This window comes from Bacillus sp. ME78, assembly GCF_903970865.1.
GTDB classification, from domain to species: domain Bacteria; phylum Bacillota; class Bacilli; order Bacillales; family Bacillaceae_G; genus Bacillus_A; species Bacillus_A cereus.
Genome location: NZ_CAJCKK010000001.1, coordinates 517,698 through 575,368, shown reverse-complemented (window position 1 = coordinate 575,368; position 57,671 = coordinate 517,698). Strand labels below are relative to the sequence as shown.

Below are 57,671 nucleotides of genomic sequence, written 5' to 3'. Positions count from 1 at the left end.
TACCATTTACAAGAAAAGATCCCGTTCATAAAGACGGTCTATCTTATTCTTTCTCGTTAGCTAACAAAAGCCCCTGCCGTTAAGCAGGGAATATCTGTCTTAGTATTACCAAATTTAAGAAGTAAAACTTGTAACAAAATATGTATATACGACAGAAATGTCTTTACTATCTACATGAATAAAATGTAGATAGTAACACGAAAGAGTGGGTTTCCCCACTCTCTTTTTCACAAAATATACATGACATGGTTATCTCGGTTTATAGTATACCATAGCAAATATTGATTTGCAAAGACTTTTCCTACCTATTAGAACAGTGATAATTGGTTTTGATCCGGCAAATCTCCTAAACAACCTTGGCTATCTAAATACTCAATAATTGTTTTCGAAACCTTACTTCGTTGCTGTAAGTCTTCTTTTGATAAGAAGTCTCCATTTTTGCGCGCTTCCACAATACTTAAGGCTGCGTTCGTACCAAGACCAGGCACTGCATTAAACGGAGGGATTAATGAGTCGCCATCAATAATAAATTCCGTTGCATGCGAACGGTATAAATCAACCTTTTGGAATGAGTATCCACGCTCACACATTTCAAGTGTCATTTCTAGTACCGTTAATAAACTCTTCTCTTTCGGCGCAGCATCGAGTCCCTTTTGAGCAATTTCATCAATTCTTGCACGTATAGATGCTGAACCTTTCGCCATCGCCTCTACATCAAAATCATCTGCACGGACTGTAAAATATGCCGCATAGAATAAAAGTGCAAAATGTACTTTAAAGTATGCGATACGCACAGCCATAAGTACGTAAGCAGCTGCATGGGCTTTAGGGAACATATATTTAATCTTCTTACATGAATCAATATACCAACCTGGTACATTATTACCTTTCATGTCATCTTCCCATTCTTCCGGTACACCTTTACCTTTACGAACCGACTCCATGATTTTGAAGGCTAATGATGGATCTAAACCTTGATAGATTAAATATACCATGATGTCATCACGACAACCGATAACTTCACTCAGCGTACATGTACCGTTATAAATTAACTCATTTGCATTACCCAGCCATACGTCAGTACCATGTGACAGCCCAGAAATTTGGACCAATTCTGAGAATGTCGTTGGTTTTGTCTCTTCTAACATCTGTCTTACGAATTTCGTACCGAATTCTGGGATACCAAGTGTACCTGTTTTACAGTTAATTTGTTCTTCCGTTACCCCTAACGTTTCTGGACCAGAGAAAATTTTCATTACCTCTGGATCATCCGTTGGGATTGTTTTCGGATCAATACCACTTAAATCTTGTAACATACGAATAACGGTCGGATCATCGTGTCCTAGTATATCAAGTTTCAATAAATTATCATGAATCGAGTGGAAGTCAAAATGCGTTGTTCTCCACTCAGCACCAATTGAATCAGCAGGAAACTGTATTGGGGAGAAATCAAAGATATCCATGTAATCTGGCACAACGATAATACCACCTGGATGCTGTCCAGTTGTACGTTTTACCCCTGTACATCCCGCTACTAAGCGGTCAATCTCTGCATTCCGAATTGTTAAATTGTGATCATTTGCATAACCTTTTACATATCCATAAGCTGTTTTTTCCGCAACTGTACCAATCGTTCCAGCACGGTATACATAATCTTCACCGAACAGTACTTTCGTATAGTTATGTGCACGTGGTTGGTATTCCCCGGAGAAGTTCAAATCGATATCAGGTACCTTATCTCCTTTGAATCCAAGGAACGTTTCGAATGGGATATCATGTCCATCTTTTACATATGCCACATTACATGTCGGACAATCTTTATCTGGTAAGTCGAAACCAGAGCCTACCGAACCATCATTAAAGAATTCAGATTGCTTGCATTTTGGACAGACATAGTGTGGTGGTAATGGGTTTACTTCTGTAATTTCCATCATCGTTGCAACGAACGATGAACCTACTGAACCACGCGAACCTACTAGATATCCGTCGACTAACGATTTTTTCACAAGCTTATGTGAGATTAAATAAATAACGGCAAATCCATGTCCAATAATACTTTTCAATTCTTTTTCTAAGCGAGCCTCTACAATTTCTGGTAGTTCTTCACCGTATATACTGCGTGCCATTTTATAACTCATATCACGTGTTTCATCATCGGCACCCTCAATTTTCGGTGTATATAGATCATCTTTTACCGGACGAACATCACCAATTAATGACGCAACTTTTTGTGTATTCGTTACAACAACTTCTTTCGCTTTGTCCTCACCTAAAAATGAAAAACACTCTAGCATTTCATCAGTTGTACGGAAATGTACTGGCGGTAATGAATGTCGATTTAACGGATTTGCCCCGCCCTGTGAACTAACTAAAATTTTACGATACATTGCATCTTCTGGATCTAAGTAATGCACGTTCCCTGTAGCGACAACTGGTTTATCTAACGTCTCACCTAGTTTTACTAAGTTAGAGATAATTGTTTTTAATTGTCCTTCATCTCGAACGAGTTCACGCTCTACTAAATGACGCAACACCTCTGGAGGCATTACTTCAATGTAATCATAGAACTGTGCAATTTCTTCTACCTCTTCAGGAGCTTTTTGCATCATTGCCTCAAATACTTCACCTTTATCACAAGCCGTTCCTACTAAAATTCCTTCACGGTATTTTTTTAATAGTGACCTCGGTACTCGTGGTACACGGTAAAAGTAATTAAGGTGAGAATATGAAACAAGTTTATATAAATTTTTCAACCCAACATCTGATGTGGCAAGTAACGTCATATGACTTGGACGGCCACGCTTATACGCATCCCCTTGTCCCATGCTATCATTTAATTGATCGTGATATTCAAATCCCTTTTCAATTACATCTTTCAACATTTTCACAAGTAAATATCCCGTCGCTTCTGTATCATAAATCGCACGGTGATGTTGCGTTAATTCAATATCAAGTTTTTTACACATCGTATTTAATCGATGATTTTTCATTTCTGGGAATAAGAATCGTGCAAGTTCTAACGTATCAATAACGGGGTTATTCGTTTTTTCTAACCCAGCCTTTTTAAAACCTACGTTAATAAAGCCCATATCAAAGCTTGCATTATGGGCAACAAGTGTATGGTCACCCATCCATTCCTCAAACTTTTTAAACACTTCGTCCACTTCTGGTGCATCAGTTAACATATCATCTGTAATACCTGTTAATTCAATAATCGTCGCTGATAATGGTTGATGTGGATTTGCGAAAGATTCAAAGCGATCAATGATTTCGCCACCCTTTACTTTTACGGCAGCCAACTCAATGACTGTGTCGTATACAGCTGATAAACCTGTCGTCTCAACATCGAAAACAACATACGTTTCCTCCGCAAGTAAACGATGCGCCTCGTTATACGCTATCGGTACACCATCATTAACTAAATTCGCTTCTACACCGTATATAACTTTAACTCCAGCTTTTTTCCCCGCAGAATATGCCTCCGGGAACGACTGAGCCACAGCATGGTCTGTAACCGCAATAGCTTCATGTCCCCATTTACCAGCTTGGGCAACAAGCCTAGAAACAGGAGTAACAGCATCCATTTGGCTCATCGGAGTGTGAAGATGAAGTTCTACACGCTTTTCGCCTTCTGGCGCTTTATCTTTACGAGACGGCCCTGTTATTTCATTAATATCATTTGCAATCATTACTAAATCTCGAACGAATGTATCGTTTTGAACAGAACCACGCGCTTTCACCCACATTCCTTTTTTCAAGGATTGCAGCATTGGAATATCTTCTTTGTCACGCGAGAACATTTTGATCATAATAGAATCCGTATAATCCGTTATTTTTAAAGTTAATAACGTACGCCCACTACGAAGCTCTTTTGTTTCTACATGGAAGACATATCCTTGAACCGTTTTTCTTCTTTCTTCATCTTGAATTTCTCGCATCGGTGTAATCTCTTCATCCGGCTTAATAAGATACCCGAGTGTAATCGGCCCTTCATGCACAACGCTGCTTTCTTCAGCTTGCTTCTTCGCCATTTCTTCCATAGCTTGTATAACACGCTCGCGGTCTTCTTGCTGAGTTTGCTCACGAAACTTTTGCATTTCTTCTGCATTTTGCTGTATATGTGTGTCTAACTGGAAACGCGGGAATCCAAAAGCTTCGTATTGATCCCCCACTGGTTTCGCAACGTTTTTCTTTAAAGCAGTAGACTCCAGCTCATTATTTACATTTATTAACAACTTTACTCCATTCACCTGCGGAAGTTGCTTCTTTAAGTACGCGAACATGGGTGAAAATGTAATTCGTTCCGTACAAAGTGGCCAATACGCCCTTACTTCTTCTTCTGTAAATTGTTTATTCTCTGTTTCTAATGCAAATGTTGTTCTTGCAATATGAGAAAATGATTGCTTAAGCTTTGTTTCTAGCAATTCATATAATTCTGTAGGCAAAATACGTGGCACTTGTAAATCAAAATGCCAACTTTTATTCGCTTTATCAATAACGAGCCTTTCAATACCACCGCCTTGTAAATATTGATTTATAAGGTCGTCTGGTATTTGCAACTGCTGGAGCAAAATTTGAAATCGCTCTTGTTGTTCATTTGTTAAAGACATAAGCACTCTCCTTCCATTTGCTATTATAAATTGAAACGTACTACAAAGAAAGATTTCTTCCTTCTTCTTTTACAAAATACGTTTACAAAGAAAGAGAAGGTACCCCATTACGAGGTACCTCTTCTTATTTTAAAATATTTGCAATATATGTTTGAAGTTCTTCTACTTTTACTTCTTCAGACTCACCTGTAGCACGTACTTTCACTTCTACAATACCTTCGTCTGCTTTTTTACCAACTGTAACGCGAACTGGAAGACCGAATAAATCTGCATCTGCAAACTTAACACCTGCACGTTCTGCACGATCGTCTAATAACACTTCATAGCCTTGTTCTTGTAATGAGTTGTAGATATTTTCACCCATTTCACGTTGTGCATCAGATTTCATATTTACTGGAATTACATGCACATGGAATGGTGCTACAGCTTTTGGCCAAACTAAGCCGTTCTCATCGTTAAACTGCTCTGCAATTGCTGCCACTGTACGAGATACACCGATACCGTAACAACCCATAATAAGTGGTTGTGTTTTTCCGTTTTCATCTAGGAATGTCGCGTTCATTGCTTCACTATAACGAGTTCCTAATTTGAATACATGACCAACTTCAATTCCGCGTGCGAAAAGAATTGTTCCGTTTCCATCTGGAGATTGGTCTCCTTCTTGAATGAAGCGTAAATCTGTATATTGACTTACTTTAAAGTCACGTTCTGGATTTACATTTACATAATGGAATCCTTCTTCGTTCGCTCCTGAACATCCGTTAACAATTGATGCTACAGCGTGATCAGCAATAATTTCAATATCACCTGTTACACCAATCGGCCCTAATGAACCAAGTTCACAATTTAATAATTCTTTTACTTCTTCATGAGAAGCAAGCTCAACAACTGAAGCGCCGTATACATTTTTCACTTTCACATCGTTTACTTCGTGATCACCACGAACAAGTACAACTACTAATTTCTCATCTACTTTAAATACCATAGACTTAATGCACTTGTCAGCTGCAATGTTTAAGAATGCAGATACTTCTCCAATTGCTTTTTGGTCTGGTGTTGCTACTTTTTCAAGAGCTTTTTCTGCTTCGTCACTCTTCGTATACGTATCTACAACAGGAGCCATTTCGATGTTTGCTGCATAATCAGATGTGTCAGAGTATGCAATTGTATCTTCACCAACATCAGATAATACCATAAATTCATGTGTATCTTTTCCGCCCATTGCTCCAGAATCAGCAATAACTGCACGGAAATTCAAGCCACAACGAGCAAAAATGTTAGAGTATGCTTTATATAAGCGATCGTATACTTCATCTAAGCTCTCTTGTGTAGCATGGAAAGAGTATGCATCTTTCATTAGAAACTCTCTTCCACGTAATAAACCGAAACGAGGTCTTTGCTCATCACGGAATTTTGTTTGAATTTGGTATAATGTTAACGGTAATTTTTTATATGATTTCACTTCATCACGCACAAGATCCGTAATTACTTCCTCATGTGTCGCTCCTAATGCGAATTCACGAGCGTTACGATCTTTCATACGCATTAATTCAGATCCGTATGAATACCAACGACCTGATTCTTGCCATAATTCTGCAGCTTGCATAGCTGGCATTAATAATTCTACAGCTCCTGCACGCTCCATTTCTTCTCGAACGATACGTTCTACTTTGTGTAATACTTTTAATCCAAATGGTAGAAAACTATAAATACCAGAAGCATTTTGACGCATAAAACCTGCGCGAAGTAATAATTGATGACTCTTAATTTCAGCATCAGCTGGAACTTCACGTAATGTAGGACTGAATACCATACTTTGTTTCATTTATTTGCACCTCTTCATTTTACTCTTACACGCAGTAAAACCCCTCACCTCGAATTAGGTGAGGGATTTTATTCTACGAGCTCTATTTCATTCTATTTTACAAGAAAAACTTACGAATGTCATTCCATGTTACAACTAACATTAATAACATTAATAATGCAAAACCAATAAAATGAACCATTCCTTCTTTTTGACGGTCAATTGGTTTCCCTCGTAACGCTTCAATTAAGAAGAAGAATAAACGGCCACCATCTAAAGCAGGAACTGGTAATAAATTAAATAAACCAAGATTAATGCTTAGAACTGCCGCTAAACTTAGTACACGCGTAAATCCATAATCTACAACTTGATCTGTTAGATTATAAATTCCTACTGGACCTGACAACTCATTAATAGAAAATTGACCAGTTACTAATTTCACAAGAGATTCAAAAATTAGTTTCGTCCATTGGTACGTTTGTTCAAATCCTGATTTAATAGAACCCATTACTGTTTTCTCTACAGGAGAATAAACACCAATTCTACCAACTTCGTCTTTTCCTTCTTTATCAAGTGTTGGCGTTACTTTCACATTAAACTGTTCATTATCACGCTTTACTTGTAACGTAATTTCTTTATTCGGGTTTTCACGTACAATAGTAACAACATCTTTCCATGTACTTGTGTTTTTCCCATCAATCGCTTGAATTGTATCATTCTCTTTCAGGCCAGCTTGCTGTGCTGCACTATTATCCATCACTTTTCCGACCATTGGTTTGTCAATAGGAACCCCTTGTACAAATCCAAGAATCACAAAAATAACAAATGCTAAAATGAAGTTCATTGCAGGACCCGCAAAGATTGTTAAAGCGCGTTGACCCAATTTTTTAGAGCCAAATTGCCTGTTATATGGAGCAATTTGAATTTCTTCTCCAGCAGTAATGATGCGAGCCTTTTCATTCACTCGGAATGTTTGAAGCTCTTCCTCATACTCTTCATAGCCTGAAATCGTTAGATTATGCTCTAAATCAGCTTGTTCGACTTCAATAACACGAACATTTGGATATTTTTCATATCCATCAAAAACTAATTTCACAGCTTCGTCTTTTTCATTTAGCACAAGGCCAACCTTTTTCCCTGGCTTTAACTCAACTGTGTCTGCATCCTCGCCAGCCATTCTTACATAGCCACCCAGAGGCAGTAATCGAATCGTATACACCGTTTCATTCTTTTCAAATGAGAATATTTTCGGACCAAAACCAATCGCAAACTCGCGGCATAAAATGCCTGCTCTTTTCGCGAAGTATAGATGCCCTAGCTCATGGAAAAATACGAGTGCACCGAAAATTAATATAAAGGCAATCGCTGTATTCAATTCCATAACCACCTTTGCTAAATTTGTTCCATCACAAACCGTCTTGTGGCTGCATCAATTTCCAGAATTTCCTCTAAGCTCGGACGTGCAATGACATTGTGATGGTTCATTGCTTTTTCAATGAGGTCTTCCACTGTTAAGAAACCAATTCTCTTTTGTAAAAAAGCTTCAACAGCTACTTCATTCGCTGCGTTCATTACAGCTGGCATACTTCCACCAGCTTTTCCAGCTTCATACGCAAAACGTAAACAACGGAATCGTTTTTGGTCCATTTTCTCAAAATGCAACGTCCCTATTTCCCATAAGTTTAACTGTTTTGTGTCTGAAAGAGGCAATCTATCAGGATATGTAAGTGCGTATTGAATTGGTACTCGCATATCAGGTGAACCAAGCTGCGCCATTACACTACGATCTTCAAATTCAACCATAGAATGGATAATACTTTCTTTATGTAAAACAACATCGATTTGCTCATAAGGGATACCAAAAAGCCAATGTGCTTCAATTACTTCTAGTCCCTTATTCATCATTGTAGCAGAATCAATTGTAATTTTCGAACCCATTGACCAGTTTGGATGTCGAAGCGCATCTTCTACGGTCACATGATGCAATTCATCTCTCGTTTTATCACGGAAACTTCCACCAGAAGCCGTTATAATAAGACGAGAAATTCTTTTTTCATTTTCACCATTCAAGCATTGAAAAATAGCCGAATGTTCACTATCTACTGGAAGTAACGAAACATTATGTTTTCGCGCTGCTTCCATTACAAGATGTCCTGCAGTTACTAACGTTTCTTTATTTGCAATTCCAATTGTTTTTTTCGCCTCAATCGCACGAAGTGTCGGTAACAACCCTACGCTACCTACAACAGCATTTACTACAATCTCCGCATCTGGATGTAATGCTACTTCTAAAAGTCCTTCACTACCATATACAATTTTTGTATTACCAGAAACAGTTTGTAATTTTAAAACATCTTCCTCTCTTTGCACAGAGACGATTTGCGGAGAAAATTCTTGAATTACCTTTACTGCGTAGTCAATATTCTTCCCTACAGAAAAAGCAACGAGACGGAATTGGTCTGGGTGCGAGCGTAATACATCTAAAGTTTGTGTACCAATCGATCCGCTTGCACCTAATAAACTAATGTTTTTCATGACTCCAACCCCTCGTTCATTTATTAATTGTATTGTAATAAGAAGTAGAGAATTGGTAAAACGAATAACCAACTATCTGTTCGATCTAATATACCACCATGCCCAGGTAAAATTGTACCTGAATCCTTTACGCCATAATGACGTTTAAAAGCAGATTGTACTAAATCACCAATTTGTCCAAAAATAGAAATGATAATTGTCAGCACAATTAAAATTACTACATTCGATTCGACTGGGAAGAACACGTTGTAAACAAGTGCCACAATAATTCCACAAACGATGCCGCCTAATGAACCTTCAATCGTTTTATTTGGACTAATTTCTGGCCACAATTTTCTCTTGCCTAATGCTTTTCCTACGAAATATGCGCCTGAATCAGTAGCCCATATAACAAATAATGCACAAAACACATATTTAATTCCTAATATTCTCGTTTCATTTAAATATAAGAATCCCATTGCCACATATGTCGTTGCCATTAGTAAAAATGAAGCATTATCAAAAGTAAATGTATTCTTAGAAAGGACTGTATATGATAAAAGTAATAAAACAATCACAAATGTGATTTCCAATTTACCTAATCCAATCCATGTAAACAGTTCTGATGCACTACTTGGAATTAAAAGAATCCACAATAATACTGCAGCTAAAACTGTCGGTACTGAAATAAGCGTAAGCTTATTCATACGAATTAATTCATATAAACCTATAGAAGCAAGTGCATACACTAAAACCGTAAAAGGCACGCCACCGTATATTACGATGGGAATGAATAGCGCGGCAGCAACCACTCCAGTAATAATTCTCTGTTTCACTACCAAACCCTCTCTTTCTACACGCCTCCGAATCTGCGCCCTCTATGTTGAAAGTCAGTAATCGCATTTAGCAAATGTTCTTCTTTGAAGTCTGGCCAATACACATCCGTAAACCAAAACTCCGAATATGCAATTTGCCATAACATGAAATTACTAATACGTAGCTCTCCGCTTGTTCGGATTAACAACTCTGGATCGGGTAAAGAACTCGTCATTAAGTAGGAGGAAAGCATTTCTTCACTTACCTCTTCAGAACGAATTTTTCCTTCCTCATTATCTTTCATCATATGTTGCACAGCAGAAACGATTTCATCTCGACTTCCATAGTTTAACGCGAAATTAAGAATTAATCCCGTATTCTCTTTCGTATCTTCCATGGCTTTCTCCATCGCTCTGCGTGTATGCGTAGGAAGACGATCTTTTTGCCCTATTACTCGGACTTGTACGTTTTCTTCAATCAATTCTGGTAAAAATGTACCTAGAAATTCTTCTGGAAGCTTCATTAAATAATCAACTTCCTTTTTCGGTCTTTTCCAGTTCTCAGTTGAAAAAGCATAAAGAGTTAACACTTTCACATTAAGTTTACTTGCAAATTTTGTAATTTTCTTTACAACTTGCATACCTTCATGATGTCCCGCAATACGAGGCATTGCTCTCCTCTTTGCCCATCTTCCATTCCCATCCATAATGATGGCAATATGTTCTGGGATATATCCTTTTTTCACTTCTTCAACGAGATGATCAAACGATGTGTCCTTTTTACCTTTAAAAAAAGGAAAGTTTTTAAACATCATTCATACCCTCCAACAAGCAGACGTATGCCTAAAAGTGTAAAAAGACCCCCTTAAGAAGAGGGTCATATTTGCGAAGTTATCGCTATTACACTTCCATGATTTCTTTTTCTTTGTTTTTTGCGATTTCGTCAACTTTTGCAATATATTTATCTGTTTCTTTTTGGATATCTTCAGTATATCCTCTTAAATCATCTTCTGTAATCTCGCCAGCTTTTTCAAGCTTCTTAAGATCATCATTTCCGTCACGACGTACGTTACGAACAGCTACTTTTGCTTCTTCAGCATATTTTTTCACAACTTTAACAAGATCACGACGACGCTCTTCTGTTAATGCAGGGAATGCAATACGAATTACAGTTCCATCATTAGAAGGGTTTAAGCCTAAATCTGCTTTTAAAATTGCTTTTTCGATATCACCGATAGAAGTTTTATCATAAGGTTGAATTACAAGTAAACGTGCTTCTGGAACTGTAATGTTCGCTAATTGCACAACTGGTGTTGGTGCACCATAGTAATCAACTTGTACCTTATCTAATACAGACGAGCTTGCACGACCAGCGCGAACTGTTGCTAATTCACGAGAATAAGCAGCAACTGCTTTTTCCATTTTTTCATTTGAAGACTTCAATACTTGTTGTCCCATATTTATTTCCCCCTTACAACTGTTCCAATATTTTCGCCTAAAACGGCACGTTTAATATTACCTTTTTCCATAACTGAGAATACAATTAATGGAATATCATTATCCATACATAGAGAAGAAGCTGTAGAATCCATTACACCTAAACCTTCTTTTAATACATCTAAGTAAGTAAGCGTTTCGTATTTCGTAGCTGTTGGGTCAATAGATGGATCTGCGCTATATACGCCATCCACATTATTTTTTGCCATTAAAATAACGTCTGCTTCGATTTCCGCTGCACGTAATGCTGCTGTTGTATCTGTAGAGAAGTATGGATTACCTGTACCTGCTGCAAAGATAACAACACGTTTTTTCTCTAAGTGACGAACTGCTTTACGGCGAATGTAAGGCTCTGCCACTTGACGCATCTCAATTGAAGTTTGTACACGAGTTTGGATTCCAATATTCTCCAAGCTATCTTGAAGAGCTAATGAATTCATAACTGTAGCTAACATGCCCATGTAATCTGCTCCTGCACGATCCATGCCCATTTCACTTCCAATTTTCCCACGCCAAATGTTACCGCCACCAACAACAACAGCAACCTCTACATCAAGTTCTGCAATTTCTTTTACTTGTTCTGCAACTGACTTAATAACAGTTGGATTAATTCCAAATCCTTGCTCTCCAGCTAAAGCTTCTCCACTTAGCTTTAAAACGACACGATTATATTTCGGTTTACTCATAATGAACCTCCAATTGCTTACATCTTTATTTTAAAAAAGGGAACACAATGTGTTCCCTAATCTGTATTAGTTACTACCTTTTACTTGGTTCATTACTTCTTCAGCAAAGTTGTCTTCGCGTTTTTCGATACCTTCACCAACAGCGTAGCGAACGAATCCTTTTAATGTTCCGCCTTTAGACTCAACGAACTGACGAACTTTCATATCAGGGTTTTTAACGAATGCTTGGTCAAGTAAGCAAATCTCTTCGAAGAATTTGCCTAGACGGCCTTCAACCATTTTAGCAACGATTTTTTCAGGCTTGCCTTCGTTTAATGCTTGTTGTGTTAATACTTGACGCTCATGCTCAACTTCTTCAGCTGTTACAGCATCGCGGTCGATGTATTTAGGGTTAACTGCAGCGATGTGCATTGCAACATCTTTAGCAGCAGCTTCATCAGTAGAACCTTCAAGAACTGTTAATACACCAATGCGTCCACCCATGTGTAGATAAGCGCCGAATGCATCTGCATCAGTTTTTGATACGATTTCGAAACGACGAAGTGTAAGTTTTTCACCAATTTTAGCGATTGCTTCGTTGATGTGCTCTTCAACGTTTTTACCGTTTTCCATTGTTTGAGCCATAGCTTCTTCAACGTTAGCTGGTTTGTTAGTTAATAAGTGAGCAGCTAATTCTTTAATTAGTGCTTGGAAACCTTCGTTTTTCGCAACGAAATCAGTTTCAGAGTTTAATTCTAAGATTAAAGCGTCGTTACCGTTTGTTTCGATGAAAGTTAAACCTTCAGCAGCAATGCGGTCTGCTTTTTTAGCAGCTTTCGCAATACCTTTTTCGCGTAAGAAGTCAATTGCCTTCTCCATGTCGCCGTTAGTTTCTGTTAAAGCTTTTTTGCAGTCCATCATACCTGCGCCAGTTTTTTCACGTAATTCTTTTACCATTTGAGCAGTGATTGCCATATTTTTCATCCTCCTAAAATATGTATTTATACCTTTTATAAAGGTGTTTATACCTTAAAAAAGGTGATAAAAGGCCGAACCCCTTATCACCTTTCCAACTTTGTTACGCAGTAACAGTTTCTTCACCTTGTTTTGCTTCAAGGATCGCGTCTGCCATTTTAGATGTAAGAAGTTTTACAGCACGAATTGCATCATCGTTTGCTGGGATAACGTGATCGATTTCGTCTGGATCACAGTTTGTATCAACGATACCGATGATTGGAATGTGTAATTTGCGTGCTTCAGCAACTGCAATACGCTCTTTACGAGGGTCTACTACGAATAATGCACTTGGAAGACCTTTCATATCTTTAATACCGCCTAAGAATTTCTCAAGACGCTCTAACTCTTTTTTAAGTTGAACAACTTCTTTCTTAGGAAGTACTTCGAAAGTACCATCTTCTTGCATTCTTTCGATGTCTTTAAGACGCTTGATACGCTTTTGGATTGTTTGGAAGTTTGTTAAAGTTCCACCTAACCAACGTTGGTTAACGAAGTACATACCAGCACGAGTTGCTTCTTCTTTAATAGCTTCTTGTGCTTGTTTTTTAGTACCTACGAATAAGATGTCTCCACCTTCAGCAGCGATGTCGCGCATCGTTCTGTAAGCTTCCTCAACTTTTTTCACAGTTTTTTGTAAGTCGATGATGTAGATACCGTTACGCTCTGTGAAAATGTAACGCTTCATTTTTGGGTTCCAACGACGAGTTTGATGTCCGAAATGAACACCAGCTTCAAGCAATTGCTTCATAGAAATTACTGACATAATATAGTTCCTCCTAAATGGTTTTTGATATCCTCCGTTTACTTCATCTCTAAGCGAAACTACAAACGTAGCACCAACACTTAAATCAGTAAACGTGTGTACTTTGTACTGACACCACTGCTTACTATATCATACTGAAATATTACAATCAAGTCGAAAATGCGAACAATGTAAAACTTTCTTTGTTCATACTCGAATTCTAGTATTACCAACCTTCATTTCTTTTAAGCAAAAAAGTAAAACACAATTAATAGTTTTCCCAGAAAACACGCTTATGGCACTTTTCACAAGCGCCATCAATCCATTGCACAAAAAAACTCTCCTCGATCGAGGAGAGTTTTTTATAAATTAGTTTGTTTTTAATTTAGCAAGTTCCTGTAGAAACTTGTCGTTTAGCACTTTAATGTATGTTCCTTTCATACCTAAAGAGCGAGACTCAATTACACCAGCACTTTCTAATTTACGTAGTGCATTTACGATTACAGAACGAGTAATTCCTACACGATCAGCAATTTTACTTGCAACAAGTAAACCTTCTGTTCCATTTAATTCTTCGAAGATATGCTCAATTGCTTCTAACTCACTGTAAGATAATGAGCTGATCGCCATTTGAACAACAGCTTTACTACGTGCTTCCTCTTCGATTTCTTCTGCTTTTTCACGTAAGATTTCCATGCCTACAACAGTTGAGCTGTACTCAGCAAGGATTAAATCGTCATCTAAGAACTCTTGACCAAGACGAGCTAATACTAAAGTACCTAGACGCTCACCACCACCAACGATTGGTACGATTGTAGTTAAACCTTGACCAAATAATTCTCTGTTTTCTACCGGGAATGCTGTGTAAGCACTGTTCACATCTAAGTTTGAAGATGTTTCTGTAATGTTGAATAAGCTTTGTGTATATTCTTCTGGGAATTGACGTTCTGCAAGCATTTGCTTCATGCGTTCGTTTTCGATTTGTTGGTGAATTGCATAACCTAGTAATTTACCACGACGACTAACTACGAATACGTTTGCTTCGATTACTTCACACATTGTGTCAGACATTTCTCTAAAGTTTACAGGCTTCCCTGCTGCGCTCTGTAATAACGCATTTAATTTTCTTGTTTTTGCTAATAATTCCATTTCAAAAGTTCCTCCTACATGTTACTCACATATTTTTTCATCACTTGGAAACTAGGGCGAGTCACCTGATGACACTATTACAAAATAAACTGGCTCACATCTTTATTTTTAGCAATTGTTGCTAATTTCTCCTCAACGTATTGAGGGGTTATCGTTATTTTCTCTAACGTAATTTCAGATGCTTCAAACGATAAATCTTCAAGGAGCTTCTCCATAATCGTATGAAGTCTTCTTGCTCCAATATTATCTGTATCCTGATTAACTTGATAAGCAATCTCAGCAATCTTACGAATAGCTTCGTCTGAAAATTCAATTTCTATACCTTCAGTCGCTAATAATGCCATATATTGTTTAATTAACGCATTGTCAGGCTCGATTAATATTTTAACAAAATCGTCTGTCGATAATTTTGTTAATTCTACTCGAATCGGAAATCTCCCTTGCAATTCCGGAATTAAATCCGACGGTTTAGACATATGGAACGCTCCAGCTGCAACGAATAAAATATAATCCGTTTTTACTGATCCGTATTTTGTCGCAACATTCGACCCTTCTACAATTGGCAAAATGTCACGTTGCACACCTTCACGTGATACATCTACGCTATTCGACTGCTTACCAGCAATTTTGTCAATTTCATCGATAAAAATAATCCCGAGCTGTTCAGCACGATAAACAGCCTCTTGTGTAACTTCATCCATATCAATTAAGCGCTGTGCCTCTTCATTTGTCAAGAGTTTTCTTGCTTCTTTTACAGAAAGTTTACGTTTTTTTGTTTTTTTCGGCATAAAACTCCCTAACGCATCTTGGAAATTCATTCCCATTTGCTCCATGCCAGTTCCTTGTAACATATCAAACATTGACGACTGTTGCTCAGTCACTTCAATCGATACAATCTCTTCTTCAAGAAGCCCTGCAGCAAGCTTTCTCTCCACATCTTGACGTTTCTTTTCGATTTCACCATCTTCTTGTGTATCAGACGTTTGACTCGAATTTTGAGCGCCCCCAAAAAGCATCTCTAATGGATTTTTAAATCCAGATTGCTTCTCCGGACTCGGTACTAAAATTTCAACAAGACGTTGATTCGCTTGCTCTTCTGCTTTATCTTGAACTTTCACTACCATTTCTTCTTTTACGATACGAACCGATGTTTCCACAAGGTCACGTACCATCGACTCTACATCTCTACCCACATATCCAACTTCTGTGAATTTTGTAGCCTCAACCTTAATAAAAGGTGCTCCAACGAGTTTCGCCATTCGTCGTGCTACCTCTGTTTTCCCAACACCTGTCGGTCCAATCATCAAAATGTTTTTAGGTGCTATTTCATCACGTAAATTTTCAGCTAATTTACTGCGACGGTATCGATTTCTCAACGCTACAGCAACCGCTTTCTTTGCGTCTTTTTGACCGATGATATATTGATCTAATTTTTCCACAATTTGGCGCGGAGTAAAATGTAAATGCATATAAAATGCCTCCCTTACGATTCTACAATTCTTCAACAATTATGTTGTGATTCGTATAAACACAAATATCACCAGCAATCTCTAAACTCGCTTTCGCAATTTGTTTCGCTGTTAAGTGTTCACTTGCATATTGCTTTAAAGCACGACCTGCAGAAAGCGCATAATTTCCACCAGATCCAATTGCTAAAATACCATCATCCGGTTCAATCACTTCTCCTGTACCTGAAACAAGAAGCATAGTTGTTTTATCCATGACAATGAGCATCGCTTCTAGTTGACGTAACATTTTATCGCCACGCCATTGTTTTGCCATTTCAACAGCAGCACGCTGCAAGTTGCCATTATACTCTTCTAATTTTCCTTCAAACATTTCAAAAAGAGTAAATGCATCAGCAACTGAACCTGCAAAACCAGCTAAAACTTTACCTTGGAAAAGTCTGCGAACTTTACGAGCTGTATGTTTCATTACAACAGCATTTCCCATTGTCACCTGACCATCTCCAGCCATTGCACATTCTCCATTATGATGAACTGCAAATATCGTTGTAGCGTGGAAATTCCCCATAGAAAAAACTCCTTTATTTGTTTTTATAGCTTTTAAAGCAATTTATGCCCGCGGGTGATGCTTCATGTAAACAGAACGCAATCTTTCTTTAGAGACATGCGTATAAATTTGTGTAGTCGACAAATTCTCATGACCTAATAGCTCCTGTACAGTACGTAAATCCGCCCCTTCATCTAACATGTGTGTAGCAAATGTATGCCTTAACATATGGGGACTTATCCGCATTGTCAGTGACGCCTTTTTAATGAGTTCATTTAAAACATAACGTACTCCACGACTTGTTAGCGGTGTACCTTTCGCATTTAAAAATACCATACGAGAGTCTTCGTCAGTCTTATTAACTAACTGTTTTCTCCCATTCTCTATATAAGTAATTAAAGAATCTTGCGCATAGCTTCCGAACGGAATATACCTTTGTTTTTTTCCTTTTCCCATTACTAAAATTGTTCCCACCGCAAAGTCAATATCGGTAAGTTGTAAATTGACACATTCACTCACACGGATTCCAGTCGCATACATCAACTCTAATAAAGCTTGATTCCTTTGACCTAATGGTGTTCCCGTGTCAGAAACTTCAAATAATTCCTCTAACTCTTCAGCATATAAAAACTTTGGGATTGACAATTCTTTTTTGGGGAGTGACGCAAGTGCAAACGGATTATCTTTTCGATAACCTTCACGCATCAAAAAACGATATAAACTTCGTAAGCTTGATACTTTTCTTGCGACAGATTTACGGGCTAACTTTTCATCGTGCAACGTCGTTAAGTACAAACGAACATCCGCGTATGTAACGTCTAAAAAAGAGGATATGCCTTCTCGCTCCATAAATTGCACAAAATGTTCTAAATCATTTTGATAACTTGCAATTGTATATTTTGAATAATTTCTTTCAATTTGTAAATATCCAACGAATAATTGTAACAATTTCTTCACATTCACACAACTCACCTCAATAAAGGCTACTAAATCGTATCACAACTTAGTAGCCTTTGCAAGAAATTTAACTAAATATTTACAAAATTTTGAATTGTTTCTAAAGCGCGTGTTGCGTATGCTTCATTTCGTTCCGCTTTCTTTTTGATCTTTTTCTCTAACGGTGCAAATAGACCGAAGTTCGCATTCATCGGTTGGAAGTTTTTAGCATTCGTTGCCGTAATGTAATTTGCCATGCTACCCATTGCAGTTACTGACGGTAATACAACTGGCTCTTCACCTTGCACAAGACGTGCAGCATTAATTCCCGCTAATAATCCTGATGCTGCTGATTCAACATATCCCTCTACTCCAGTCATTTGACCAGCGAAGAATAAATCATCACGTTGTTTATATTGATATGTTGGACGAAGCAAATTAGGTGAATTAATAAACGTATTACGATGCATTACACCATAACGTACAATCTCTGCATTTTCCAGTCCCGGAATTAACTGTAGCACTTCTTTTTGTGGTCCCCATTTTAAATGCGTTTGGAAACCTACGATATTGTATAAAGTTCCCGCTGCATCATCTTGACGCAACTGAACAACAGCATATGGCGTTTTTCCTGTTTTTGGATCTTCCAATCCAACAGGTTTCATAGGTCCAAATACTAGCGTCTGTCTCCCTCTACTTGCCATAACTTCTACTGGCATACAACCTTCAAAGAAAATTTCTTTTTCAAACTCTTTTAAAGGCACTGTCTCAGCAGCAATTAAAGCCTCATAAAAACGGTCAAACTCTTCTTCTGTCATTGGGCAATTTAAATATGCAGCTTCACCTTTGTCATAACGCGATTTTAAATATACTTTATTCATGTCAATGCTGTCTTTTTCTACGATTGGTGCTGCCGCATCGTAGAAATAGAAATAATCTTCACCTGTTAGTTCTTTTAATTGTGCAGCAAGATCAGGAGATGTAAGTGGACCTGTTGCAATAATTGTTGGTCCTTCTGGAATTTCAGTAAGCTCTTCGTTCACTACAGTTACATTCGGATGGTTTTTTACGTATTCTGTTACTTTAGCTGCGAACTCATGACGGTCTACAGCTAAAGCACCTCCAGCTGGTACAGAGCACTCGTCTGCCGCACGAATAATTACAGAATCCATTAAACGCATTTCCTCTTTAATAACTCCAACTGCATTTGTTAAAGTGTTTGCACGAAGTGAATTACTACATACTAATTCAGCAAATTTATCTGTGTGATGAGCTGGTGTTTGCCTTACCGGCCTCATTTCATATAATCTAACTTGGACACCACGTTTTGCAATTTGGTAAGCTGCTTCACTTCCTGCAAGACCTGCGCCAATGACGTTTACTACTTGTGTTGTCATTTATATCACCTTTCCTTTTCTTCCCGAAAAAAATGTGAGCAGTTACGCTCACATTTGTTGTTCTTCTTCATAATCGCACGAAATACATTGTACTTGCACGCCTTTTTTTAACTTTTTCTCTACAAGCATGCCTTCACACTTCGGACATTTACGACCAATTGGCTTATCCCAAGATACAAAGTCACACTCTGGATACGTACCGCATCCATAGAAAAGACGTTTCTTTTTGTTACTGCGACGCTCAATAATTTGTCCTTCTTCACATTTCGGACAAGTTACACCGATTTCTTTCACAATCGCTTTTGTATTACGACAATCAGGGAAATTCGAACAAGCCATAAACTTCCCGTATTTACCCATTTTAAAGACCATTGGATGTCCGCATAATTCACAGTCTTCCCCAGCTGGCTCATCTTTAATTTCCACTTCACGCATTTCTTTTTCCGCTTTTTCTAAGCGCGGTTCAAATCCTACGTAGAAATCATCAACAATTTTCACCCAATTGGCATTTCCTTCTTCTACTTCATCAAGGCTTTGCTCCATATTGGCAGTAAATTCAATGTTAATAATTTCTGGGAAAAACTCTAAAATAAGTTCAATTACTATTTCACCAAGTTCAGTCGGAACGAAGCGTTTATTATCCAAACCTACATATCCACGTTTTTGAATCGTTTCAAGTGTAGGTACATAAGTCGACGGTCTTCCAATTCCAAGTTCTTCAAGTGTTCTTACTAGACGGGCCTCTGTATAGCGCGGAGGAGGTTGTGTAAAATGTTGCTTCGGTTCTAAATCCTTTGAAAATACAGTTTCCCCTACTTCTAAAGGCGGCAACATCTTATCCTTTTCTTCCGCACCATCATCTTTCGACTCTACATACACTTTCATAAATCCTGGGAACTTTACAACCGATCCACTTGCACGGAACTGAACATTGTTATTAATGAGTCTCGCTGTCACAGTATCCATTATAGCAGACGCCATTTGACTTGCAACAAATCGCTCCCAAATCAATTTATATAATCGAAGTTGATCACGACTTAAGAAACTTTTCAGTTCCTCTGGCTTTCTCATTACCGAAGTAGGACGAATTGCCTCATGTGCATCTTGTGCATTTGACTTTTTCGATTCTTTCTTCTTTTCTGTTCCTATGTATTCCGTACCATACGCTTCAGTGATGTAAGTACGTGCCTCTGTTTGAGCTGTTTCTGAGATACGTGTTGAATCAGTTCTCATATACGTAATAAGACCTACAGTTCCTTGTTTTCCAAGATCTATCCCTTCATACAATTGCTGTGCAAGCATCATCGTTTTCTTTGCTCGCATATTTAACTTACGTGCTGCTTCTTGTTGCAAGGAAGATGTTGTAAACGGTAATGCAGGATTACGTTTTCGCTCTTTGCGCGTTACATTTTCAACTGAAAACGCATTGTCTTTCATCTGTTCAATTATTTCATTCACTTGCGTTTCATTCGTTAATTGAACTTTTTCACCATCTACACCGTAAAAACTTGCTTCAAATGTGTCTTTTCCTTTTACAAATTCTGTTTTAATTGTCCAGAATTCTTCAGGTTCAAAGCTTTGAATTTCCTTTTCACGTTCGATGATTAAACGAACTGCTACAGATTGTACACGCCCTGCACTTAATCCTTTTTTTACTTTCTTCCATAATAAAGGACTAATATTGTAACCAACAAGACGATCAAGTATGCGTCTTGCTTGTTGTGCATCTACTAAATCCATATTAATTGCGCGAGGATGTTTAAATGATTCTTTGATTGCATCTTTCGTAATCTCATTAAACACAACCCGACAATCTGATTCAACGTCCACATTTAACGTATTCGCTAAATGCCAAGCAATCGCTTCCCCTTCGCGGTCTGGATCGGCCGCGAGATAAACTTTCTTTGCTTTTTTCGCCGCTGATTTTAAATCCTTTAAGACGGGACCTTTACCACGAATGGTAATATACTTCGGGGTGAAGTTGTTCTTTACTTCTATCCCCATTTGACTTTTTGGCAAATCGCGAACATGTCCCATAGACGCGACAACTTTGTATTTTTTCCCTAAATATTTCTCAATGGTCTTCGCCTTAGAAGGCGACTCCACGATTACGAGGTAATCTGACATGCTAGTGCCTCCTTAAGAGGTGGATTCAAGTCTTCATTAATCTTATTGATTTCTCTTGTTTTTGTCAATCAAGAATGAATATACCATACAGTGCCAATCTACCATTTGTCAATAATTGTTTAATAAAAATTTAAAAATATAAGGTTAATTTAAAATCTCCTCCAAGATATCTTCTGCATTTCTTACTAATTTTGCTCCTTGTTGAATAAGATGATTCGTTCCCGATGCCCCCTCTATAAATATAGGTCCAGGAAGCGCAAACACCTCTCTATTTTGCTCTAACGCAAGGTCTGCAGTAATAAGTGTTCCACTTCTCGATTTGGCTTCTACAACTAAAACACCTTTACTTATACCACTAACAATCCGGTTCCTTTTTGGAAAATACCATTTTTTCGGTGCATAGTGTGGAGGATACTCTGTCAATAACAATATATATTCCTTCCACATTTCATATAAATGTCTATTTTCTTTCGGATACATAAACGACAATCCGTGCCCTAATATCGCAATAGTCGGGCAATGATGCCTTACTGTAATCTCATGAGACATTGTATCTATCCCTTTTGCAAACCCACTGACAATAAGCCACTCTCTTTCTAATAAAGGGTGTAAAATAAACTTCAAACTCTCATGACCATATAATGATGGTTCTCTCGTTCCAACAACTGCTAATTTATTTACTTTATTGAGAAAATCTTTCTCTCCTTTTCCATATAAAACGAAGGGAGGATCTTGTATTTCACGTAATAATTGCGGATAATTTTCATCCCATATCGTTATATAAAAAATACGATTTTTCTCTAAATAAGATATATATTGCGGAAGATTTGAACTTTGAAGAAATTTCACTAGTTCTGAAGATTTTTTCGAGGATATTCCAGTGTAGTATTCCATTTGTTTTTCGTTAAAAGTATATATGTTCTTTAATTCTGGATCGACATATAGTAGCCTCTCCATCGCTTTCCAATAATCTGCTAGCAAGTAATGAAGATGTAATAATCGCTCTCTTTTCATCTCAATTCTCCTTACCCATAATTTTTATTATGTAAACAGAAAAAGTGTAAAAAGACACCCTCAAGTAAGAGGGTGTCTTTCAACAGATTAATAGTTTTTGCAAGTCTCAAATAAACCTTTTTCTTTTAAAACAGAGATTAGCGTTTCTCCCATAACTGCTGGAGTTTCAGCTACTTTAATGCCACAAGCTTCCATTGTTTTAATCTTTTCAGCAGCAGTTCCTTTACCGCCAGAAATGATTGCACCAGCATGGCCCATACGTTTGCCAGCAGGCGCTGTTTGACCACCAATGAAGCCTACAACAGGTTTTGTCATATTAGCTTTTACCCATTCAGCTGCCTCTTCTTCTGCTGTACCGCCGATTTCACCAATCATAATTACAGCATGTGTTTCTTCATCTTCATTAAATGCTTTTAACGCATCAATAAAGTCTGTACCGTTAACAGGGTCCCCGCCGATACCTACAGCAGTAGATTGTCCAATACCCTCTTGTGTTAACTGGTGTACAGCTTCATACGTTAAAGTACCAGAGCGCGATACGATACCTACATGACCTTTTTTATGAATGTATCCTGGCATAATACCGATTTTACATTCATCAGGCGTGATAACACCTGGGCAGTTTGGTCCAAGTAAACGTGTATGTTTACCAGCCATATATCTCTTTACGTTTACCATATCTAATACAGGAATTCCTTCAGTAATACATACTACTAAATCAATTTCTGCATCAACTGCTTCCATAATTGCATCAGCCGCAAAAGCGGGTGGAACGTATACAACTGAAGCGTTTGCGCCTGTTGCTTTCACTGCATCTTCTACAGTATCAAATACTGGTACACCTTCAATATCAGTGCCACCTTTACCTGGCGTTACACCACCGACAATTTTCGTACCGTATTCAATCATTTGTTTTGTATGGAATAAACCTTGAGAACCTGTAATACCTTGAACAATAACTTTTGTATCTTTATTAACTAATACGCTCATTTTTCTCCCCCGCTTTCTATTAGCCCACTAGTGAAACAATTTTTTGTGCACCGTCTGCCATAGATTCTGCTGCAACAATATTTAAGCCAGACTCATTTAAAATTTTCTTACCTAGTTCTACGTTTGTACCTTCAAGACGTACAACTAAAGGTAACTCAAGACCTACCTGTTTCGTTGCTTCAATAACACCTTCTGCAATAACATCACACTTCATAATGCCACCAAAAATGTTAACGAAGATACCTTTTACATTTTTGTCAGAAAGGATAATTTTGAATGCTTCTGTAACTTTTTCAGCAGTTGCACCGCCACCAACATCTAAGAAGTTAGCTGGGTCACCGTGGTAATGTTTAATGATATCCATTGTAGCCATCGCTAAACCTGCACCATTAACCATACAACCGATATTTCCATCTAAAGGAATGTAGTTTAAGTCGTATTTTGAAGCTTCAATTTCTTTTGCATCTTCTTCGTCAAGATCACGAAGCTCTAAAATGTCTTTATGGCGATATAACGCATTAGAATCAAAGTTTAATTTTGCATCTAGTGCCATAACTTTACCTTCACCTGTTGTAACAAGTGGGTTAATCTCAGCGATAGAGCAATCTTTTTCAATAAACGCACGGTATAAGCCCATCATAAACTTCACAGCTTGTCCTACAAGCTCTTTTGGAATATTGATGTTAAATGCAATTCGGCGCGCTTGGAAACCTTGTAAGCCTACTGCTGGATCAATATATTCTTTAAAGATTTTTTCAGGTGTTTTTTCTGCTACTTCTTCAATTTCTGTTCCGCCTTCTTCAGAAGCCATTAAAACAACTTGAGAAGTTGCACGATCTAAAACTAGACCTACATAATATTCTTTTTTAATATCGCAACCTTCTTCGATAAGTAAGCGTTTTACTTCCTTACCTTCAGGACCTGTTTGATGTGTCACAAGTGTAGTTCCTAAAATGCTTTCTGCATATGTACGAACTTCATCTAAATTTTTTGCAACTTTTACTCCGCCAGCTTTGCCGCGTCCACCAGCGTGAATTTGTGCTTTCACTACACATACATCTGTTCCTAATTCTTTCGCTGCTTCTACAGCTTCTTCTACTGTAAATGCAACCTTCCCGTTCGGAACGCTAACCCCATAGCTTCTAAGGACTGCCTTACCTTGGTACTCATGGATATTCATGGTCCCATCCTCCCCTGTTTTCCTGTTTTACTCGAAAAGTTTTTTAATGTTTAAAAAACATTACATTGCCATTGTATAAGATGATTGGCACGCTGTCTACAATAAAGTGTCAGAAAACTGAAATCGCTTTATTCTTTTTCGGAAATAGTAATGTTTATATGCCAAAATAAAAAATAAGCTGTATATTTACAGCTTATTTTTGAATCATATCTTTAATTGGCGCGAATGACTTTCGGTGTTCCTCTAATACTCCATGCACTTCAATTGCCTCTAAATGTTGCTTTGTGCCATATCCCATATGTTGCTCAAATCCGTATTCAGGATACTTCTCTCCCAGTTCTTTCATCATACGATCTCTCGTTACTTTTGCGATAATGGATGCAGCTGAAATCGAAACACTTTTCGCATCACCTTTAATAATTGAAGTTTGCGGAATTGGTGTGGGAAGCTTCATCGCATCAATTAATAAATGTTGGGGTGTATAAGATAAATTTGCAACAGCATCTAACATCGCTTGTTTCGTTGCTTGGTAAATATTAATTTCATCAATAACTTGCGGTGATACAATTCCAACTCCAATTGCAATCGCTTGTACTTTTATTTCATCATAAAAACGCTCACGTTTCGCTTCACTCAGCTTTTTTGAGTCATTTAACCCTGGAATATAAAAATCCTCAGGAAGAACGACAGCTGCCGTCACAACAGGCCCAGCCAATGGCCCGCGCCCTACTTCATCAATACCTGCGATATATGTGACCCCTTTTTCACGCAAAGCATTTTCATACTTGGACATTTCAAAAAACTTCTCTTTTTCTTTCTGTTCTAACTCTTTTTGTTTATACCACTTCAAAACGAGCTTTTGAACGCCTTTTCGCTCATCTTTCATTAACAGTTGAAAGCGATCATCTTCTTCATTCATAATTTCTTTCAATACATTTTCCGCTTCTTTTATCGTCATTGTTTGCATTTATACAAGCTCCTTTTTAAACGTATCCAAAAAGAAAAGACGCACAAACGCACGTCTTATACTTCTTCTATTTTTTCCACATCTTCTACTTGCTCTGCAAACTCTTCCGGTGTCTCAAACGTCATTTTTCCAAGTTTGCCACCACGAAGCTCACGAAGTACAAGCTCAGATGTCTTATCATAATCAATCATTCCGCCGCCCATTAAGCAGCCTCTATTTTTTCCAATTGCATCGAATAATTCCACAATATCTTCTGGAATCTCATTTAAATTGTAGCGTTCTTTCAAGCGTTCTGGATAATGTTTCTCCATAAAACGTAATGCGTAAACAGCTACATCTTGTAAATTTAAAATTGAATCTTTAATTGCACCCGTCGTCGCTAAGCGAAGACCCACTAATTGATCTTCAAATTTAGGCCACAGAATACCTGGCGTATCTAACAATTCCATTTCCTTCCCAACTTTAATCCATTGTTGAGCTGTTGTCACACCTGGACGATCTCCTGTTTTAGCAATATTTTTCTTTGCCAATTTATTAATTAATGTAGATTTACCAACATTTGGTATACCTACAATTAATGCGCGAATCGCTCTCGGTCTAATACCTTTTGCAACCATTTTATCAAATTTTTCTTTAACAAGCACTTTACAAGCTGCTGCAATTTCTTTCATACCTTGTCCAGCTTGCGCATTAATCGAAATTGCCATATGGCCTTTTTCTTTAAAATATGCGATCCATTGTTTTGTTAAACGATCATCTGCCATATCCGCTTTATTTAAAACAACAAGCCTCGGCTTATGTGTAATGATTTCATCAATCATTGGGTTTCGAGATGATAATGGTAATCGAGCATCTACAAGCTCAATTACAACATCAATTAATTTTAATTTCTCCGTTACTTGGCGTCTAGCCTTCGCCATATGCCCTGGAAACCATTGAATTACCATGTTGCCACCTTCTTTTTCATTTATTTCACAATACGTGCGTCTTCTAACGGCCAATATAACATATTGGCTTTACCAATTACTTGATCCTTTGAAATCGTACCGATTGAACGGCTATCTTTACTAAAACGACGATTATCACCTAAAACAAATAATTGATCTTTTGGAACAGTTTTCTTGCCTGTCATTTCTTCAAGATTAAAATCATATGTAAGCGGTCCGTCAGCAATTTGCTTTTTCTGCTTGTCTAAATACGGCTCCTCATAAGCCTTTCCGTTAACATACAGTTTATCATTACGATACTCTATTTTATCGCCTGGCAGGCCTATAATGCGCTTAATGTAATCTTTATCTTCTGTTGCTCGAAATACGATAATATCAAAGCGTTTTGGATCTCCAATGTGATAACCAATTTTATTCACAATCATTCGATCACGATCATGTAAAGTAGGTGCCATCGATACCCCGTCTACGAGAATTGGAGCAAAGAAAAACTGTCTAATAACACCAGCTAATACAACAGCAATCAAAATTGCTTTAATCCATTCCCAAAGTGAACTCTTCTCTTTTTTCATGCATTTCCCCTCCACGGTTATGTAAGCTGTTCGTATTATACCAAAATTTCATATAGATTGGAAAAAGGGAGCTTGTGCATTTACAAGCTCCCATACATGTCTTATCGAATTTCTTTAATACGTGCTTTTTTACCGCGAAGGTTACGTAAGTAGTATAACTTAGCACGACGTACTTTACCACGGCGAAGTACTTCGATTTTCGCGATTCTTGGCGTGTGAACTGGGAATGTACGCTCAACACCTACACCGTAAGAAATCTTACGAACTGTGAATGTTTCACTAATTCCGCCACCACGACGTTTAATTACAACACCTTCGAAAAGCTGAATTCTTTCACGAGTTCCCTCAACAACTTTTACGTGTACACGTAAAGTGTCACCAGGACGGAATGAAGGAAGGTCAGTTTTTAATTGGCCTTTTGTAATTTCTGCGATTAATTGTTGCATATTAAATTCTCTCCTTTAAACAGATGCTCTTATAAAGTCTTAATAAATTACAGCGGAACATCGTTAATACGGCTACTGATTTCAGTAGCACAAATGTTATAATAGCATATTACTAGGCCTGTTGCAATAGCAAATATATGAAGTTATTACTGCTCTCGCTTTATTTCCTCAAGCCATTTTTTCTCTTGTTTAGATAGATCTCTATCATCTAACAAATCAGGTCTACGCGTATACGTACGGCGCAAAGATTCCTTATGTCGCCATTCGTCAATATTTTTATGATTCCCTGACATTAATACATCCGGTACCTTCATACCACGAAAATCAGCCGGACGTGTATAATGAGGATGCTCTAATAAACCTGTACTAAACGAATCCTCCACTTGTGAAGCATGATTTCCTAGCACGCCTGGCAAGAGACGTACAACACTATCAGTAATAACCATAGAAGCTAATTCTCCGCCCGTTAATACATAGTCACCAATAGAAATCTCATCCGTTACGAGATGCTCACGAATTCGTTCGTCATACCCTTCATAATGCCCACATACAAAGATCAAATGTTCTTCCTCTGCAAGCTCTTCCGCTTTCTTCTGCGTAAATCTTTCGCCCTGCGGACACATTAAGACAACTCTCGGCTTACGCTCTGTCTCTTTCGTCAAATCTTCTACAGCATCAAAAATAGGCTGAGGAGTAAGCACCATACCAGCTCCTCCGCCGTAAGGATAATCGTCTACGCTATTATGCTTACTTGTTGTATAATCACGAAAGTTAACAACACGAAGGTTTACCGCTTCTTTTTCTTGCGCCTTCTTTAATATAGAAGATCCAAATACACCGGTAAACATGTCTGGGAACAACGTTAAAATATCAATTTTCATTATAGCAACCCTTCCATTACATGAATGGTTACTAATTTATTTTCAATATTAACTTGAAGTACAACGTCATCAATATAAGGAATTAAAAGATCTTGACCCTTCGGACGTTTAATCACCCAAACATCATTTGCACCAGGAGAGAGAATTTCTTTGATTGTCCCTAGCGCTTCTCCTTCTTCCGTTACAACGCTGCAACCAATAATTTCGTGATAGTAGTATTCACCTTCAGCAAGTTCGCCTAACTGCTCTTCTGGTACTTTTATTAAAGAACCTTTAAACTTCTCTACTTCATCTACATTGTTATATCCTTCAAATGTTAATAAATCGAATGTCTTATGTTGGCGATGAGAAGTTACCTTCACCGGAAGGTAGTCTGTGTCTTTCTCATTCGATATGTATAGTGTGTTTCCTACTTTATATCGCTCTTCTGGAAAATCAGTACGAGAAATAACACGGATTTCTCCTCTTACGCCATGAGTATTTACAATTTTCCCTACGTTAAACCATTTTGTCATAAATAGTATGTCACCCCTGGTTTCTATATAAATTAAGCATCTCCATTTCATAGATGGAACATGCAATCTCTATTTAAATGTTAAAAAAGGGAGAGGAATAACTCCTCGCCCTTTTTACGTTTATTGAATTTCCAGTGTTACTTTTTCATCATTATGATGTCCCACTGAATACAAGAGCATTCGAATCGCTTTCGCAACTCTCCCTTGCTTTCCAATGACTTTTCCAACATCCTCAGGATGTACAGTTAATCGATACTTTATCTCTCCGTTGTAAAGTTCCTGTGTAACTTTTACATCTTCAGGATGATCGACAAGAGGCTTGACAATCGTCTCGACTAACTTCTTCATAGTCATTGCCTCAATTACTTACCTTGTTTAGATAAGTGGAATTTCTCCATGATACCTTGGTTAGAGAATAAGTTACGAACTGTATCAGATGGTTTAGCACCATTTCCTAACCATTTTAATGCTGCTTCTTCGTTGATCTTAACTTCAGCTGGTTGAGCAACTGGATTGTAAGTTCCGATTTCCTCAATGAAACGTCCGTCACGAGGAGAACGAGAATCTGCAACAACTACACGATAGAAAGGAGTTTTTTTAGCTCCCATACGTTTTAAACGAATTTTAACTGCCATTTATAAAGCACCTCCGAATTTATTTCACACAGATAATTATATTAGCAAAAAGACTATTGCTTTGTAAAGTATTTTTTCTTAACAGAGCCATCTTTTTTTCCTTACATGAATGGAAACTTCAATCCACCTAGTCCTTTTTTCTTGCCTTTTTGCATTCCAGTCATCGTCTTCATCATTTTTTTCATGTCATCGAATTGTTTGATTAGACGATTGATTTCTTGTACAGTTGTACCGCTACCTTTGGCAATGCGCTTTTTGCGACTAGCATTGATTATTTCCGGTTGTTCTCGTTCTAATTTAGTCATAGAACGAATAATTGCCTCAATATGCCCAATTTGTTTTTCATCAACTTGCGCATTTTTCAGCCCTTTAATTTTATTTGCACCAGGAAGCATTCCTAACAATTCATCAAGCGGCCCAAGTTGACGCACTTGTCCAAGTTGTTCTAGGAAATCGTCAAGCGTAAACGAAAGCGTACGCATTTTTTGCTCAAGTTCTTTTGCTTTCTCTTCATCAACTGTAGCTTGCGCTTTTTCAATCAATGTTAAGACATCGCCCATCCCTAAAATACGGGATGCCATACGCTCTGGATGGAACGCTTCAATTGCATCTAGTTTTTCACCCATACCAGCAAATTTAATCGGTGTGTTTGTTACAGCCTTAATAGATAATGCAGCACCACCGCGCGTATCACCATCTAATTTCGTTAATACAACACCTGTTAAACCTAACTGTTCATGGAAACTTTGTGCAACATTTACCGCGTCTTGTCCCGTCATCGCATCGACAACAAGGAAAATTTCATCCGGTTTCGCAACTTCTTTAACTTTCGCTAATTCATCCATTAGTTCTTCATCAATATGCAGGCGACCCGCTGTATCGATTAAAACATAATCATGATGATCTTCTTTTGCTTTTGCAATCGCTTGTTTCGCAATTTCAACAGGACTTACTTGATCTCCTAAAGAAAATACAGGCATGTCCAATTGCTTCCCTAATGTTTCAAGCTGTTTAATTGCTGCTGGACGGTAAATATCAGCTGCAACAAGCATCGGTTTACGATTATGCTTTTTACGAAGCAAATTCGCAAGCTTACCTGTCGTCGTTGTTTTACCCGCACCTTGCAGACCAACCATCATAATAACAGTCGGTGGCTTATTAGCAACAGCAATTTTGCTTTGCTCTCCGCCCATAAGTTCTGTAAGTTCTTCCTGTACAACTTTAATTACTTGTTGTCCAGGTGTCAAACTTTTCATTACATCTTGTCCGACAGCACGTTCAGACACACGCTTCACAAAATCTTTTACTACTTTAAAGTTAACATCTGCTTCTAAAAGAGCTAGACGAACTTCTCTCATCATTTCTTTCACATCGGCTTCAGAAACTTTTCCTTTGCCGCGGATTTTTTGCATTGTCTGTTGAAGTCGGTCGGCTAATCCTTCAAATGCCATATTGCCGCCCTCCTAATCTAATTTTTCGATAGCTTCAACAACTTGTTTCATTTCTTCATTCACATGCTCTTCTTCGCTGATTAGCTGTTTTAGCTTTGCAACAAGTCGCTGTCGCTCTTGAAACTTTTGAAGTAATACTAATTTTTCTTCATATTCTTCAAGCATCGCTTCAGTCCGTTTAATGTTATCATACACGGCTTGGCGACTTACATCAAATTCTTCCGCAATTTCACCAAGAGATAAATCATCTAGATAATAAAGCGACATATAACTTCTTTGTTTTTGCGTTAACAACGATTGATAAAAATCAAATAAATAGTTCATTCTCGTTGTTTTTTCGAGCATGTTGGATCATCCTTTGTTAAGTGATTTCCCTTTACATGAATTAGTTTACATGGAGTCCAAAAGAGTGTCAAGTTTTTTTCTTAACATCATATATTTTTATAGAAAAAGAAGCGGAAATACCGCTTCTTTCGCTTATACTTCTTCTGTTTCTACTAAGTTCGCAAATAAACCATACACATATTGTTCTGGATCAAACTGCTGCAAATCATCCATTTGCTCTCCTAATCCAACAAACTTCACCGGTACATCCATTTCGTTACGAATCGCTAATACAATACCACCTTTAGCAGTTCCATCTAACTTCGTTAAAACAATACCAGTTACATTCGTTGCCTCCCGGAATGTTTTCGCTTGGCTTAAACCGTTTTGTCCTGTTGTTGCATCAATAACAAGCAATACTTCATGAGGAGCACCTGGTACTTCACGCTCAATTACACGCTTCACCTTCTCTAACTCTTTCATTAAGTTTACTTTATTTTGCAAGCGTCCTGCTGTGTCACATAGTAATACATCTACCTTACGTGCTTTCGCAGCTTGTACAGCGTCATACATAACCGCCGCTGGATCAGATCCAGATCCTTGTTTAATCACTTCTACACCAACACGATCGCCCCATACTTCTAATTGTTCAATCGCCCCAGCACGGAATGTGTCTCCTGCTGCCAATAGGACTGACTTACCTTCTGATTTAAACTTATGCGCCAGTTTACCAATTGTTGTCGTTTTTCCTACACCGTTAACACCAACAAATAAAACAACCGTTAATTGGTCCTCTTGCATATTAATTTCGTTACTAAAATCGCTGTCACCTTTGTAAATTCCCACTAGTTTTTCTGAAATAACAGCTTGTACTTCTTTTGGATCTTGAATGTTACGACGTTGTACTTCTTCTTTCAATTGATCAATTAATTCCATTACCGTCGCAACGCCAACGTCTGCACCAATTAAGATTTCTTCTAACTCTTCGAAGAAATCTTCGTCCACTTTACGGTAACGATACACTAAATCATTCACTTTATCCGCAAATGAATTTCTAGTTTTTTCTAATCCGTGTTTAAATTTCTCTGTAACTGTATCCGTTTGTTTTGAAATTTTTTCTTTTAGTTTTTTAAAAAAACTCATACTTTCCCATCCTTCCTATTCACTTGCAATAAGTTCTTCTCCAGCATCTAAACGAACCGAAACAAGTTTAGATACCCCTGATTCTTGCATTGTTACACCGTACAACACATCAGACTCTTCCATTGTACCTTTTCTATGTGTAATTACAATAAACTGCGTCTCATCACTAAATTTCTTTAAATACTGTGCAAAACGAGCTACATTCGCTTCATCAAGGGCGGCCTCTACCTCATCTAGTACACAGAACGGTACTGGGCGCACTTTTAAAATACCAAATAAAAGCGCAATTGCCGTTAAAGCACGCTCTCCACCTGAAAGTAAACCTAAGTTCTGCAATTTCTTCCCTGGCGGTTGTGCTACAATATCAATACCCGTATTTAGTAAATCCTCTGGATTAGTCATTACTAAATCCGCTCTACCGCCTCCAAATAATTCAGAGAATACCGATTGAAATTCCACTCTAATGCCTTCAAACGTAGTAGAAAAGCGTTTTTTCATTTCTTCATCCATTTCGGTAATAAGCTGGTGCAATGTCGTTTTCGCTTCTTCTAGATCGTCTCTCTGCTCTAGTAAGAATGTATGACGCTCCGCTACACGTTCATATTCATCAATTGCCCCTAGGTTCACTGTACCTAACTCTTCTATGGATAATTTGATTAATTTTACTTTCTTACGCGCATCTTCTGCAGGCATTGTCATTGTATATTTTAGTTTCGCCGCTTCAAATGAAATCGTATATGTTTCACGTAAATGTTGTAATCTATTTTCCAACTCTACATCAAGTCGGTTTATTCTCACTTCTTGATCTTTCAACATTTCAAGAATATATTTATGTTTACCTGTCGTTTCTTTCAAATTGCGTTCTAAATGTTCTACTCTCTCTTGCAACGATACACGTTGTTCACGACGAGAGCGAATTAATTCTGAAGTTTGATTACGATCATACGCTTTCTTCTCAATCATATTCGTAATTTGCTCTTCACCACTTGAATTAGATGTCATTTCTTGTTTTAAGAATGCTAAATCCTCTTTCGTTTTTACAAGTGTCGCATCCGTTTCTTCTTTTTCCTTCGTCAATCGTTCAATTTTTTCTTTTTGATTAGATAAGCGTTGTTGCTTTTCAGCTGCCAGCACTTTTAATTCAGTCATTTCTTTTTGAACTTTTTCTTTCGAAGAATGTTGCTCACTTTTTTGTTTTGTTAAAGCTACAATTTTACTATCTAACTCAGTGATATCAGCTTGAAGATTCGCTAAAATCCCTTCTAACTCCTCTTTACGCCCTTGCATTTTTACTCGATCTTGTAAAAACCCTTCAATCTCTAAATCATAAATAGACAAGCGGTCATTAATACGATGTTCTTCTAATTCTAAACGATTAATCTCTTCTCTTAATTTCTGCTCTTCTACACGATCCACTTCTACAGTTTTCCTTAGTTCGCGTATTTTCACTTCTTTTTCTTGAATCTCTTGTTTTACTGCTTTAACAAAGTTTTCTAACTTCGTTGTTTTTTCTTCCATATCAGTTAACTTGCGAGTCCACTCTTCCAGTTCACGTTGGCGTCCTAATAAAGAAGATTTCGCTTGTTTTACCGCCCCACCAGTCATAGAACCGCCAGGATTCACTACGTCACCTTCAATTGTTACAATGCGATAACGGTATTGCAGTTGTTTCGCCAACTCATTTGCTCCGCGTAAATCTTTCGCAACAATAACAGTACCTAATAAATTTGAAACTACATTTTCATATTTATTGTTGTACTGCACAAGTTCTGCCGCCACACCTACAAACGATGGGTGTTGATTTACAATGCGTAATTGCTCAAATGATAACGATCTGCTTTTAATAACAGCTTGCGGTAAAAACGTTGCACGTCCATGTTTATTTTGCTTTAAAAATGCAATCGCATTACGAGCATGCTCCTCTGTTTGTACAACAATATGCTGCATCGCTGCACCTAGAGCGATTTCCATTGCAACTTCGTATTCTTTCGGAACCGTTAACAGTTCCGCAACAGCACCCTCGATACCTTGCAACCTATTTTCTCTAGCTTTCAATACTTCACGTACACCTTGATAGAAGCCAGAATAGTCTTCTTGCATCTCTTCAAGCATTTCTTTTCGAGAACGTGCCTGTTGCACAAATTGGTATGCTTGGTATAGTTTTGTTTCATTTTCACTATACTGCGTCTTACATTTCCCAAGTGCCGCCTCTGTCTTCTGTATGTTTGAGAGAATGCCAGCTACTTTTTCTTTCGCTTGTTCGTAACTTTCTACAAGTTTCGTCTTTTTCGCTGTAATTTCCATACGCATTTCTACATATTTCGCATTCTCTTCATCTAGACGCTCGTTTTTAGACGTTTGCTGTTTAGATTGTTCTTCAATCATAGATAATTCATTGCGATGACTAGCTTGTTGATTTAAAAGTTCAATATAGTCACCTTTTAAATTCTCAATCTGTTCCTCTAAATTGTCAGCAAAAGTAGCAAGCAATTGCTCATTATCATGCAATTTTTGCTCCAACTCTTTTACTTCATTCACAAATTGCATTAAAGCTTCTGTACTTGACTCAATCTCACCATCGTAAATTTTAGCTTTCTCTGTTAATTCAACAATTAACTGCTCAAGTTGCGCACAATGCGTCGTAGCATTTTGCTTTCTCTCTTTTAACAACTCGCGTTGCCCTTCTAGTTTTTCTAGCTCTTTACTAGAAAGAAGAAGTACCTCTTGCAACGAGTCTACAGACTCATCTACCGCTTGTAATTGTCCTCGTAATTCCTCAAGTTCTTCTTCACTTTTTTGTAAATTCGTTGACATTTTAGCTTCTTCGTTTTTATTATGCCCAAACTGATTTCGAAGTGCTTCCCATTTCTCATGTAATTCTTCAATTTCATGGACAATAAGCGCAGCTTCTACTTTCTCTAATTCTTCTTTATTCTCAAGATAATCTTTCGCAATAGAAGCTTGTCTTTCTAAAGGTTCTACTTGACTACTTAATTCATGAATTATATCTTGTACACGATTTAAGTTTTCTTGTGTTTCTTCTAATTTTCCTTCAGCTTTCTTTTTGCGAAGTTTGTATTTTAGTACGCCTGCCGCTTCTTCAAATACACCTCGACGCTCTTCTGACTTACTACTTAAAATCTCTTCCACTTTCCCCTGGCTAATAATTGAAAAAGCTTCTCTTCCCATACCAGAGTCCATAAATAAATCAATAATATCTTTCAATCTACATGATTGTTTATTAATATAAAAATCACTTTCACCTGAACGAGATACACGACGTGTTACACACACCTCATTGTATTCAATTGGTAAACGTTGATCTTCATTATTTAAAGTTATTGTTACTTCAGCAACATTAACCGCTCTCCTCGTATCACTGCCTGCAAAAATAATATCCTCCATCTTTGCACCACGTAATGATTTTGCAGATTGTTCACCAAGTACCCAGCGAATTGCATCAGTAATATTACTTTTCCCGCTTCCATTAGGTCCTACTACAGAAGTTACACCCGGGACAAAATCAACAGATACACGCTCAGCAAAAGACTTAAACCCTGCTATTTCTAATCTTTTTAAAAACACGAAAGGCCTTCCTCCTATTCTCCGTCGTTATAAATGTTCTCTATACAAAAACAAGCTATTATACGGATTTACCTTCTTTTTATTTACAAACAAAAAGAAAGTTTCATTCTATGCATAAGGAATCCCCCTCATTCAAAGGGGGATTCCTTATAGTTGTTCTTTTAATTTTTTCAATGCTTCTGCAGCAGCTTGTTGCTCTGCTTCTTTTTTCGACTTACCACTACCAAGACCTAAAGCTACGTTATTTAACGTAACACGTGACACAAATTCTCGATTGTGAGCTGGTCCTTTTTCTTGCAAAATTTGATACTCAACATTGCCACTACCATCACGCTGAATCAATTCTTGTAACTGACTCTTATAATCCATCACATGAGAAAAAGCACCCTCATTAATTTTCGGATATACAATTTCTTTTAAGAATTCCCAAACTGTTTCTAACCCTTGATCAAGATAAAGGGCACCAATAAACGCTTCAAAGACATCCGCTAATAAAGCTGGTCGTTCACGTCCACCTGTCATTTCTTCACCTTTTCCTAATAAAACAAGGCTACCAAATGACAATTCGTTCGCAAAACGAACAAGAGATGGCTCACATACAATAGCTGCACGTAGTTTTGTTAACTCTCCTTCGCTCATTGTCGGATATTTTTGAAACAGATACTGCGATACAGTAAGTTCCAATACTGCATCTCCAAGAAATTCAAGACGCTCATTATCTTCATGCGGTTTTTTTCGATGCTCATTCACATACGATGAATGCGTAAATGCTTGAATCAATAATTTTTCATCTGTAAACGTAATACCTATCTTTTCTTGAAACACTTTAAATGCTTCACGATATTTTGTTTCGTATTTTTTTTCTCTATATTTTCGGTACGGCATAGGTCCCTCCAGATATAAGCCAGAAAGCCCCGCTAAAAAACGGGACTTCACTTAAGCATTATAGATGACTCTCTATGTAAGTCACAGCATCGCCAACAGTAGCAATCTTTTCAGCATCTTCATCAGAAATTTCCATTTCGAATTCATCTTCTAATTGCATTACAAGTTCTACTACATCTAGGGAGTCTGCTCCTAAATCTTCCTTGAAGCTTGCAGCTGGTACTACCTCAGTCTCTTCTACTCCTAAACGATCAACGATGATTTTTGTTACGCGTTCTAAAACATCTGCCATTCCATTCACCTCCCCTCAAATATTATATTAAATATTGACCAAAAAAACTAGGTGAAATCGATTCTTTTATTACATTACCATACCGCCATCAACATTTAACGTTTGACCTGTAACATATTTGCTTTGATCAGAAGCAAAAAACGTTACAGCATTCGCGATATCTTGCGCTTCACCAAATTGAGCAGCTGGAATAACTTTTAACATTTCGGCTTTAATATTCTCATCTAGTACATCAGTCATATCAGTCGCAATAAAGCCTGGCGCAATTGCATTCACAGTAATATTTCGACTTGCTAACTCTTTTGCAGATGTTTTTGTTAATCCAATAACACCCGCTTTAGCAGCAACATAATTAGCTTGCCCTGGGTTTCCTATAACACCCACAACAGAAGCGATATTTATAATTCTACCGTGACGTTGACGCATCATATAACGAGATACTGCTTTTGTACATAAGAATACACCTTTTAAGTTTGTATTAATAACTGTATCCCATTCTTCTTCTTTCATACGCATTAATAAATTATCTTTTGTTACACCAGCATTATTTACAAGAATATCAACTTGTCCAAATGTATCTACTGTTTGTTTCACCATATTTGTAACATCATCAGCATTTGCAACATCTGCTTTTACCGCAATCGCATCAGAACCTAATTTTTTAATTTCATCTACTACTTCATTTGCTTTTTGTTCATTACCAGCATAATTTACTACTACATTTGCCCCTTGTTTCGCTAAATCGATCGCAATCGCGCGACCAATTCCACGTGAAGCGCCAGTTACTAATGCTACCTTCCCTTTTAACATCAGTTTTCTCCTCTCAAATTTGAAATGGTATCTTTTAATGTCTCTTCATCGTATATCGCATATGCTTTTACTGATGAATCAATTGACTTCATAAGTCCAGCAAGTACTTTTCCAGGTCCAATTTCAATAAATGTATCTACTCCCTGGTTCACCATATATTCAATAGACGGGTACCATAATACAGGCGAATAAAGCTGTTCGATTAACTTTTCTTGAATATCTGCACCACGTGTAATAACTTCCGCCGTAACATTTGCAATAACAGGAATATTCGTGTCATGAATTGTAATTTCATTTAAAACACTTTGGAACTTCTCAGCTGCCGGCTTCATAAGTGAAGAATGGAATGGCCCACTTACTTTTAGTGGAATCGCTCTCTTTGCACCATTTTCTTTCGCTCTTTGAGAAGCAACCTCTACGCCTTGCTTCGTTCCAGAAATCACAATTTGCTTCGTACTATTCATATTAGCGATTTGCACTGCATATCCTTCACTTGTTACTTCTTCTGTAACTTGTTTCAGCATATGTGGATCAGCACCTAATATAGCTGCCATTGCGCCTTCCCCACCTGGAACAGCTTCTTCCATATATTCGCCACGTTTCCTTACAGCATATACAGCATCTTCAAAAGTTAATGCACCAGCTGCTACAAGAGCGCTATATTCACCTAAACTATGACCAGCGACAAAGTCAGGTGTAATGTCATACTCTTTCAAAGCTGTCAAAATAGCAAAACTCGTTGTTAATAATGCAGGCTGCGCATTTGTTGTTAATGTAAGCTTTTCCTGCGGTCCTTCAAAAATCACTTCTGAAAGTGAATCTTCCAACACCTCATCTGCTTTTGCAAACACTTTTGCAACCTCTTTATTATTCTCTGCTAATTGTTTACCCATTCCAACTGCCTGTGAACCTTGGCCCGGAAAAAGAAATGCTATTTTTCCCATTTCAAATCCTCCTCTTATTGGAGTGACTCTTTCTCCATTACGCTTGAAATCGTAGGAATTACTTCTTTCGCTACCATTTCTCTCGTTTGACGAATCGCACTAAATATCGACTGGTCATTAGAAGAACCGTGAGCCTTAATGACAGGTGCTTTCAATCCAAATAATGCAGCTCCTCCATACTCCGAATAATCCATTTTATCTTTTAATACCATAAGTTTTGGCTTTAATACCGCCGCTGCTAATTTGCTCGTAAATGAACTCATTAATTGTTCTTTCAACATAGAGAATAGCGCAAGTGCTGTTCCCTCTAATGATTTCAACGCTACATTCCCTGTAAAACCATCACATACAACAACATCTGCTACACCTTGCAATAAATCTCTTGATTCAACGTTCCCAACGAAATTAATTGGCGCATCTTTAAGCATTGCAAATACTTGCTTTGAAAGCTCGTTTCCTTTTCCATCCTCTGTTCCAACGTTTAATAGTCCAACGCGAGGATTTTCAATTCCTCTTACCTTCTCAGCATAAACAGATCCCATTACTGCATATTGATATAAATGAATTGGTTTTGCATCAACATTAGCTCCAACATCTAACATAACAAAACCTTTTCCATCTACAGTTGGCATTGTAGGCGATAAAGCTGGTCGCTCAATCCCTTCCATACGACCGACTACAAATAATCCAGCTGCCATTAAAGCTCCTGTACTACCTGCGGATATACAAGCGTCTGCTTCTCCATCCTTTACTTGTTGTGCCGCAAGCACCATTGAAGCTTGTTTTTTTCGACGAACCGCTCTTACTGGTTCCTCCGTTGATTCTATTTTTTCGTCTGTATGAAGAATAGTAATTCGTTCATCACTCGTTAAGTATTGACGAATTTCCTCTTCTTTCCCTACTAACGTAATATGTAAATCAGAATATTCCTTAATAGCTTTCATTGCCCCTAATACTACAGCCTTTGGAGCGTGATCTCCGCCCATTGCATCTATTGCGATTTTCATAAGTTGTTACCTTCCTCACTATAATTACTAGATCGATACATTTCAAAAGTGCCTGTAAAAACAAGTTCTTCTCCAACGAAGCTACGCACTTTGACAACCGTCCGTCCCTTATCATTCTCTACATCTTCAACGCGCGCTTTTGCAACAACACGCTCTCCTAATTTTACAGGGCGAATGTATCGAATGGTAGACTTTGCAGTTAAAGCTAATTCTTCATCAATAACCGCAACAGCTAGTGAGTTTGCTTGCGCAAACAGATGATGCCCACGGGCAATTTGATTTCTTTTAAATACATGTTCTACCTTTACCTCAAAGATAGAGATTGCATGTCTATCTAATTCAATATCAATAATTTCTCCGACAACCTCTTCTAACGGTAAAGATTTCACATCTTCTTCATGTTGCTTTGTAGCTACATGTTTAATTCTCTCTCTTAATTCAGGAATAGACAATTCCATACGATCCAGTCGTACTGTTTGTATACTCACTTGAAATTTTTCCGCTAAATCTTCATCCGTAATAAAAGGATTTGATTCGATTGTTTGTTGTAATAATTCTTGTCTTTCTTTTTTACTTCTTCTTTTCTTCATACCGCACCATCCATTTTTATGACTAGGTACTAACAGTAGTATATAATCATTAAAAGTAGAATGCAACAAAAATTTTTGTTGACTCCCTTTAATCGAGCTTCTCTCCTTGGAACACACCTGTCCCATCAAGATACGTACGCAAGGCAGCGTACTGATCATTGTGCCAAAATGCTTCTGAATCTACTAGTATCGCCGCATCTTGCCTTGCTGTTTCTAACGCTCGATAATCGTGTACCATGTCAGCAACCTTAAATTCTGGTAAGCCACTTTGCTTACTCCCAAAGAAATCTCCAGGACCTCGTAATTCTAAATCTTTTTCTGACAATACAAATCCATCATTTGTTTCAGTCATTATGCGCATTCTTTCTTTTCCTGTTTCTGATTTAGGGTCTGCTATTAATAAACAATATGATTGTTCACTACCACGCCCGACACGCCCTCTAAGCTGATGAAGCTGCGATAAACCGAAACGTTCTGCATCATAAATAACCATCACAGTCGCATTCGGTACGTTCACACCCACCTCAACAACTGTTGTCGATACAAGAATTTGCACTTTATTTTCACTAAACTGGCCCATTATCTCTTCTTTTTCCTGAGACGATAATCTCCCATGCATCAATCCAACTTGGCATTTCCCTTGGTAATGATGCGTCAGCATACTATGTAAGTCGATAGCATTTTGCACATCAAGTTTCTCAGATTCTTCAATTAGAGGACAAATAACGTATGCCTGTCTTCCTTTTTTTATTTCCTTCTCAACAAAACCGAGGACGCGATCTAACATATCATGTTTTGCCCAGTATGTTTCAATCACCTTTCTACCTGCTGGCATCTCATCGATTATCGAAACATCCATCTCTCCAAATGCAGTAATTGCAAGCGTACGCGGAATTGGTGTCGCTGTCATAAATAATACATCTGGACTTTCACCTTTCTCACGTAAAACTCGGCGCTGCGCTACACCAAATCGATGCTGTTCATCTGTAATAACGAGACCCAACCTATGAAATATAACTTCATCTTGAATTAAAGCGTGCGTTCCAACAAGAATATCTATTTCTCCTTGCTCTAACTTCGCTAAAATTTCTCGGCGTCTTGCACCTTTAACAGAACTTGTTAGCAGTTCCACCTTCATACCAAAATGCGAAAACGTTTCAGCAAGCGACTGATAATGTTGCTCAGCTAAAATTTCTGTAGGAACCATTAAAGCACCTTGATAATGAGCTAATTTCGATGCATAAAGGCCAATCGCAGCAACAACTGTTTTCCCAGAACCAACGTCACCTTGTAATAGTCGGTTCATCCGATAAGGAGATGTCATATCTTTTAAAATTTCATCTACAACTCGGCGCTGCGCACCAGTTAACGGGAACGGCAATGCATCGATAAATTCTTGTAATTCTACTGACGGAATCTCTTTCTTCGTCCCTTTTGAATTTTCCCTCTCCATTTTCCTCAGTGTTTGCATTTTCAGCTGAAATAAGAAAAATTCCTCATATACAAAACGGCGACGCGCTTGCTTTAAATCCTCCTGTCCTACCGGAAAATGCAAAGCCTTAAGTGCTTCATATCTTGGTAATAATTTATACCGGCCTAACAAACCATCTGGTAACACTTCGACTATAGAATCTCCATATTCCTTTAACGCTTGAGCAATAAAACGACGCATCTGTTTTACTGTAAGTTTCCCCTTTACTGAGTAAACAGGCTCCACTTCTTGTTGACGTACAACTGGCCCAAAATGAAGTTCTGATACAGCAATTGTTTGACGATGTTGATCCCATTTACCAGTAATCGTTACCGTTTCATCTAACGTTAATTTTTGCTTATAGTAAGGCCTATTAAAACATACCGCCGTAATTAAATAACGACCGACGAGAACACGAACTGTTAGACGCGATTTCTTCTTACCATAATATTGCAACAAAGGAGCACTATGAACCTTCCCTTCAACCGTTACACGTTCATCATGCTTTACTTCAGCAAGATCTTTCATCGCATAATCTTCATAACGGTACGGAAAATGTTCTAATAGATGAGAAACTGTATAAATCCCCATCTCATGTAGTAACTCAGATGTTTCTCCTCCGATCCCCTTTACATCCGTAACAGGAACTTGTACAACATCATTCAAGATTCTCACACCCCGTCACATTATTTTCTTTATTGCATTTTATTTGAGTACCAATTAGCATCTGTAATCGCTCTCTTTCACCTTATATATTCTATCATAGGCATTCTAAGAGAAACTACTCAAATCCCTTATATAAAACAAGTAAAAAAGAGCCTCACTATTAGCAGCAAGGCTCTTTTCTCTCTTCAATATGCTAGCCTTTTGAATAAAAACTAGTAATAAACTTCATATTACTACTTCTTATCCATTAGCAAGTAAGTAATCCATTTATTTTCAAAACGAATCTTATCTTATTCTACAGAGAAGATGAAAGAATACACTGGTTGGTTTCCAGCATGCACTTCTACTTCTGCATCTTCAAATTTCTCTTCTACAAATTCAACTAACTCCGCTACTTCTTCGTCAGTTGCATCTTCACCTTGTAGAATCGTTACGATTTCAGAATCTTCATCAATAAGCGCTTCTAGTAATTGCTTTGCAGCTCCTACTTTTTCAGCATTTGTAGATACAATTTTTCCATCTGCAATACACATGAAGTCATCTTTTTGAATTGCTACACCATCAATTTCCGTATCACGTACAGCATACGTAATTTGACCTGTTTTCACATGAGATAAAGCTTCTTGCATGTTTTCTTCATTCTCTTCTAACGTTCCAACTGGGTTAAATGCTAACATTGCTGCCATACCTTGAGGAACTGTTTTCGAACGAACAACAATAACTTCTTGATCTACAACTGATGCCGCTTGTTCTGCTGCCATTACAATATTTCCGTTATTCGGTAAAATAATGATTTTTTCAGCATTTGCTTCTTCAATTGCCTTCACGATATCCTCCGTACTTGGATTCATCGTTTGACCACCTTCGATAACTTTCGTTGCGCCGATGCTCTCAAATAAAGTTTTAATACCAGACCCCATTGCCACAGTTACGATACCATATGGTTGTTTTTCTTTCGATTGAGCTGGTTGTTCAGGAACCATAGCAGGTTCATCTAATAAAGCAGTATGCTGTTCACGCATATTTTCTACTTTAATCTTAATTAAACTACCGTATTTTTGCCCGTAGTTCATAGCGTCTCCAGGATGTTCTGCGTGGATATGAACTTTTACAATTTCATCATCAGACACAACTAGTAGAGAATCACCATATACACTAATATCTTCACGGAATTTTTGTTCAGAGAAATTATGCTCTTTCACCTTTTCAGCCTCTAATTTCACCATGAACTCCGTACAATATCCATACTTAATATCTTCTGTACTCAATTGGCTTTGTACACTACGGTGATGTTCTGCGCGTACCATCTCATTCATAGATGTTTGCGTCGGTGCATCAGAAGAAATCGTTTCTCCTTTTAAGTCAGCTAAAAATCCTTCGTATACCACTACAAGACCTTTACCACCGCTATCTACAACGCCAACTTGTTTTAATACAGGTAATAAATCTGGCGTACGATTTAACGATGCGTTTGCTTCTTTCACAACGTCTTCCATAAACAAAACAAAGTCGCGCTGTTTTTTCGCAACTGTTACTGCATATTTACCCGTTTCTCTTGCAACCGTTAAAATCGTTCCTTCAATCGGTTTCATAACCGCTTTATAAGCCGCCTCTACTCCAGCTTCTAGTGCTGCAGCAAAATCAACTGTTGTTAATTCTTCTTTTTGTTCAATGGATTTAGAGAAACCACGGAACAACTGAGATAGAATAACTCCAGAGTTACCACGAGCTCCCATTAATAATCCTTTGGCTAAACTTACGCCGACTTTACCAGCATGCTGTGAAGGATTTGCTTTCACTTCACGCGCACCTGAAGTCATAGATAAGTTCATGTTTGTACCGGTATCGCCATCTGGAACTGGAAATACGTTTAATGCATCAACAAGCTGAACATTATTTGTTAAATTATTCGCTCCTTGCATGATCATTTGTGATAAACGTTTTCCATCAATTTTTTGAATTGACACAGATTTTCCTCCTTAATGCACATTACAAGTTTATTACTTTAACTCCTTGTACGTAGATGTTTACAGAATCTACTGCTAGTCCTACAGTTTGATCTAATGTATATTTCACTTTCGTCTGCACATTATGTGCCACTTCTGAAATTTTCGTACCATAGCTCACAATAATATACATATCAATATGTACTTCATCTTCATCTTTACGAACAATAACACCTCTAGTGAAGTTTTCTTTTCGTAAAATGTCTGTTAATCCATCTTTTAACTGATTTTTTGATGCCATACCTACGATACCGTAGCAATCTACCGCGGCACCTCCAGCAATTGTTGCAATTACATCTGTACTAATATCAATTTGACCGTACTTCGTTTTAATTTCAATTGACATCTCGTTTCCCCCTTCATAAATGGTGAAAGTGAGCTAGACTACTTTAGTTACTATCATATAATCTTTTTAAAGAAAATTCCATCGTTCTTTCTTTTCACTCTCATATTTTATGTTTTAAATTACACTTTTTTATGATGAGCAAAATAGTCCATTGTTATTATACAACATGTACCACTATAATATGTCAAGCAATTTTTATGGATTTTAACTTTTCTTCATTGACATATAGTGTCAAGTAAATTTTCTTGATTTCTTTTTTCTACGGTGTTGCATTCTCTTTTTAGTTGTGTTAAATTATAGTAGTGTTTTTAGCATCGCATAAAAGACTAACATTGAAAAATTACGTATGGTAAGGTATCAAGGGAGGGAAATATAAATGGCTCGTGTTTGTGCTATTACTGGAAGAAAAGCTCGTTCTGGTAACTCTCGTTCTCACGCAATGAACGCTACAAAACGTAAGTGGGGCGCTAACCTTCAAAAAGTTCGCGTACGCATCGACGGAAAAGTTCAACGTGTTTACGTTTCTGCTAGAGCATTAAAATCTGGCAAAATTGAACGTGTTTAATAATAAAAAAAAGAGCCGATAGGCTCTTTTTTTACTATAACAATGGAAAAAGCACCGGTGATAGGTGCTTTTTTTAATCTTTTTTGAAGGTATTTAACATTGCACGAACAATTCCACCAAGAAATTTAGGTAACTTAATTGTATAAAATCTCATGGTTTCCCTCCTAATCCCCATTACTCCACTTGGTCACTATATGATGTAAGGAGCAAAATTGTTTCTTCAATCAGTGCTTCTTATCAACATTAATATGCCAGAAGTAAATGAAAAAGTACCTTTTTCCTCAACGAGTTCGTTACTAATACAAAGTGTTGATCCCCACTCTATTGTTTTATTAGTAAGAGGGTACTTAAAACCAAACAATGTAATCCCTTCCACTATTTCAGTAACTGGTACAAAAGATACATAAGGAAAATTTTTATTTTCTTCAATTATATGTGTACCCACTTTTTTAATTGTTATTTCATTTTTATTGTCCACAATACACATTTCTATCTCTACTTCTAACCCTTTTAAAAGCATTTGTATATTTGCCAAACCGTGATCAAGTCTTCCACCGGTAGCACCAAAAATACGAATTAGTGCCGGCTTCTGTCCTAATGCCCAGTTGATTGCAATTTCTAAATCCGTTTGATCTTTTTCCCGCGGAACAATATGTAATTCGTTCGTTTGCTGTCCCATCCATACTAATTCTTCTTCAGTAACTGAATCGTAATCTCCAAACGCAACAGCCGGGGTAATCCCTTTCTTTAATAGACGGTATACCCCCCTATCAACCGCAGCCCACACTACTTCCTCATTCTTATATCGAGCAAAATCTGCGCAATATTCCGAAGGTCCTCCTGCCAAAATATGAATAATCATTTTTTCTTCCCCTTCCATTGTAAAAAGGCAATCTGCCATTCGGTAGATTGCCTTTTTACATATTTTTACCCTATCCTATGAATACCTTACTAGGATAAAAGTTCATCACTACCCACGAATTACGCGAATTGCTTCACCGCGGTCTTTTTGATTGTATACTGCTGATCCAGCTACAAGTACATTTGCTCCTGCTTCCACACAAAGTCTTGCTGTTTCAGCGTTTACACCACCATCAACTTCAATTTCTACTTCTAGATTGCGCTCTTTCACCATGTCTGCAACTTGTTTAATTTTCGGTAATACAGAATGGATAAACTTCTGTCCACCAAATCCAGGGTTTACTGTCATAAGTAATACCATATCTATATCTTCTAATACATGCTCAATCACTGAAACTGGCGTATGTGGATTTAATACAACGCCCGCTTTAATACCGTGAGATTTAATTAACTGAATTGTACGATGCAGATGTGGACACGCCTCTACGTGAACAGTAATAATATCCGCTCCCGCTTGTGCGAAAGTCGGGATATAGTTATCAGGATTTTCAATCATTAAATGTACATCTAATGGTAATGATGTAATTGGACGGATTGCTTCTACAATTAATGGTCCAATCGTAATATTTGGTACGAAGTGTCCATCCATTACGTCAACGTGAATGTAATCCGCTCCGCCCTTTTCTACATCTTTAATCTCTTCCCCTAATTTTGAAAAATCTGCTGATAAAATCGATGGTGCAATTTTAATCATAACTAATACCTCGGCTTTCTCTCTCTAATTTCTTCTACGAATTGTTTATAGTTCTTATAGCGATATTCTGTAATCTTCCCTTCTTCAACCGCAGCTTTCACAGCACATTTCGGTTCAGAAAGATGTGTACACCCTCTAAATTTACAGTATTGGCTCGCTTCTTTCAACTCTGGAAAACAATATGTAAGATCTTCTACTTCTATATCAATGAAATCTAGTGAACTAAAACCCGGTGTATCTGCTACTAGTCCACTCCCAATTGCAATTAATTCTACGTGTCTTGTCGTATGCTTCCCGCGTCCTAAATGGGAGGAAATATCATTTGTTTTCAGCTCTAATTCTGGACGTAGCACATTAAGCATTGAAGATTTCCCAACACCAGATTGACCCGCAACGACAGAAACACAATTTTCTAAGTATGGTTTTAATATATCAATACTTTCTGACGTATTAATAGAAGTAAATAAAACATCATAACCCATCTCACGATAATCATTCGCATAAGCTTCAACAGTTGCTTTCATCTTTTCATCTACTAAATCCATCTTGCTAATACAAATAATTGGCTTAATGTTATGATATTCAATCAGCACTAAAAATCGATCTAACAGTCCAGGATTAAAATCTGGTTCTACTGCAGAGAACACAAGGATCGCTTGATCGACATTAGCAATAGGAGGTCTAACAAGTTCATTTTTTCGATCAAACACTTCAAGCACATAACCTTCAGTTGGATTATCTGCCTGAAAAACAACTTGGTCTCCTACAAGTGGTGTAATTTTATTTTTTCTAAATACACCTCGCCCACGACATTGCGTAACCCCTTCTTCATGCTGCACGTAATAAAACCCACTTAAAGCTTTTATAATTTTTCCTTCTGGCATAGAATTCTCCTTTTTTTGTATAAGGTGATGCTGAATTTAAAAATGAATGGATTTAAATTTTCCAAATAACGATTTCAAAGCCTACCATATATACTTTCGCTAATATACATTAAATTTCCCATTAAATGCAAAAAAATATTTACAGCTGCATCACTTTACTAGCTTTTTGAATCATATATTTTTGCCTGCTATACCGTCCACTTTGTAGACAGCATAACAGGCAATAATAATAATAATAATAATAATAATAATAATAATAAGTAGACTTTCACTATTATTGAGTTGGATATGGTACTTCTTTATCAATAATCGTTACTCCATCTCGTACAATTTTATAGTGTCCCTTTGAACCTTCTTGAATTACAAATTCTAAAGAAATAGTCGCTGATTCAGTAATTGTTCTCGTTTCAACCGGTCTATCCATTTTTTGCTGCATGTCTTCTTTATAAATTTCTATTGTTTGCGGCTTTTTTTCACCTGTTACAGCAGGCTCATATGGGATAGAGATATTGTCCACTTTTACCGTTTTAGTCACTTTAGGCTTTTGACCATCAGAGATAATAATAGTTACTTTATCTCCCTCTTTTAATGGTGTACCTGGTTTTGGAAATTGCGAAATTACAAGTCCTTTTTCGACTGAATCTGAATACTCTCGTTTTATATCTGACGTTAGTTTTCTCTCATTCAAATAACCAGTTACACTATTTTCAGTCCACCCCGAAAAGTCACCTGGTCTAATTTGATAAGGACCTTTACTTACCCAGATTTTCAGTTCTTGCTCCGCTTCTATAACCATTTGATCAGGCGTCGGAATTTGCTCTACAATTTCACCTTTCGGCTTATCATTTTCAATATAATTTACTGTAACTTGTTTATATTTTTCTTCTAACTCAGCTTTTACACTCTCAAAGTTTTGCCCTGTGAAATTCGCCATCTTACTTTTCTTTTTTCCACCTGATTGATAGATAGTAATTTTAGCGTTTTCTTTTACGACTCTTCCTGCTACAGGTTCCGTTTTTATTACATCCCCAACTTCAATATCATCTGTATATACAATATTAGGCTCCGTCACCTCAAAGCCCTTTTCTACTAACGTATTTACAGCTGTCGTGTATTTCATACCAGCCACATCAGGAACTTTCACATCTTTCGGAATAAATAATCCTGGAATAACCGTAAGCGCTAATGTTATTCCTATTGCTAAAAATAAAAATGTTGAAATTAAAACTTTAAGCCACTTGTTACTCCGTTTTTTCTTCTTATCTAACTCAGCTGCTTCTGCTCTTATCGGTTCTTCCACTTTACTCCCTTTTAAAACAATCGTTTCATCACTTACATTTTCAAATAATTGTTCTTGTTGAATAATCGGAATCGCTTTCGTCGCTTCCATATCTTCTGGTATGTAAAATGGTTGCTCATTTATCCTCTCTGGATATAGCGCAGTTTCAATATCTCGCTTCATAGCATTGGCAGATTGATATCGATGGAAAGGATCTTTTGCAGTTGCCTTTAATATAATATTTTCAACACTTTGCGGAATATTTTCATTCCATCTTTTTGGTGATGGGATTTCACTTTGTAAATGTTTTAAAGCTATAGCAACAGCAGATTCGCCAGAAAACGGTTGTCTTCCTGTTAACAATTCAAACATAACTATTCCAAGAGAATAAATATCCGATTGTTTATTTGCTATCCCGCCACGTGCCTGTTCTGGTGATAAATAATGGACTGAACCCAGTACTGAATTTGTATGTGTAATTGTTGTTGCACTTGTAGCTGTCGCAATTCCAAAATCTGTTACTTTTATTATTCCATCAGCTCGAATTAAAATATTGTGCGGCTTTATATCACGATGCACAATTTCAAAATGATGGGCGTGTGCCATGGCGGATGTTAACTGCTCCATAATATCAAGAGCTTCTCCTATAGGTAACATACCTCGCTCAATTATGTATTGCTTCAATGTTTGCCCGGGTACATATTCCATGACAAGATAATATATACCATCTTCTTCTCCGACATCATACATATTCACAATATTTGGATGCGACAACGTTGTAACAGACTGCGCTTCTCGATGGAAACGTTTAATAAACTCTTCGTTATTTGAGTAGTCGAGTCTTAATATTTTTACCGCTACATCTCGGCCAAGTATATCATCATGAGCTAAATATACATTGGCCATTCCGCCACCACCAATCATTTTCAGCAGCTTATAACGGTCATTTAAGCGTTTTCCAATCAGCACGTTGCACTTCACCTACTTTCGTTTGTCGAACCCGCATAATCAATAAGAACAAGTGTGATATTATCTTCTCCACCGCGATCATTCGCCAATTGAATGAGACGCTGCCCTTTACCTTCAAGCTGTTCATTTAACTGTAAAATTTGTTGCATATCATCAATAGAAACTTTGTTTGATAACCCATCAGAGCAAAGAAGTAATTGATCATCTTCCTCAAGCACCAACGTTTTAACATCTAATCCAACTTTTTCTTCTGTTCCTAACGCTCTTAATAACACATTCTTTTTCGGATGATACTCTGCATCTTCCTTTGAAATTTCACCATGTCTCACAAGCTCATTTACAAGCGAATGATCTTCCGTTACAAGCGTCATTTCTCCTTCTGATACCATATAGCAACGACTATCTCCTATATGCCCTATCGTCACAAAACTTGGTGTACAAACAGCTATTATAAGCGTTGTTCCCATACCATTACATTCTACATTTTGTTGAGCGTATTCATATATGCGCTCATTAATAATCCCAACACTAGTATGTAACCATTGTTCTACTTTTTTCGGTTCATTCATATTATGCGTTTGCTTCCAATAATCATGGAATAATTGAATGGCCATCGAGCTAGCTACATCACCAGCTCGATGACCTCCCATTCCATCTGCTACTACCGCTAAAACATTTCCATCTAAATTGTGAAAAACTCCTGCACTATCTTCATTATGTTGACGAACTTTTCCTTTATCCGATAGAAATACGGCTTTCATCTCGTCACCTCGTCTCTTCTTTGCGCTCCTTCGCACGCAACTGACCGCAGGCTGCGTCAATATCATGACCTTGTTCACGGCGAATCGTTACATTCACTCCACGATCTTTTAACGTTTTCTCGAACAAGAAAATTTGCTCACGTGGTGTACGTACATAATCACGTTCAGGTACGTAGTTTACCGGGATTAAGTTTACATGACATTTTACACCTTTTAAGAGCGCAGCAAGCTCTTCAGCGTGCTCAACTTGGTCATTTTCTCCTCCAAATAATCCATATTCAAAAGTAATACGGCGCCCTGTTCTATTTACATAGTATTTAATAGCTTCCATTAAATCCGGTAATTTATAAGCACGGTTAATCGGCATTAATTTTGAACGTAATTCTGAGTTTGGAGCATGCAATGAAATCGCAAAATTAATTTGTAGTTCTTCTTCAGCAAACTTATAAATTTTCGGGATAATTCCACTCGTCGAAACAGTCATATGTCTAGCACCAATATGAAGTCCTTTTTCATGGTTAGTGATGCGTAAGAATCCCATTAAATTATCGTAGTTATCAAATGGTTCTCCAATTCCCATAACAACAAGAGAACTTACACGTTCTTCTGTTTCATCAAGCGCACGCTGAACTTCTACTACTTGCGCTACGATTTCTCCAGCTTCTAGGTTTCGTTTTAGTCCACCAAGTGTCGAAGCACAGAACGTACATCCAATACGACAACCAACTTGCGTTGTTACACAAATGGAATTTCCATATTCATGTCGCATTAATACCGTTTCAATAGAATATCCGTCATATAATTGGAATAAGAATTTAATCGTTCCATCTGAAGACGTTTGTTTTACTAACGTGTTTAAAGTAGTAATATCAAAGGAATTCGACAATTTATCACGCAATCCTTTAGAAAGGTTTGACATATCCTCATAATTTTTTACACGTTTTTTATATAGCCAGTCAAAAATTTGTCCAGCGCGGAACTTCGGTTCTCCTTGTTCCTTTAACCAATCTTGCATTTCATGAAGTTGTAAAGAGTAAATTGATGGTTTCTTCGTTTCTACATTTTTCTTTTGTTTTCTTACAGTTGTTTCCATGATGCTACACCTTCTTCCTTAAACAAGCAATATAAAAGCCATCCGTTGCAAAATAATGCGGTAAAATTTGTACTTGACCTTCATTAATATACGGACTTAATTTTTCTGGCATACGTTCTTTTATCGTAGTATCCCATTCAAATTCAGGATGTTCTTTTAAAAATTTATCTATTACTTGTTCATTTTCTATTTTCTCAATTGTGCACGTACTATAAACAAGACGACCGCCTTGTTTTAATAATGGTGCTATTTTTTCTAGTATCGCAAGTTGAATCGTCGATAATCTTTCACTATCGCCTTTATCTTTTCCTAACTTAATATCAGGCTTACGTCTAATTACACCAAATCCAGAACACGGTGCATCTACCAATATTTTATCAAACGTTTCATTTGCAAAGTGCTCTTGCACTTTTCTAGCATCTAGCGCTTTTGTTTCGACATTTTCTAGACCAAGTCGCTCTGCTTGCTGTTTAATTAAACGTACTTTGTGTGCATGTAAATCAAGGGACATGACCTTACCAGTTCCCTTTAATCGTTCCGCGATATGCGTTGTTTTTCCGCCTGGAGCAGCACAACTATCAAGAACTGCATCTCCCGTATTCGGTTCTAAAGCGCGTGCTACAAGCATAGAACTTTCATCTTGAATAGAAAGAAATCCTTTTTTAAACGCTTCTGTATGCGCTACATTTCCTCTTTCAATCTGAATTGCATCATCTGACAAGTCACCCCGTTTTGCTTCTATACCTTCACTTGCCAACAACTCAATCGCTTCTTCTACCGTTACCTTATCAACATTCACACGTGCTGTTGGTACAGGTGGTAACATGTTTACTTCGCACATTTTCTCTGCAGTTTCTAAGCCATATGCAGAAGTCCACTCTTGTACAAGCCAAACTGGATGACTCGTCGCAATTGCAAGACGTTCTACTGGATCCTTGATTTCATCTACAGAAGGTACACCTTCTCTCTGAATCGAACGTAATACACCGTTCACCATACCAGCAATTCCTTTATGCCCGCGACGCTTTGCAATCTCAACCGCTTCATGAATAGCCGCTCTTTCTGGCACTCGGTCTAAATAAATCATTTGATATAAAGATAAGCGAAGCAATACCCTTACCCACGCCTCAACCTTCTTTTTTAAAAAAGGCTGTAAATAATAATCTAATGTGTCACGACGTTGAATCGTTCCATATACAATTTCAGTTAATAAACCAATATCTTTTCTATCAATTGCACTTTTTTCAATTAGATTATTTAAAAGTAAGTTGCTATATGCACCACTTTTTTCCACTTGAATTAAACCATCAAGAGCTAATTCACGAACATTTTGTCTCATGCATTTTCTCCTAACTTCGTTCCAATTTCAGGTTTTGTTCCACGTAAAAATTGTGAACAACTCATACGCTTTTTACCAGAAGGTTGCAATTCAGTAATTTTAACACCTGTTTCATTACTAGTTGCTACAACAAAACCATCTTCTTCGATTGCAACAATCGTACCTGCTTCAGCCGGTTCAGTTACAGGCACTTTTTCTCCCCACCATACTTTAACAACTTGTCCTGCTAAAGTTGTATAAGCAACTGGCCATGGATTCAATCCGCGAATGTGATTGTATACTTCCTCACCTGTTTTTGTCCAATCAATTTTCTCTTGTTCACGTTTTATATTGTAAGCAAACGTTACTTCTTCTTCGTTTTGTTTAATCGGTTCTAACTTACCTTGAATTAATAAAGGTACTGTTTTAGATAGAAGGTGTGCTCCAGCTTCACTTAATTTATCAAATAATGAGCCTGTCGTTTCACGCTCTTCAATTTCCACTTCCACTTGCGTTAAGATATCACCAGCATCCAATTTTTCTACCATATACATAATTGTAATACCAGTTTTTTCTTTACCTTCCATAATTGCATAATGAATTGGTGCACCACCACGAAGTTCAGGAAGTAAAGAAGCGTGGACATTAATACATCCATACTTCGGTGCTTCTAAAATTTCATTTGGTACAATCTGACCAAATGCAGCTGTTACAATTAAATCTGGCTCTAATGCCAATACTTTTTCATATTCATCTTTTTCACGAATTTTTAACGGCTGTAACACAGGGATACCATGTTTTTCCGCTTCAACTTTAACAGGTGTAGGTGTTAATACTTTTTTTCTACCTACTGGACGATCAGGTTGCGTCACAACACCTACTACCTCATAGCCATCTTCAATAAGACGACGAAGCACCGGCACTGAAAAGTCCGGTGTTCCCATAAACACTACTTTTATCATTTAAAAACCGCTCCTTTTAACACCTATTCTAGTTCGTTTTCTTCATAATATCTTGTCACTTTCGATGTAAATAAAACACCGTGTAAATGATCGATTTCATGTTGAATTGCACGCGCTAAAAATCCTTCCGCTTCTAATAAAAATACTTTCCCACGGCGATTTTGCGCTCTTACTTTAATATAATCGGCACGTTCTACTTCACCATAAAGTCCCGGGAAGCTTAAACAGCCTTCGGGACCTACTTGTTCACCACGTTTTTCTAATATTGATGGATTGATTAACTCGATTTTCCCAGTATCATCATCGACATCAACAACCGCTACTTGCAAGCTTACACCTACTTGAGGCGCAGCTAAACCGACTCCGTCCGCAATTAACATTGTTTCATGCATATCTTTCAACAATTTCACTAACTTTTTATCAAAGTTAATTACTCTTTCGCATGGTGTTTCTAACACTTCATTTGGATGCTTTATTATTTCTAAAACTGCCATATTTCCCTCCGCTACATTAACATTGTTGGATTAAAATCAATTGAGATTTGTAGCTCTTTTTGCATTTCTGCTTGATAATGTTCATTTACCATTTTGAGCACGTTCTTTAAGTTTGGTTCCCGTTTGTATTTTATCATGCATTGATAACGATATCTATCTTTTATCCTTGGAATTGCTGAAGCAACTGGTCCTAACACCATTGTTTGCTGTGAGCAATACGTTCGCAAATACGAGGCAATTTTTTCCGTCACTTGCACCGCTTTTAATAATTCTGGATGAGATACGGTTATGAGTACAACATAGTAATATGGGGGATATTGTCTTGTTCGCCTCATTTGCATTTCTTGGTCAAAAAACACATCATATTGTTGGTTCTTCGCTAACTCTATACTGTAATGTTCTGGCGTATATGTTTGAATCACAACTTCCCCTGGCAATTCATGTCTACCCGCTCGTCCACTTACTTGCGTCAATAACTGATATGTCTTTTCACTTGCCCGAAAATCAGGTAAGTGAAGCATCGTATCTGCAGTTAAAACCCCAACAAGAGTTACTTTCGGAAAATCTAATCCTTTAGCAATCATTTGTGTTCCAAGTAGTATATCTGCTTTTTCTTCCCCAAACGCCTTTAATAATTTTTCATGCATTCCTTTTCGACTTGTCGTATCTACATCCATTCGAATGACTCGCGCCTCTGGAAATAGTTTTGTAATTTCTTCTTCTACCTTTTGTGTACCTGTACCAAAGAAACGAATGTATGTACTTTGACAAGCAGGACACTCAGTTGGCATATTTTCTTCATAACTACAATAATGACATTTTAAACGATGATTCATTTTATGATATGTCAATGAAATATCACAATGCGGACATTGTACAACATATCCACAATCACGGCACATAACAAATGTAGAATGACCTCTTCTATTTAAAAATAGTACCATCTGTTCTTTCTTTTCTAATCGATCTGCTATTTTTTCATGCAGCGCCTTAGAAAACATTGATCTATTCCCGTCACGAAGTTCTTCTCGCATGTCAACAATCTCTACCGTTGGTAAAGCTTGTTCATTCATACGTTTTTCCATTGTTAGTAGTTCATAAACACCTTTTTTCGCCCTTGCAAACGATTCAAGTGTTGGTGTCGCACTACCAAGAACGATAGGACATTTATGATATTGCCCTCTCCAGATAGCTACATCTCTTGCATGATACCTCGGATTATCTTCTTGTTTGTAACTTGATTCATGCTCTTCATCAATAATAATAATCCCTAAATTCTCAAAAGGCGCAAAAACGGCTGAACGCGCACCAACTACAACTTTCACTTCTTTTCTTAAAATCTTACGCCACTCGTCATACTTTTCTCCAACAGACAACGCACTATGAAGAACTGCAACTTGCGAGCCAAACCTACCTTTAAAACGATCCACCATTTGGGGCGTTAGTGCAATTTCAGGAACAAGAACGATAGCTTCTTTTCCTTTCTCGAGCACTGCTGCTATAGATTGTAAATATACTTCTGTCTTTCCACTTCCTGTAACACCATATAGTAAAAATGGATTATAAGTTTCATTTGTAATTGATGATAAAATCGGTGTAATAACTTGATTTTGTTCCTCCGTAAGTGGAAATGGTTTCGTTTGTTCAAAATCATCATCGTCATACGGATTTCGGTATACTTCCACATACTTTTCTGAAATGAAGCCCTTTTTAACAAGTGCTTTTATTGGAGCATCTGTTATTTGTAACTCTTCTGTAATTATTTTCAACGGTACACTTTTATAATTTTCCACAAAATAATAAAGTACATCTTGTTGTTTTTTACTTTTCAGTTCAAATGCCGCTAATTCCAATTTATCTTCTGGCAACTCCGGCTGAACAACTCTTTGCTTCTTCTTTTGTACTTTATCTTTCACTTGATAAACGACTTCAACCGTACCATTTTTAATTTCTTGTTGAATAGTCCGGTATAAATGTGGCTGCTGCTCGATTACTTCAAAATCAATTGCTTCTTTATCCTGAAATAAATATAGTATTTCAGATGCTATTTCTTCCTGCTTACAAATTTGTAGACGTTTTTTATACGTTGCTTTTATCGCAGTTGGAAGCATCACTTGAAAAGCTGAAATCATGTAGCATAACGTTTCACTTGTAAGCCAATATCCAAGCTTTAATAATTCATCATTTAAAACCGGTGTTACATCTAATATTTCATGGATTGTCTTTAACTTCTTACTTTCTACATCCACCGAATCTTTAATCCCAATAATAAAACCTTGTAATTTCCTTGGCCCAAACGGAACTACTACACGCATTCCTGTCTGTACAATATCTTCCCATTTTTCAGGGATAATGTAATCAAATGGTCGATCTGTCTGACGGGCAGGTACATCAACAATTACACTTGCAAATTTCATAAACGATCATCTTCTAACATCATTTCAATTTGCTTTAATATTTCACGAGCTACCTCTTTTTTCAGTAAAAGTGGTAACTCAATAACTTTTCCATCTTTTCTATACATTGTTACAATATTCGTATCCGTGCCAAATCCAGCTCCTTGCGCTTTTACATCATTCGCGACAATCATATCTGCATTTTTCTCACGTAGTTTTTTCGTTGCATATTCCTCTACATTTGTCGTTTCAGCAGCAAAACCGATAAGTAACTGTTTATCCTTTTTCTGACCTAACGTTTTTAAAATATCCACCGTTCTTTCGAGTTCAATGACAGCATCACCATTTTGCTTTTTCATTTTATTATCATGAACATATTTCG

53 protein-coding genes (1 of these 53 only partly in view) are annotated in these 57,671 nt (G+C 37.4%); 1 reads left to right on the top strand and 52 read right to left on the bottom strand.

Going from position 1 to position 57,671, the window contains the following annotated elements:
* Positions 1–308: 308 nt before the first annotated feature.
* From H6481_RS03110 to H6481_RS02915, 40 genes are all read right to left on the bottom strand, one after another.
* Positions 309–4,610: a PolC-type DNA polymerase III gene (locus H6481_RS03110; protein WP_023522838.1), complete on the bottom strand. Its 4,302-nt coding sequence runs from the start codon at positions 4,608–4,610 to the stop codon at positions 309–311.
* A 124-nt stretch (positions 4,611–4,734) separates the two neighbouring features.
* Complete coding sequence (locus H6481_RS03105; RefSeq protein ID WP_182811014.1) at positions 4,735–6,435, bottom strand: proline--tRNA ligase; 1,701 nt, start codon at positions 6,433–6,435, stop codon at positions 4,735–4,737.
* 97 nt (positions 6,436–6,532) lie between these two features.
* On the bottom strand, positions 6,533–7,789 hold the full coding sequence (rseP, locus tag H6481_RS03100) for an RIP metalloprotease RseP (RefSeq protein WP_001090233.1): 1,257 nt from the start codon (positions 7,787–7,789) through the stop codon (positions 6,533–6,535).
* Positions 7,790–7,806: 17 nt separating this feature from the next.
* Positions 7,807–8,949, bottom strand: a complete 1,143-nt coding sequence (gene dxr, locus H6481_RS03095; protein ID WP_023522840.1) for a 1-deoxy-D-xylulose-5-phosphate reductoisomerase — start codon at positions 8,947–8,949, stop codon at positions 7,807–7,809.
* A 23-nt stretch (positions 8,950–8,972) separates the two neighbouring features.
* Positions 8,973–9,764 (bottom strand): phosphatidate cytidylyltransferase, encoded by a 792-nt coding sequence (cdsA, locus tag H6481_RS03090; RefSeq protein WP_000813592.1) that lies wholly within the window; start codon positions 9,762–9,764, stop codon positions 8,973–8,975.
* A 17-nt stretch (positions 9,765–9,781) separates the two neighbouring features.
* Entirely contained in the window at positions 9,782–10,558 is a 777-nt protein-coding gene (gene uppS / locus H6481_RS03085) for an isoprenyl transferase (protein ID WP_000971296.1), read from the bottom strand.
* Between the two features lie 85 nt (positions 10,559–10,643).
* Positions 10,644–11,201, bottom strand: coding sequence for a ribosome recycling factor (gene frr / locus H6481_RS03080; RefSeq protein WP_000531505.1), 558 nt, complete (start codon positions 11,199–11,201; stop codon positions 10,644–10,646).
* Positions 11,202–11,203: 2 nt separating this feature from the next.
* The gene (gene pyrH / locus H6481_RS03075) at positions 11,204–11,926 is read right to left on the bottom strand and encodes a UMP kinase (RefSeq protein ID WP_000042669.1); all 723 of its coding nucleotides are present in this window, start codon (positions 11,924–11,926) and stop codon (positions 11,204–11,206) included.
* 66 nt (positions 11,927–11,992) lie between these two features.
* Positions 11,993–12,880, bottom strand: a complete 888-nt coding sequence (gene tsf / locus H6481_RS03070) for a translation elongation factor Ts (RefSeq protein WP_001018577.1) — start codon at positions 12,878–12,880, stop codon at positions 11,993–11,995.
* A gap of 103 nt (positions 12,881–12,983) precedes the next feature.
* A complete protein-coding gene (gene rpsB, locus H6481_RS03065) occupies positions 12,984–13,685 on the bottom strand; it encodes a 30S ribosomal protein S2 (protein ID WP_000111485.1) in 702 nt (233 codons plus the stop codon).
* Positions 13,686–14,033: 348 nt separating this feature from the next.
* Positions 14,034–14,813 carry a GTP-sensing pleiotropic transcriptional regulator CodY gene (gene codY, locus H6481_RS03060; protein WP_000421290.1) on the bottom strand — a complete coding sequence of 260 codons (780 nt, stop codon included), beginning with the start codon at positions 14,811–14,813 and terminating at the stop codon, positions 14,034–14,036.
* 77 nt (positions 14,814–14,890) lie between these two features.
* Positions 14,891–16,282 (bottom strand): ATP-dependent protease ATPase subunit HslU, encoded by a 1,392-nt coding sequence (gene hslU / locus H6481_RS03055; protein WP_000550085.1) that lies wholly within the window; start codon positions 16,280–16,282, stop codon positions 14,891–14,893.
* A gap of 22 nt (positions 16,283–16,304) precedes the next feature.
* Entirely contained in the window at positions 16,305–16,847 is a 543-nt protein-coding gene (hslV, locus tag H6481_RS03050; RefSeq protein WP_000526274.1) for an ATP-dependent protease proteolytic subunit HslV, read from the bottom strand.
* A gap of 42 nt (positions 16,848–16,889) precedes the next feature.
* Positions 16,890–17,789: a tyrosine recombinase XerC gene (xerC, locus tag H6481_RS03045; protein WP_001101245.1), complete on the bottom strand. Its 900-nt coding sequence runs from the start codon at positions 17,787–17,789 to the stop codon at positions 16,890–16,892.
* A 65-nt stretch (positions 17,790–17,854) separates the two neighbouring features.
* Positions 17,855–19,159: an FADH(2)-oxidizing methylenetetrahydrofolate--tRNA-(uracil(54)-C(5))-methyltransferase TrmFO gene (gene trmFO, locus H6481_RS03040; protein ID WP_000213006.1), complete on the bottom strand. Its 1,305-nt coding sequence runs from the start codon at positions 19,157–19,159 to the stop codon at positions 17,855–17,857.
* Between the two features lie 48 nt (positions 19,160–19,207).
* Positions 19,208–21,286, bottom strand: a complete 2,079-nt coding sequence (topA, locus tag H6481_RS03035; protein WP_001286955.1) for a type I DNA topoisomerase — start codon at positions 21,284–21,286, stop codon at positions 19,208–19,210.
* Positions 21,287–21,430: 144 nt separating this feature from the next.
* Positions 21,431–22,300 carry a DNA-processing protein DprA gene (gene dprA / locus H6481_RS03030; RefSeq protein WP_000818046.1) on the bottom strand — a complete coding sequence of 290 codons (870 nt, stop codon included), beginning with the start codon at positions 22,298–22,300 and terminating at the stop codon, positions 21,431–21,433.
* An 87-nt stretch (positions 22,301–22,387) separates the two neighbouring features.
* Positions 22,388–23,290: a succinate--CoA ligase subunit alpha gene (gene sucD / locus H6481_RS03025; RefSeq protein ID WP_000115178.1), complete on the bottom strand. Its 903-nt coding sequence runs from the start codon at positions 23,288–23,290 to the stop codon at positions 22,388–22,390.
* Positions 23,291–23,309: 19 nt separating this feature from the next.
* Entirely contained in the window at positions 23,310–24,470 is a 1,161-nt protein-coding gene (sucC, locus tag H6481_RS03020) for an ADP-forming succinate--CoA ligase subunit beta (RefSeq protein WP_001020790.1), read from the bottom strand.
* 193 nt (positions 24,471–24,663) lie between these two features.
* Positions 24,664–25,437: a ribonuclease HII gene (locus H6481_RS03015; protein ID WP_001194269.1), complete on the bottom strand. Its 774-nt coding sequence runs from the start codon at positions 25,435–25,437 to the stop codon at positions 24,664–24,666.
* Positions 25,438–25,493: 56 nt separating this feature from the next.
* Positions 25,494–26,384 carry a ribosome biogenesis GTPase YlqF gene (gene ylqF, locus H6481_RS03010; protein WP_000236702.1) on the bottom strand — a complete coding sequence of 297 codons (891 nt, stop codon included), beginning with the start codon at positions 26,382–26,384 and terminating at the stop codon, positions 25,494–25,496.
* Positions 26,385–26,404: 20 nt separating this feature from the next.
* Positions 26,405–26,956 carry a signal peptidase I gene (gene lepB, locus H6481_RS03005; RefSeq protein ID WP_182811012.1) on the bottom strand — a complete coding sequence of 184 codons (552 nt, stop codon included), beginning with the start codon at positions 26,954–26,956 and terminating at the stop codon, positions 26,405–26,407.
* Between the two features lie 101 nt (positions 26,957–27,057).
* A complete protein-coding gene (gene rplS, locus H6481_RS03000; RefSeq protein WP_001186516.1) occupies positions 27,058–27,402 on the bottom strand; it encodes a 50S ribosomal protein L19 in 345 nt (114 codons plus the stop codon).
* Between the two features lie 146 nt (positions 27,403–27,548).
* The gene (gene trmD / locus H6481_RS02995; RefSeq protein ID WP_000686899.1) at positions 27,549–28,283 is read right to left on the bottom strand and encodes a tRNA (guanosine(37)-N1)-methyltransferase TrmD; all 735 of its coding nucleotides are present in this window, start codon (positions 28,281–28,283) and stop codon (positions 27,549–27,551) included.
* Positions 28,283–28,798, bottom strand: coding sequence for a ribosome maturation factor RimM (rimM, locus tag H6481_RS02990; RefSeq protein ID WP_000170272.1), 516 nt, complete (start codon positions 28,796–28,798; stop codon positions 28,283–28,285). Before rimM ends, trmD begins: the two co-directional genes overlap by 1 nt.
* 120 nt (positions 28,799–28,918) lie before the next feature.
* Positions 28,919–29,146, bottom strand: coding sequence for a KH domain-containing protein (locus H6481_RS02985; protein WP_000737399.1), 228 nt, complete (start codon positions 29,144–29,146; stop codon positions 28,919–28,921).
* A gap of 14 nt (positions 29,147–29,160) precedes the next feature.
* The gene (gene rpsP, locus H6481_RS02980; protein ID WP_000268750.1) at positions 29,161–29,433 is read right to left on the bottom strand and encodes a 30S ribosomal protein S16; all 273 of its coding nucleotides are present in this window, start codon (positions 29,431–29,433) and stop codon (positions 29,161–29,163) included.
* A gap of 101 nt (positions 29,434–29,534) precedes the next feature.
* Positions 29,535–30,884 carry a signal recognition particle protein gene (ffh, locus tag H6481_RS02975; protein ID WP_000863460.1) on the bottom strand — a complete coding sequence of 450 codons (1,350 nt, stop codon included), beginning with the start codon at positions 30,882–30,884 and terminating at the stop codon, positions 29,535–29,537.
* A 12-nt stretch (positions 30,885–30,896) separates the two neighbouring features.
* Positions 30,897–31,229 carry a putative DNA-binding protein gene (locus H6481_RS02970; protein WP_000891062.1) on the bottom strand — a complete coding sequence of 111 codons (333 nt, stop codon included), beginning with the start codon at positions 31,227–31,229 and terminating at the stop codon, positions 30,897–30,899.
* Positions 31,230–31,361: 132 nt separating this feature from the next.
* Positions 31,362–32,351, bottom strand: coding sequence for a signal recognition particle-docking protein FtsY (gene ftsY / locus H6481_RS02965; protein ID WP_000007642.1), 990 nt, complete (start codon positions 32,349–32,351; stop codon positions 31,362–31,364).
* Positions 32,352–32,366: 15 nt separating this feature from the next.
* A complete protein-coding gene (gene smc / locus H6481_RS02960; protein WP_182811010.1) occupies positions 32,367–35,936 on the bottom strand; it encodes a chromosome segregation protein SMC in 3,570 nt (1,189 codons plus the stop codon).
* 147 nt (positions 35,937–36,083) lie between these two features.
* Complete coding sequence (gene rncS / locus H6481_RS02955; RefSeq protein ID WP_001146875.1) at positions 36,084–36,821, bottom strand: ribonuclease III; 738 nt, start codon at positions 36,819–36,821, stop codon at positions 36,084–36,086.
* A 58-nt stretch (positions 36,822–36,879) separates the two neighbouring features.
* A complete protein-coding gene (gene acpP / locus H6481_RS02950) occupies positions 36,880–37,113 on the bottom strand; it encodes an acyl carrier protein (RefSeq protein WP_000786062.1) in 234 nt (77 codons plus the stop codon).
* A gap of 69 nt (positions 37,114–37,182) precedes the next feature.
* Complete coding sequence (gene fabG, locus H6481_RS02945; RefSeq protein WP_000911769.1) at positions 37,183–37,923, bottom strand: 3-oxoacyl-[acyl-carrier-protein] reductase; 741 nt, start codon at positions 37,921–37,923, stop codon at positions 37,183–37,185.
* Positions 37,923–38,867 carry an ACP S-malonyltransferase gene (gene fabD / locus H6481_RS02940; RefSeq protein ID WP_000515899.1) on the bottom strand — a complete coding sequence of 315 codons (945 nt, stop codon included), beginning with the start codon at positions 38,865–38,867 and terminating at the stop codon, positions 37,923–37,925. Before fabD ends, fabG begins: the two co-directional genes overlap by 1 nt.
* 14 nt (positions 38,868–38,881) lie before the next feature.
* Positions 38,882–39,874, bottom strand: a complete 993-nt coding sequence (gene plsX / locus H6481_RS02935) for a phosphate acyltransferase PlsX (RefSeq protein ID WP_000684100.1) — start codon at positions 39,872–39,874, stop codon at positions 38,882–38,884.
* Positions 39,871–40,464: a transcription factor FapR gene (fapR, locus tag H6481_RS02930; protein ID WP_000747349.1), complete on the bottom strand. Its 594-nt coding sequence runs from the start codon at positions 40,462–40,464 to the stop codon at positions 39,871–39,873. The genes plsX and fapR overlap by 4 nt, the downstream gene beginning before the upstream one ends.
* A gap of 88 nt (positions 40,465–40,552) precedes the next feature.
* Positions 40,553–42,601: an ATP-dependent DNA helicase RecG gene (gene recG / locus H6481_RS02925; protein ID WP_001000823.1), complete on the bottom strand. Its 2,049-nt coding sequence runs from the start codon at positions 42,599–42,601 to the stop codon at positions 40,553–40,555.
* A gap of 290 nt (positions 42,602–42,891) precedes the next feature.
* Positions 42,892–44,568, bottom strand: a complete 1,677-nt coding sequence (locus H6481_RS02920) for a DAK2 domain-containing protein (protein WP_000027131.1) — start codon at positions 44,566–44,568, stop codon at positions 42,892–42,894.
* 22 nt (positions 44,569–44,590) lie between these two features.
* The gene (locus tag H6481_RS02915; protein ID WP_000021109.1) at positions 44,591–44,953 is read right to left on the bottom strand and encodes an Asp23/Gls24 family envelope stress response protein; all 363 of its coding nucleotides are present in this window, start codon (positions 44,951–44,953) and stop codon (positions 44,591–44,593) included.
* A gap of 376 nt (positions 44,954–45,329) precedes the next feature.
* Between H6481_RS02915 and rpmB the strand changes: the two genes are divergently transcribed.
* Entirely contained in the window at positions 45,330–45,518 is a 189-nt protein-coding gene (gene rpmB / locus H6481_RS02910) for a 50S ribosomal protein L28 (RefSeq protein ID WP_000124776.1), read from the top strand.
* A gap of 73 nt (positions 45,519–45,591) precedes the next feature.
* Here the strand turns inward: rpmB and spoVM are convergent, their stop codons facing one another.
* The 12 genes from spoVM to coaBC form a co-directional block, all read right to left on the bottom strand.
* Positions 45,592–45,672: a stage V sporulation protein SpoVM gene (gene spoVM, locus H6481_RS02905; RefSeq protein ID WP_001213599.1), complete on the bottom strand. Its 81-nt coding sequence runs from the start codon at positions 45,670–45,672 to the stop codon at positions 45,592–45,594.
* A gap of 66 nt (positions 45,673–45,738) precedes the next feature.
* On the bottom strand, positions 45,739–46,419 hold the full coding sequence (locus tag H6481_RS02900; RefSeq protein ID WP_065485034.1) for a thiamine diphosphokinase: 681 nt from the start codon (positions 46,417–46,419) through the stop codon (positions 45,739–45,741).
* A gap of 69 nt (positions 46,420–46,488) precedes the next feature.
* On the bottom strand, positions 46,489–47,133 hold the full coding sequence (rpe, locus tag H6481_RS02895) for a ribulose-phosphate 3-epimerase (protein WP_000589974.1): 645 nt from the start codon (positions 47,131–47,133) through the stop codon (positions 46,489–46,491).
* 2 nt (positions 47,134–47,135) lie between these two features.
* Positions 47,136–48,017 carry a ribosome small subunit-dependent GTPase A gene (gene rsgA, locus H6481_RS02890; protein ID WP_001113932.1) on the bottom strand — a complete coding sequence of 294 codons (882 nt, stop codon included), beginning with the start codon at positions 48,015–48,017 and terminating at the stop codon, positions 47,136–47,138.
* 274 nt (positions 48,018–48,291) lie between these two features.
* A complete protein-coding gene (pknB, locus tag H6481_RS02885) occupies positions 48,292–50,265 on the bottom strand; it encodes a Stk1 family PASTA domain-containing Ser/Thr kinase (RefSeq protein WP_000904746.1) in 1,974 nt (657 codons plus the stop codon).
* Positions 50,266–50,273: 8 nt separating this feature from the next.
* Positions 50,274–51,026: a Stp1/IreP family PP2C-type Ser/Thr phosphatase gene (locus H6481_RS02880; RefSeq protein ID WP_000648708.1), complete on the bottom strand. Its 753-nt coding sequence runs from the start codon at positions 51,024–51,026 to the stop codon at positions 50,274–50,276.
* A gap of 4 nt (positions 51,027–51,030) precedes the next feature.
* Positions 51,031–52,119 (bottom strand): 23S rRNA (adenine(2503)-C(2))-methyltransferase RlmN, encoded by a 1,089-nt coding sequence (gene rlmN / locus H6481_RS02875; RefSeq protein ID WP_000450550.1) that lies wholly within the window; start codon positions 52,117–52,119, stop codon positions 51,031–51,033.
* Between the two features lie 4 nt (positions 52,120–52,123).
* A complete protein-coding gene (gene rsmB, locus H6481_RS02870) occupies positions 52,124–53,458 on the bottom strand; it encodes a 16S rRNA (cytosine(967)-C(5))-methyltransferase RsmB (RefSeq protein ID WP_001249664.1) in 1,335 nt (444 codons plus the stop codon).
* Complete coding sequence (gene fmt / locus H6481_RS02865) at positions 53,455–54,399, bottom strand: methionyl-tRNA formyltransferase (RefSeq protein WP_000598805.1); 945 nt, start codon at positions 54,397–54,399, stop codon at positions 53,455–53,457. Before fmt ends, rsmB begins: the two co-directional genes overlap by 4 nt.
* 23 nt (positions 54,400–54,422) lie before the next feature.
* Positions 54,423–54,893: a peptide deformylase gene (gene def, locus H6481_RS02860; RefSeq protein WP_000279455.1), complete on the bottom strand. Its 471-nt coding sequence runs from the start codon at positions 54,891–54,893 to the stop codon at positions 54,423–54,425.
* 11 nt (positions 54,894–54,904) lie between these two features.
* The gene (gene priA, locus H6481_RS02855; RefSeq protein WP_182811008.1) at positions 54,905–57,310 is read right to left on the bottom strand and encodes a primosomal protein N'; all 2,406 of its coding nucleotides are present in this window, start codon (positions 57,308–57,310) and stop codon (positions 54,905–54,907) included.
* Positions 57,307–57,671: the 3' portion of a bifunctional phosphopantothenoylcysteine decarboxylase/phosphopantothenate--cysteine ligase CoaBC gene (gene coaBC, locus H6481_RS02850; protein ID WP_182811006.1), read on the bottom strand. 841 nt of this gene lie beyond the right edge of the window; only the last 365 of its 1,206 coding nucleotides appear in the window; its start codon lies beyond the right edge, outside the window; the stop codon is at positions 57,307–57,309. Before coaBC ends, priA begins: the two co-directional genes overlap by 4 nt.

Bases quoted from the DNA above. Each gene is read 5' to 3' on its own strand.
- H6481_RS03110 (WP_023522838.1), bottom strand. From the start codon at position 4,610: ATGTCTTTAACAAATGAACAACAAGAGCGATTTCAAATTTTGCTCCAG.
- H6481_RS03105 (WP_182811014.1), bottom strand. From the start codon at position 6,435: ATGAAACAAAGTATGGTATTCAGTCCTACATTACGTGAAGTTCCAGCT.
- dxr (WP_023522840.1), bottom strand. From the start codon at position 8,949: ATGAAAAACATTAGTTTATTAGGTGCAAGCGGATCGATTGGTACACAA.
- uppS (WP_000971296.1), bottom strand. From the start codon at position 10,558: ATGATGTTTAAAAACTTTCCTTTTTTTAAAGGTAAAAAGGACACATCG.
- frr (WP_000531505.1), bottom strand. From the start codon at position 11,201: ATGGGACAACAAGTATTGAAGTCTTCAAATGAAAAAATGGAAAAAGCA.
- pyrH (WP_000042669.1), bottom strand. From the start codon at position 11,926: ATGAGTAAACCGAAATATAATCGTGTCGTTTTAAAGCTAAGTGGAGAA.
- tsf (WP_001018577.1), bottom strand. From the start codon at position 12,880: ATGGCAATCACTGCTCAAATGGTAAAAGAATTACGTGAAAAAACTGGC.
- rpsB (WP_000111485.1), bottom strand. From the start codon at position 13,685: ATGTCAGTAATTTCTATGAAGCAATTGCTTGAAGCTGGTGTTCATTTC.
- codY (WP_000421290.1), bottom strand. From the start codon at position 14,813: ATGGAATTATTAGCAAAAACAAGAAAATTAAATGCGTTATTACAGAGC.
- hslU (WP_000550085.1), bottom strand. From the start codon at position 16,282: ATGCATTTACATTTTACTCCGCGCCAAATTGTGGAAAAATTAGATCAA.
- hslV (WP_000526274.1), bottom strand. From the start codon at position 16,847: ATGGGGAATTTCCACGCTACAACGATATTTGCAGTTCATCATAATGGA.
- trmFO (WP_000213006.1), bottom strand. From the start codon at position 19,159: ATGACAACACAAGTAGTAAACGTCATTGGCGCAGGTCTTGCAGGAAGT.
- topA (WP_001286955.1), bottom strand. From the start codon at position 21,286: ATGTCAGATTACCTCGTAATCGTGGAGTCGCCTTCTAAGGCGAAGACC.
- dprA (WP_000818046.1), bottom strand. From the start codon at position 22,300: ATGAAAAGAGAGCGATTATTACATCTTCATTACTTGCTAGCAGATTAT.
- sucD (WP_000115178.1), bottom strand. From the start codon at position 23,290: ATGAGCGTATTAGTTAATAAAGATACAAAAGTTATTGTTCAAGGTATT.
- sucC (WP_001020790.1), bottom strand. From the start codon at position 24,470: ATGAATATCCATGAGTACCAAGGTAAGGCAGTCCTTAGAAGCTATGGG.
- H6481_RS03015 (WP_001194269.1), bottom strand. From the start codon at position 25,437: ATGCAAACAATGACGATAAAAGAAGCGGAAAATGTATTGAAAGAAATT.
- ylqF (WP_000236702.1), bottom strand. From the start codon at position 26,384: ATGGTAATTCAATGGTTTCCAGGGCATATGGCGAAGGCTAGACGCCAA.
- lepB (WP_182811012.1), bottom strand. From the start codon at position 26,956: ATGAAAAAAGAGAAGAGTTCACTTTGGGAATGGATTAAAGCAATTTTG.
- rplS (WP_001186516.1), bottom strand. From the start codon at position 27,402: ATGCAACAATTAATCGCAGAAATTACAAAAGGCCAATTAAAAACTGAC.
- trmD (WP_000686899.1), bottom strand. From the start codon at position 28,283: ATGAAAATTGATATTTTAACGTTGTTCCCAGACATGTTTACCGGTGTA.
- rimM (WP_000170272.1), bottom strand. From the start codon at position 28,798: ATGACAAAATGGTTTAACGTAGGGAAAATTGTAAATACTCATGGCGTA.
- H6481_RS02985 (WP_000737399.1), bottom strand. From the start codon at position 29,146: ATGAAGAAGTTAGTCGAGACGATTGTCAAGCCTCTTGTCGATCATCCT.
- rpsP (WP_000268750.1), bottom strand. From the start codon at position 29,433: ATGGCAGTTAAAATTCGTTTAAAACGTATGGGAGCTAAAAAAACTCCT.
- ffh (WP_000863460.1), bottom strand. From the start codon at position 30,884: ATGGCATTTGAAGGATTAGCCGACCGACTTCAACAGACAATGCAAAAA.
- H6481_RS02970 (WP_000891062.1), bottom strand. From the start codon at position 31,229: ATGCTCGAAAAAACAACGAGAATGAACTATTTATTTGATTTTTATCAA.
- ftsY (WP_000007642.1), bottom strand. From the start codon at position 32,351: ATGAGTTTTTTTAAAAAACTAAAAGAAAAAATTTCAAAACAAACGGAT.
- rncS (WP_001146875.1), bottom strand. From the start codon at position 36,821: ATGCCGTACCGAAAATATAGAGAAAAAAAATACGAAACAAAATATCGT.
- acpP (WP_000786062.1), bottom strand. From the start codon at position 37,113: ATGGCAGATGTTTTAGAACGCGTAACAAAAATCATCGTTGATCGTTTA.
- fabG (WP_000911769.1), bottom strand. From the start codon at position 37,923: ATGTTAAAAGGGAAGGTAGCATTAGTAACTGGCGCTTCACGTGGAATT.
- fabD (WP_000515899.1), bottom strand. From the start codon at position 38,867: ATGGGAAAAATAGCATTTCTTTTTCCGGGCCAAGGTTCACAGGCAGTT.
- plsX (WP_000684100.1), bottom strand. From the start codon at position 39,874: ATGAAAATCGCAATAGATGCAATGGGCGGAGATCACGCTCCAAAGGCT.
- fapR (WP_000747349.1), bottom strand. From the start codon at position 40,464: ATGAAGAAAAGAAGAAGTAAAAAAGAAAGACAAGAATTATTACAACAA.
- H6481_RS02915 (WP_000021109.1), bottom strand. From the start codon at position 44,953: ATGTCAATTGAAATTAAAACGAAGTACGGTCAAATTGATATTAGTACA.
- rpmB (WP_000124776.1), top strand. From the start codon at position 45,330: ATGGCTCGTGTTTGTGCTATTACTGGAAGAAAAGCTCGTTCTGGTAAC.
- spoVM (WP_001213599.1), bottom strand. From the start codon at position 45,672: ATGAGATTTTATACAATTAAGTTACCTAAATTTCTTGGTGGAATTGTT.
- H6481_RS02900 (WP_065485034.1), bottom strand. From the start codon at position 46,419: ATGGCAGATTGCCTTTTTACAATGGAAGGGGAAGAAAAAATGATTATT.
- rpe (WP_000589974.1), bottom strand. From the start codon at position 47,133: ATGATTAAAATTGCACCATCGATTTTATCAGCAGATTTTTCAAAATTA.
- rsgA (WP_001113932.1), bottom strand. From the start codon at position 48,017: ATGCCAGAAGGAAAAATTATAAAAGCTTTAAGTGGGTTTTATTACGTG.
- H6481_RS02880 (WP_000648708.1), bottom strand. From the start codon at position 51,026: ATGAAAGCCGTATTTCTATCGGATAAAGGAAAAGTTCGTCAACATAAT.
- rlmN (WP_000450550.1), bottom strand. From the start codon at position 52,119: ATGGAAACAACTGTAAGAAAACAAAAGAAAAATGTAGAAACGAAGAAA.
- rsmB (WP_001249664.1), bottom strand. From the start codon at position 53,458: ATGAGACAAAATGTTCGTGAATTAGCTCTTGATGGTTTAATTCAAGTG.
- fmt (WP_000598805.1), bottom strand. From the start codon at position 54,399: ATGATAAAAGTAGTGTTTATGGGAACACCGGACTTTTCAGTGCCGGTG.
- def (WP_000279455.1), bottom strand. From the start codon at position 54,893: ATGGCAGTTTTAGAAATAATAAAGCATCCAAATGAAGTGTTAGAAACA.
- priA (WP_182811008.1), bottom strand. From the start codon at position 57,310: ATGAAATTTGCAAGTGTAATTGTTGATGTACCTGCCCGTCAGACAGAT.